Source organism: Haloechinothrix aidingensis (assembly GCF_013450155.1).
Classification (GTDB): Bacteria; Actinomycetota; Actinomycetes; order Mycobacteriales; family Pseudonocardiaceae; genus Haloechinothrix; species Haloechinothrix aidingensis.
On the sequence record NZ_JACCKD010000004.1, the window covers coordinates 283,495 to 341,165 of the forward strand.

50 protein-coding genes and 1 tRNA gene (2 of these 51 only partly in view) are annotated in these 57,671 nt (G+C 67.7%); 20 read left to right on the top strand and 31 right to left on the bottom strand.

Annotated features, from left to right (window positions below; translation table 11 throughout):
- From H0B56_RS12795 to H0B56_RS12825, 7 genes are all read right to left on the bottom strand, one after another.
- Positions 1-4,899 carry the 5' portion of an NAD-glutamate dehydrogenase gene (locus H0B56_RS12795; RefSeq protein WP_180893247.1) on the bottom strand. Its footprint begins 66 nt before the window's first position, so only the first 4,899 of its 4,965 coding nucleotides appear in the window; its start codon is at positions 4,897-4,899; its stop codon lies beyond the left edge, outside the window.
- 188 nt (positions 4,900-5,087) lie between these two features.
- On the bottom strand, positions 5,088-7,421 hold the full coding sequence (locus tag H0B56_RS12800; protein WP_180893248.1) for a tetratricopeptide repeat protein: 2,334 nt from the start codon (positions 7,419-7,421) through the stop codon (positions 5,088-5,090).
- A gap of 27 nt (positions 7,422-7,448) precedes the next feature.
- Positions 7,449-9,125 carry an energy-dependent translational throttle protein EttA gene (gene ettA / locus H0B56_RS12805; RefSeq protein ID WP_180893249.1) on the bottom strand — a complete coding sequence of 559 codons (1,677 nt, stop codon included), beginning with the start codon at positions 9,123-9,125 and terminating at the stop codon, positions 7,449-7,451.
- A 114-nt stretch (positions 9,126-9,239) separates the two neighbouring features.
- Positions 9,240-9,644: a single-stranded DNA-binding protein gene (locus tag H0B56_RS12810; RefSeq protein WP_180893250.1), complete on the bottom strand. Its 405-nt coding sequence runs from the start codon at positions 9,642-9,644 to the stop codon at positions 9,240-9,242.
- Between the two features lie 147 nt (positions 9,645-9,791).
- Entirely contained in the window at positions 9,792-11,843 is a 2,052-nt protein-coding gene (locus tag H0B56_RS12815; protein ID WP_180893251.1) for a cytochrome c oxidase assembly protein, read from the bottom strand.
- Positions 11,844-11,924: 81 nt separating this feature from the next.
- Positions 11,925-13,454 carry an AMP-binding protein gene (locus tag H0B56_RS12820; protein WP_180893252.1) on the bottom strand — a complete coding sequence of 510 codons (1,530 nt, stop codon included), beginning with the start codon at positions 13,452-13,454 and terminating at the stop codon, positions 11,925-11,927.
- Positions 13,455-13,568: 114 nt separating this feature from the next.
- Entirely contained in the window at positions 13,569-14,180 is a 612-nt protein-coding gene (locus H0B56_RS12825; protein ID WP_180893253.1) for a class I SAM-dependent methyltransferase, read from the bottom strand.
- Between the two features lie 163 nt (positions 14,181-14,343).
- On the opposite strand from H0B56_RS12825, the gene H0B56_RS12830 reads away from it, so the two are divergent.
- From H0B56_RS12830 to H0B56_RS12870, 9 genes are all read left to right on the top strand, one after another.
- Positions 14,344-14,417 (top strand) — tRNA-Arg (locus H0B56_RS12830).
- A 98-nt stretch (positions 14,418-14,515) separates the two neighbouring features.
- Positions 14,516-15,445 carry a tyrosine-type recombinase/integrase gene (locus H0B56_RS12835; protein ID WP_219632697.1) on the top strand — a complete coding sequence of 310 codons (930 nt, stop codon included), beginning with the start codon at positions 14,516-14,518 and terminating at the stop codon, positions 15,443-15,445.
- Positions 15,446-15,853: 408 nt separating this feature from the next.
- Positions 15,854-16,135, top strand: a complete 282-nt coding sequence (locus H0B56_RS12840; RefSeq protein ID WP_180893254.1) for a hypothetical protein — start codon at positions 15,854-15,856, stop codon at positions 16,133-16,135.
- A gap of 140 nt (positions 16,136-16,275) precedes the next feature.
- Complete coding sequence (locus tag H0B56_RS12845; protein WP_180893255.1) at positions 16,276-16,437, top strand: hypothetical protein; 162 nt, start codon at positions 16,276-16,278, stop codon at positions 16,435-16,437.
- A gap of 339 nt (positions 16,438-16,776) precedes the next feature.
- A complete protein-coding gene (locus tag H0B56_RS12850; protein WP_180893256.1) occupies positions 16,777-17,982 on the top strand; it encodes a hypothetical protein in 1,206 nt (401 codons plus the stop codon).
- Positions 17,983-18,557: 575 nt separating this feature from the next.
- Complete coding sequence (locus tag H0B56_RS23635) at positions 18,558-18,713, top strand: helix-turn-helix domain-containing protein (RefSeq protein WP_180893257.1); 156 nt, start codon at positions 18,558-18,560, stop codon at positions 18,711-18,713.
- Positions 18,703-19,272 (top strand): HK97 family phage prohead protease, encoded by a 570-nt coding sequence (locus H0B56_RS12860; RefSeq protein WP_180893258.1) that lies wholly within the window; start codon positions 18,703-18,705, stop codon positions 19,270-19,272. The genes H0B56_RS23635 and H0B56_RS12860 overlap by 11 nt, the downstream gene beginning before the upstream one ends.
- Positions 19,269-19,970 carry a hypothetical protein gene (locus H0B56_RS12865; RefSeq protein WP_180893259.1) on the top strand — a complete coding sequence of 234 codons (702 nt, stop codon included), beginning with the start codon at positions 19,269-19,271 and terminating at the stop codon, positions 19,968-19,970. Before H0B56_RS12860 ends, H0B56_RS12865 begins: the two co-directional genes overlap by 4 nt.
- A gap of 1 nt (position 19,971) precedes the next feature.
- A complete protein-coding gene (locus H0B56_RS12870) occupies positions 19,972-20,163 on the top strand; it encodes a hypothetical protein (protein WP_180893260.1) in 192 nt (63 codons plus the stop codon).
- Positions 20,164-20,851: 688 nt separating this feature from the next.
- Here the strand turns inward: H0B56_RS12870 and H0B56_RS12875 are convergent.
- On the bottom strand, positions 20,852-23,416 hold the full coding sequence (locus H0B56_RS12875; RefSeq protein ID WP_180893261.1) for a phage tail tape measure protein: 2,565 nt from the start codon (positions 23,414-23,416) through the stop codon (positions 20,852-20,854).
- Between the two features lie 87 nt (positions 23,417-23,503).
- On the opposite strand from H0B56_RS12875, the gene H0B56_RS12880 reads away from it, so the two are divergent.
- Positions 23,504-23,698, top strand: coding sequence for a hypothetical protein (locus H0B56_RS12880; protein ID WP_180893262.1), 195 nt, complete (start codon positions 23,504-23,506; stop codon positions 23,696-23,698).
- Between the two features lie 216 nt (positions 23,699-23,914).
- On the opposite strand, the gene H0B56_RS12885 is transcribed toward H0B56_RS12880, so the two are convergent.
- Positions 23,915-24,112 carry a hypothetical protein gene (locus tag H0B56_RS12885; RefSeq protein ID WP_180893263.1) on the bottom strand — a complete coding sequence of 66 codons (198 nt, stop codon included), beginning with the start codon at positions 24,110-24,112 and terminating at the stop codon, positions 23,915-23,917.
- Between the two features lie 476 nt (positions 24,113-24,588).
- Here H0B56_RS12885 and H0B56_RS12890 point away from each other — a divergent pair, with 476 nt between their 5' ends.
- Positions 24,589-24,768, top strand: coding sequence for a hypothetical protein (locus H0B56_RS12890; protein ID WP_180893264.1), 180 nt, complete (start codon positions 24,589-24,591; stop codon positions 24,766-24,768).
- Positions 24,769-24,846: 78 nt separating this feature from the next.
- On the top strand, positions 24,847-25,722 hold the full coding sequence (locus H0B56_RS12895; protein ID WP_180893265.1) for an alpha/beta fold hydrolase: 876 nt from the start codon (positions 24,847-24,849) through the stop codon (positions 25,720-25,722).
- Positions 25,723-25,804: 82 nt separating this feature from the next.
- On the opposite strand, the gene H0B56_RS12900 is transcribed toward H0B56_RS12895, so the two are convergent.
- Entirely contained in the window at positions 25,805-26,479 is a 675-nt protein-coding gene (locus H0B56_RS12900; protein ID WP_180893266.1) for a haloacid dehalogenase type II, read from the bottom strand.
- 71 nt (positions 26,480-26,550) lie between these two features.
- Between H0B56_RS12900 and H0B56_RS12905 the strand changes: the two genes are divergently transcribed.
- Entirely contained in the window at positions 26,551-27,159 is a 609-nt protein-coding gene (locus H0B56_RS12905; protein ID WP_219632699.1) for a TetR/AcrR family transcriptional regulator, read from the top strand.
- 143 nt (positions 27,160-27,302) lie between these two features.
- Here the strand turns inward: H0B56_RS12905 and H0B56_RS12910 are convergent, their stop codons facing one another.
- Complete coding sequence (locus tag H0B56_RS12910) at positions 27,303-27,443, bottom strand: cupredoxin domain-containing protein (protein ID WP_180893267.1); 141 nt, start codon at positions 27,441-27,443, stop codon at positions 27,303-27,305.
- 555 nt (positions 27,444-27,998) lie between these two features.
- On the opposite strand from H0B56_RS12910, the gene H0B56_RS12915 reads away from it, so the two are divergent.
- A complete protein-coding gene (locus H0B56_RS12915) occupies positions 27,999-30,761 on the top strand; it encodes a helix-turn-helix transcriptional regulator (protein ID WP_180893268.1) in 2,763 nt (920 codons plus the stop codon).
- Between the two features lie 192 nt (positions 30,762-30,953).
- On the top strand, positions 30,954-31,829 hold the full coding sequence (locus tag H0B56_RS12920) for an alpha/beta hydrolase family protein (RefSeq protein ID WP_180893269.1): 876 nt from the start codon (positions 30,954-30,956) through the stop codon (positions 31,827-31,829).
- Between the two features lie 93 nt (positions 31,830-31,922).
- Here H0B56_RS12920 and H0B56_RS12925 read toward each other — a convergent pair whose 3' ends face one another.
- The 9 genes from H0B56_RS12925 to H0B56_RS12965 all read right to left on the bottom strand — a co-directional run bounded on the left by H0B56_RS12925 (position 31,923) and on the right by H0B56_RS12965 (position 43,175).
- A complete protein-coding gene (locus H0B56_RS12925; protein ID WP_343063876.1) occupies positions 31,923-34,022 on the bottom strand; it encodes a heavy metal translocating P-type ATPase in 2,100 nt (699 codons plus the stop codon).
- Between the two features lie 223 nt (positions 34,023-34,245).
- Entirely contained in the window at positions 34,246-35,598 is a 1,353-nt protein-coding gene (locus H0B56_RS12930) for a 3-hydroxybutyrate oligomer hydrolase family protein (RefSeq protein WP_425484532.1), read from the bottom strand.
- Positions 35,599-35,753: 155 nt separating this feature from the next.
- Complete coding sequence (locus H0B56_RS12935) at positions 35,754-37,670, bottom strand: helix-turn-helix domain-containing protein (RefSeq protein WP_219632700.1); 1,917 nt, start codon at positions 37,668-37,670, stop codon at positions 35,754-35,756.
- A 30-nt stretch (positions 37,671-37,700) separates the two neighbouring features.
- Positions 37,701-38,483, bottom strand: coding sequence for a 3-hydroxybutyrate dehydrogenase (locus tag H0B56_RS12940; protein ID WP_180893271.1), 783 nt, complete (start codon positions 38,481-38,483; stop codon positions 37,701-37,703).
- Positions 38,480-39,556 carry a branched-chain amino acid ABC transporter permease gene (locus H0B56_RS12945; protein ID WP_180893272.1) on the bottom strand — a complete coding sequence of 359 codons (1,077 nt, stop codon included), beginning with the start codon at positions 39,554-39,556 and terminating at the stop codon, positions 38,480-38,482. Before H0B56_RS12945 ends, H0B56_RS12940 begins: the two co-directional genes overlap by 4 nt.
- Entirely contained in the window at positions 39,553-40,425 is an 873-nt protein-coding gene (locus H0B56_RS12950; RefSeq protein WP_180893273.1) for a branched-chain amino acid ABC transporter permease, read from the bottom strand. Before H0B56_RS12950 ends, H0B56_RS12945 begins: the two co-directional genes overlap by 4 nt.
- A gap of 9 nt (positions 40,426-40,434) precedes the next feature.
- Entirely contained in the window at positions 40,435-41,685 is a 1,251-nt protein-coding gene (locus H0B56_RS12955) for an ABC transporter substrate-binding protein (RefSeq protein ID WP_180893274.1), read from the bottom strand.
- Between the two features lie 43 nt (positions 41,686-41,728).
- On the bottom strand, positions 41,729-42,421 hold the full coding sequence (locus tag H0B56_RS12960; protein ID WP_180893275.1) for an ABC transporter ATP-binding protein: 693 nt from the start codon (positions 42,419-42,421) through the stop codon (positions 41,729-41,731).
- A complete protein-coding gene (locus tag H0B56_RS12965) occupies positions 42,408-43,175 on the bottom strand; it encodes an ABC transporter ATP-binding protein (RefSeq protein ID WP_180893276.1) in 768 nt (255 codons plus the stop codon). The genes H0B56_RS12960 and H0B56_RS12965 overlap by 14 nt, the downstream gene beginning before the upstream one ends.
- A gap of 411 nt (positions 43,176-43,586) precedes the next feature.
- Between H0B56_RS12965 and H0B56_RS12970 the strand changes: the two genes are divergently transcribed.
- Positions 43,587-43,964 carry a hypothetical protein gene (locus H0B56_RS12970; protein ID WP_180893277.1) on the top strand — a complete coding sequence of 126 codons (378 nt, stop codon included), beginning with the start codon at positions 43,587-43,589 and terminating at the stop codon, positions 43,962-43,964.
- 588 nt (positions 43,965-44,552) lie between these two features.
- Here the strand turns inward: H0B56_RS12970 and H0B56_RS12975 are convergent.
- The 3 genes from H0B56_RS12975 to H0B56_RS23640 form a co-directional block, all read right to left on the bottom strand.
- The gene (locus H0B56_RS12975) at positions 44,553-44,813 is read right to left on the bottom strand and encodes a hypothetical protein (protein WP_180893278.1); all 261 of its coding nucleotides are present in this window, start codon (positions 44,811-44,813) and stop codon (positions 44,553-44,555) included.
- Between the two features lie 1,447 nt (positions 44,814-46,260).
- The gene (locus H0B56_RS12980; RefSeq protein WP_180893279.1) at positions 46,261-46,842 is read right to left on the bottom strand and encodes a hypothetical protein; all 582 of its coding nucleotides are present in this window, start codon (positions 46,840-46,842) and stop codon (positions 46,261-46,263) included.
- A gap of 1 nt (position 46,843) precedes the next feature.
- Entirely contained in the window at positions 46,844-47,380 is a 537-nt protein-coding gene (locus tag H0B56_RS23640; protein ID WP_180893280.1) for a MauE/DoxX family redox-associated membrane protein, read from the bottom strand.
- Positions 47,381-48,015: 635 nt separating this feature from the next.
- Here H0B56_RS23640 and H0B56_RS12990 point away from each other — a divergent pair.
- Positions 48,016-48,177 carry a hypothetical protein gene (locus H0B56_RS12990; RefSeq protein ID WP_180893281.1) on the top strand — a complete coding sequence of 54 codons (162 nt, stop codon included), beginning with the start codon at positions 48,016-48,018 and terminating at the stop codon, positions 48,175-48,177.
- Here H0B56_RS12990 and H0B56_RS12995 read toward each other — a convergent pair.
- The 5 genes from H0B56_RS12995 to H0B56_RS13015 form a co-directional block, all read right to left on the bottom strand.
- On the bottom strand, positions 48,168-50,435 hold the full coding sequence (locus H0B56_RS12995; RefSeq protein WP_180893282.1) for an MMPL family transporter: 2,268 nt from the start codon (positions 50,433-50,435) through the stop codon (positions 48,168-48,170). The genes H0B56_RS12990 and H0B56_RS12995 overlap by 10 nt on opposite strands.
- 86 nt (positions 50,436-50,521) lie before the next feature.
- On the bottom strand, positions 50,522-51,166 hold the full coding sequence (locus tag H0B56_RS13000) for an acyl-CoA-like ligand-binding transcription factor (protein ID WP_180893283.1): 645 nt from the start codon (positions 51,164-51,166) through the stop codon (positions 50,522-50,524).
- A gap of 71 nt (positions 51,167-51,237) precedes the next feature.
- A complete protein-coding gene (ectA, locus tag H0B56_RS13005; RefSeq protein WP_180893284.1) occupies positions 51,238-51,738 on the bottom strand; it encodes a diaminobutyrate acetyltransferase in 501 nt (166 codons plus the stop codon).
- Between the two features lie 245 nt (positions 51,739-51,983).
- The gene (locus H0B56_RS13010) at positions 51,984-52,166 is read right to left on the bottom strand and encodes a DUF397 domain-containing protein (RefSeq protein ID WP_180893285.1); all 183 of its coding nucleotides are present in this window, start codon (positions 52,164-52,166) and stop codon (positions 51,984-51,986) included.
- On the bottom strand, positions 52,163-52,957 hold the full coding sequence (locus H0B56_RS13015) for a helix-turn-helix domain-containing protein (protein WP_281373656.1): 795 nt from the start codon (positions 52,955-52,957) through the stop codon (positions 52,163-52,165). Before H0B56_RS13015 ends, H0B56_RS13010 begins: the two co-directional genes overlap by 4 nt.
- Positions 52,958-53,147: 190 nt before the next feature.
- On the opposite strand from H0B56_RS13015, the gene H0B56_RS13020 reads away from it, so the two are divergent.
- The 3 genes from H0B56_RS13020 (at position 53,148) to H0B56_RS13030 (ending at position 53,968) form a co-directional block, all read left to right on the top strand.
- Positions 53,148-53,321 (top strand): hypothetical protein, encoded by a 174-nt coding sequence (locus tag H0B56_RS13020; protein ID WP_180893287.1) that lies wholly within the window; start codon positions 53,148-53,150, stop codon positions 53,319-53,321.
- Entirely contained in the window at positions 53,318-53,485 is a 168-nt protein-coding gene (locus H0B56_RS13025; protein ID WP_180893288.1) for a hypothetical protein, read from the top strand. The genes H0B56_RS13020 and H0B56_RS13025 overlap by 4 nt, the downstream gene beginning before the upstream one ends.
- 228 nt (positions 53,486-53,713) lie before the next feature.
- Positions 53,714-53,968 (top strand): hypothetical protein, encoded by a 255-nt coding sequence (locus H0B56_RS13030; protein ID WP_343063877.1) that lies wholly within the window; start codon positions 53,714-53,716, stop codon positions 53,966-53,968.
- 390 nt (positions 53,969-54,358) lie between these two features.
- On the opposite strand, the gene H0B56_RS13035 is transcribed toward H0B56_RS13030, so the two are convergent.
- The 3 genes from H0B56_RS13035 to H0B56_RS13045 all read right to left on the bottom strand — a co-directional run.
- Positions 54,359-54,892, bottom strand: a complete 534-nt coding sequence (locus H0B56_RS13035) for a hypothetical protein (protein ID WP_180893289.1) — start codon at positions 54,890-54,892, stop codon at positions 54,359-54,361.
- Positions 54,893-55,043: 151 nt separating this feature from the next.
- Positions 55,044-56,024 carry an aldo/keto reductase gene (locus tag H0B56_RS13040; protein ID WP_180893290.1) on the bottom strand — a complete coding sequence of 327 codons (981 nt, stop codon included), beginning with the start codon at positions 56,022-56,024 and terminating at the stop codon, positions 55,044-55,046.
- Between the two features lie 87 nt (positions 56,025-56,111).
- On the bottom strand, positions 56,112-57,671 hold the 3' portion of the coding sequence (locus H0B56_RS13045) for an adenylate/guanylate cyclase domain-containing protein (protein WP_180893291.1). It continues 42 nt past the right edge of the window; 1,560 of the gene's 1,602 nt are visible here — the last part of the coding sequence; its start codon lies off the right edge, out of view; it ends in the stop codon at positions 56,112-56,114.

Genomic DNA, 57,671 nt, shown 5'->3' on the forward strand with positions numbered 1-57,671 from the left:
GCGGTTGATCTCGTCGAGCGCCACACGTGCCCGGGACAGCCGGGACGCGTTCACCGTCTCCCACTGCTCGATCTTGTCGTCCACAGGGTCGCCCGGGTTGCTGCTGCGCAGCGCGTCCAGGGTGATGGCCCGCAGCGAGAAGTAGATGTCGTCACGCAGCGCCAACCGGGCGAGCGCATGCCACCGGTTGCCCCGCTCCAGCTGGCTCACCGAGGTCAGCAGCGAGTCGACGTTGAGATGGTGGGACAGCGCGTAGTAGAGCTCGGCGGTCTCCTCCGGACCCTGTCCCCCGCTGATGTCGATGTCCTGCTCGGCGAGCTCGGCCACCTCGGTGATGTCGAGCAGGCCGTAGGCATGCAGCAGCAGCGACACCCGGTCGGCGACGTCGCCGGGGACACCCCACTCGTCCAGCTGCTCGCGCTCGGTCCGCAACGACTCCGCATGACTACCCCGCAGGAAGCCGGGCACCTTGGGGGCCAGCCGCGCGACCGTTCCGGCGAAACGGTTGATCTCGGAACCGACCGCGAGCGGTTGCGGGCGGTTGGTCAACCACCATCTGGAGGCTCGATCGAGCAGCCGTCGAGTCTCCAGCACGAGCCTGTCCGTCACGTCACAGGCCACCACGTTGTTCAGCTCGTCGATCCGCTGCCACAGCTGCGGCAGCTCGTACACGGCGGTCACCACGGCGAAGGTACGTACGGCATCGGTCGCGCTCGCGTGTGTCTCCTCGTTCAACCGGAACGCGTAGCTCAACCCCGCGCCGTCGACGACCTCGTTGACGATCAGGGTGGTCACGATGTCCCTGTCGAGCGGGTGCGTGTAGATCGCGTCGCCGAAGCGGGCGCGGAGCTCCTCCGGGAAGTAGCCGGGCAGCCTGCGCGCGAACACCTCCTGGTCCGGAAGCTCACTGGCCAGCAGCTCGTCTTCGAGGTTGAGCTTGACGTGCGCGAGCAGGCTCGCCAGCTCCGGCGAGGTCAGTCCCCACCCGGCCTTGTCCAGCTCCTTGAACTCCTCGTTGCTCGGCAGGGCCTCGAGTTCCCTGTCCAGCCCCGCGTGTGACTCGAGGTAGCTGACCTGCCGCTGGTGCACCGAGACCATGGGCGCGGCGTGCTGCCTGCTGATCCCCAGCACCTTGTTCTGCCGGTAGTTGTTGGCCAGCACCAGGTCCGTGACATCGTCGGTCATCGACTCCAGCAACGCGTCACGGTCCGCGCGCGCCAGCTGCCCCGATTCCATGAGCCGTTCCAGCAGGATCTTGAAGTTGACCTCGTGGTCGGAGCAGTCCACGCCGCCCGAGTTGTCCACCGCATCGGTATTGATCTTGCCGCCGGCCCGGGCGAACTCGATCCGGCCACGCTGGGTCAACCCGAGGTTGCCGCCCTCGCCGACCACCCGCACGCGCAGCTCGCCGCCGTCCACGCGCACGGCGTCGTTGGTCTTGTCATCGGCATCCGCGTGGGACTCGTGGGAGGACTTCACGTAGGTGCCGATGCCGCCGTTCCACAGCAGGTCGACAGGGGCGAGCAGGACGGCCCTGATCAGCTCGGTCGGCGCCAGCCGCCGCACGTCGTCGTCGAGGCCGAGTGCCGCGCGCATCTGCGGGGTGACCTCGATCGACTTCGCGCTACGGCTGAACACCCCACCCCCCTCGCTGATCAACGAGCGGTCGTAGTCGTCCCAGGTGGAACGTGGCGTGTCGAACAACCGCCTGCGCTCGGCGAACGAGGTCGCCGGGTCCGGGTCGGGGTCGACGAAGACGTGCATGTGGTTGAACGCGGCCACCAGCCGGATGTGTTCGGACAGCAACATGCCGTTGCCGAAGACGTCACCTCCCATGTCGCCGATCCCGACGACGGTGAAGTCGTCCGACTGGGTGTTCACGCCGAGCTCGCGGAAGTGCCGTTTCACCGACTCCCACGCCCCCTTGGCGGTGATTCCCATGGCCTTGTGGTCGTAACCGGCCGAGCCGCCCGACGCGAAGGCATCACCCAGCCAGAAGCCGTACTCGGCGGAGACCTCGTTGGCGATGTCGGAGAAGGTCGCCGTGCCCTTGTCGGCGGCGACCACGAGGTAGTTGTCGTCGCCGTCGTAGCGCACGACTCCCGAGGGCGGGACGGTCCGTCCCTCCTCGAGGTTGTCGGTAAGGTCCAACAGGCCGGAGATGAACATGCGGTAGCACGCCACCCCTTCGGCCTGGTACGCCTCGCGGTCGCTCGCCCGGTCCCCGCTCGAGGCGGGAGGGCGCTTGACGATGAAGCCGCCCTTGGCGCCGACCGGCACGATCACGGCGTTCTTGACCGCCTGGGCCTTGGCGAGTCCCAGGACCTCGGTGCGGAAGTCCTCCCTGCGGTCCGACCAGCGCAACCCGCCGCGCGCGACCGGCCCGAACCTCAGATGCACACCTTCCACCCGGGGTGAGTACACGTAGATCTCGAACCGCGGCCGCGGCTCCGGCAGGTCGGGAATCGTCTGGGGATCGAGCTTGAACGACACGTACGACCGGGGTGAGCCGTCGGTCTCCGTAACGAAGTAGTTCGTGCGCAACGTCGCGGTGATCACCGTGAGGAGACGGCGCAGGATGCGGTCCTCGTCCAGGCTGGACACGGCATCGATGCGGCCGGCGATCTCGGCACGACGGGCCTCGACGGTCACGGTACGCCGTTCGTCGTCGACGCCGAGGGCGAACTTGGCCTCGAACAGGTTCACCAGCTCCGTGGCGATCGCGCTGTTGGCCAGCAACGCGTCCTCGATGTAGGCCTGCGAGTAGGGCGTACCAGCCTGCCGCAGGTACCGCGAGTAGGCACGCAGCACGGCAACCTGCCGCCAGGTCAACCCGGACCGCAGGACCAGCCCGTTGAACCCGTCCACCTCGGACCGCCCGTGCCACATGGCGGCGAAGGCGTCCTGGAACCGCTCCCGCAGACCGCCCAGCCCGGGCTCGGCCAGTACCGCGTCGAACACGTCCCGATCGATCCGCAGACCGAAGTCGTAGATCCAGAACCGGCTCCCCTCGTCGCCGTGGATCTCGTAGGGCCGCTGGTCGACGACCTCCACGCCCATCCGCTGCAACATCGGGAGCAGGCTGGACAGCGTCACGCCTTCATCCAGCAGGTAGATCTTGAACCGGCTCTCCCCGCGGGCGGCTCCGTGCGGAACGTAGAAGCACATCGTGACGTCGTGCTCGGCGGACAGGCTCTCCAGCGTACGGAGGTCGGCCAGGCCGTCGGCCGCGTCGAAGTCCTCCTTGTACGCTTCGGGGAACCGGGCGGCGAAACGCTGCCCGAGCTCGCTGGCCGTCTCCTCGCCGTGTGGCTGGCCGTGGTAACCCTGATCACGCCGCTCCTGCAGGATCGCCTCGACCAGCCGGTCCTCCCAGCTGCGTACCGCCTCGTTGAGCTGTTCCTGGATCCGCACGGAGTCCGGCTCGACATCTCCCGCGCTGTCGGTGTAGACGGTGAAGTGCACCTGCGCGAGCATCGCCTCGCCGAGCCGGGTGGCGAACTCCACCTTGGTGCCGCCCAGCTCCCGCCGCAACACGTCCTGCATGGCCTGGCGCGACCGCGTCGAGTAACGGTCCCGCGGCACGAACACCAGGCAGGAGTAGAAGCGGCCGTAGGGGTCCTTACGCAGGAACAGGCGCAGCCTGCGGCGATCCGCAAGCGTGATCGCGCCGGTGGCCATCGTGTACAGCGAGTCGATGTCGGTGGAGAACAGCTCGGCACGCGGCCATTCCTGCAGCACCTCGAGCATGCGCTGGCCCGAGTGCGACTCCAGCGGGAACCCGGCCCTGTGGATGACCTCCCGCACCATGCGCGCGATGACGGGGATATCCAGCACGTCGGCGTGCAGCGCGGAGGTGGTGAACATGCCGAGGAAGCGGTGTTCCCCGTTTACATTGCCATCGGAGTCGAAGGTCTTGACACCGATGTAGTACGGGTGCACAGGCCGGTGCACAGTGGACGGAGCACTTGCCGAGGTCAGCACGAGCAACGTGGGCGCGAGCGCGGTCTCGGCCATGTCCGGTCCCGCCGTGAGGCTGCGCGCGGCGATGCTGTCCTGGCGCAGGACGCCGAGTCCGCTGGCGAGCACGGCGCGCAACGCGGGCTCGCCCCGCGTCGAGCCGGGGTCCGCGACGACCTCGTACCGGCGGTACCCGAGGAAGGTGAAGTGGCCGTCGACCAGCCACCGGAGCAACTCCGAGCCGTCGGAGACCTCGGCCTCGGGCAGCGGCGGGGGGCTCGTCTCCAGCTCCTGGGCGAGGCCGTGAGCGGTCTCGGCCATGCGCTCGGTGTCCTCGACGACCTCGCGCACGTCGTTGATCACCGAGTCCAGGCGGCCTTCGAGTTCGCTCGCTCGCGATACGTCGCCGATACGGTCGAGCTCGATGCACATCCACGACTCGGCCTGGGTGCCCTCGGGCGGTGCGTCCGCGTCCGCGCGGGGCAGAACCTCGGTGAGCGTGCCGGTGACGTCGCGGGACACGACGACGATGGGGTGAACGATCCGTTGCACCTCCACCCCGGTGCGGGCGAGCTCGGCGGCGACCGAGTCGACCAGGTAGGGCATGTCGTCCGTGACGATCTGTACCACGGTGGCCTCGCTGGACCAGTCGCTCTCGTCCGGGTCCGGGTTGAGGATCTGGATCACCGGACGCCCCTGCACCCGCTGGTCGGCCAGCCGCAGGTGCGCGCGCACCGCCCCCACCAGATCAGCCGGTTCGTCCCCGCCGATGTCCTCGGCGGGGACGTGCCGGTAGTACAGCCGGAGGAGATCGGCGATGTCCGGTGCCAGCCCCGCTGCCGCTTCGATCAGGTCGTCGCGTTGCCGCTCCGGGTTGACCTCTCGCGTGGCGCCGTCGCCGGTCGACCGCGACCGGTCCGAAACTCCCGCCGTGCTCATACCAGGCAACTCCCCGCTTCCCTCGACACGGACGCGATGTGCGTCACATCCATGGTCACCTTAGCTGCCGGCGGGCACCACCGGGCATGCCGGTAACCGTGCCCCGGCACGCAGACTCCGCCTCGTGCGGCGTGTGACCAGGCGTCCGGACGAGCCACGTCGAGGGCAACACGGACGCCCGCGGGCGCTCACGCGTCGCCGCGGTGACGTCCCCCTGTCGATCTCGGTCCGAACGACCGACCGTTCGTCCCCCGCGTACGCTCGGAACCCTGCTCGGCGGCCCCGCGGAACGGCACCGCACGACCTTCCCGGCCGCCGTGCCCGTAGCCGGGCCCTTCGCTGCCAGCACCCCCTGAGCCGGCTCGCCAGCTGCTGAAGACCTCCAGCAAGCTGTCCATCCCGTCGAAGTTCTGCTGATCCTGCTCGGCAGGGTCGTCGGCCGCCGCGCCGCCTGCGGCGGTGTGCCGCGGGGCCGGGTCCGAGCCGAATGACGCGAGACCGGCATCGCCTACCTGGTCGTACGGGGTTGCCGTGTCGCCGTGCCTGCTTGTCCCGTCGATCGGCTCCTGTTGCTTACCAGGGGGCTCCAGACCTTCCGGCACGCGCAATCTCGGGAACGCGAAGGGAGACTCGCCCGAACCCGTGGAACCGTCCGCCGTACCGCCCTGACCGGGCGGTCCAGCGGTCGCGTACCCGGGGCCGCGATCACGCGGGGACCCCGACTCACCTTCGGTGTCGGCTGCCCGGTCGTCGGCCCTGCGCCTTCCGCCGCTTCCCCCGCTGCCCACGTGCACGCCGAGCCGCGCCAGTACGTCCCGTGCCGTCGCGGAACTGTCGCTGTGCTGGCGTTCCTGATCGCCGGAGCCCACCGACGCCGCGGGAACATCCGTCTCGGGCGCACCACCAGGGGGTGCCGCGTGGGTCGGCTGCGCGGGGCCCTGCGGCTCACGCCCCTGCCTGTACGGCGGTACAGGGTGCTGGCCGCCCGTTTGTTGAGACCCCGCGTGCTGGCCCCCCGCGTGCTGCCCCCCAGCGTGCTGGGGCCCAGCTTGTCGGGCTGCCGCGTGTTGGGCTGCCGCGTCCTGCCATCGCGGACCGTGAGTACCGCCCGGCTGCGTGTACGCCGCTGCCTGCCCGCCTTGCCCGGCCTGGGCGGCCGGCGTTGCCTGCCCGGGTTGCTGCCGGTCCTGCCCGGGCTGAGCGGCGCGGGCAGCGGCGAAACCGGCGGCGCTGCGCGTCTGGGCCGGGAACGGGGTGGCCTGCGCCTGCTGCGCCTGCTGCGCCTGCTGCGCCTGCTGCGCCTGCTGCGCCTGCTGCGCCTGCCGGTCCGGCTGGGCCTGCTGGGTGGCCGCCCTGCGTCCCGGGGTGAGATGTTGGGGATGTGCCGAGCTCAGCAGGCTCTCGATATCCACCGTCGTATGCTCGCCCCTGCCGAACTCCCCGGTCAGCAACGCGGAAGCCTGCTTGCGCGCGCGGATGTAGGAGTGCTCGGCGATGCGGGCCTCCTGCAGGCAGTGCACCGCCTCGCTCGGCCGGTCGAGTTGCTGCTCGATATGGGCAAGTTCGTGCAACAACCGGGCGACGACGGCGTGCAGATCGTGCCGCCTCGCGTAGTACAACGCCTCCCGAACCAACGCGGCCGCGGCTTCGGCGGAACCGGACGGCAGGTGGATGCGGGTCGCCACGGCCAGCCGCAGCCACGCCATCGGCGAGATGGCCGCTGCCCGTGGCGGCTCACGCAGCACGGGCTCGGCCAGAGCCGCCGCGTCGTCACGTGCGCCGGAGTCCAGCAACGCGCAGGTCAGTTCCAGGGTCAGCCGCACACCGAGCTGCCCCCCGTCGGCGGAGGAGTCGCTGAGCCCGTCGATGGTGTCGAGTCCGCGGCGCGCGAAGTCCACCGACGCCGAGATGTCGCCGTGGCGGCGCAGGTGCGCCGCGGTCCGCCCACAGATCGCCGCGTGCAGGGTCAGCCGACCGTCCTCGTCGAGGGAGGCGTCGTTGTCGACCAGCTCCCCGGCCTCGTTGAGCGCGCGATCCAGCGCACCACGGCGCCCCAACGCGCTGAGGCAGCCCACGAGCTGTATCAGCGCGACAGCCCTGTCCGCCGGTGCCGTATCCCGCGTGGTGAGCACGGGCCGCAACGCGGCGAAACCGGTCAGCGGCACGCCGATGCTGCGCGAGCACAGCGCGAGGTCGGTACGCAGCAGCGCGATCAGGTCACGGTGCCCGCCTGCCTCGGCTGCGCGTAGCGCAGCCATCGCACGGTCGACGACGCTGGCGCGGTGACCGAGACGGACGCGCGCGAAGACAGCAAGCGCCTCGGCGTGTATCCACAGGCGCTCCATGTCGGCCGACTCGGCCAGGGATGCGGCCCGCTCGCCGCACACCATCGCGAGCTCGGGTGCGCGCAGGCGAAGCCGCGTTCCCTGGTCGAGGAGCGCCTCGACGGGACCGGCTTCCGGATCCGATTGCGAGGTCGGGTCGGCAGGTCGACTGCCGGCCCTGTGCTTGCTGGCTGCCACGCGCCCTCCGCTCGGTCGTTGCCCGCGTCAATCCCTGGTCAATTTCCGATGCGTCACCCGGTGCGGCCGGGCGGCGTCGACCCCGAGCCGTTCGACCTTGTTCTTCTCGTATCCCTCGAAGTTGCCTTCGAACCAGAACCACTTGCCCGGGTTCTCCTCGGTGCCTTCCCACGCAAGGATGTGGGTCGCCACCCTGTCAAGGAACCACCTGTCGTGCGAGATGACCACAGCACAGCCGGGGAACTGTTCCAGCGCGTTCTCCAGCGAGCCAAGGGTCTCCACATCGAGATCGTTGGTCGGCTCGTCGAGCAAGATCAGGTTACCGCCCTGCTTCAACGTCATCGCAAGGTTGAGCCGGTTACGCTCACCGCCGGAGAGCACCCCGGCCGGTTTCTGCTGGTCGGGACCCTTGAAACCGAACGCGCTCACGTAAGCCCTCGAGGGCATCTCCACCTGGCCGACGTGAATGTAGTCGAGCCTGTCGGAGACGACCTCCCACACGGTCTTGTCCGGATCGATCCCGGCGCGAGCCTGGTCAACATAGGACAGTTTGACGGTGTCGCCGACGTTGACGGAACCCGAGTCCGGCTCTTCCAGGCCGACGATGGTCTTGAACAGGGTCGTCTTACCGACACCGTTCGGGCCGATCACGCCGACGATGCCGTTGCGGGGCAGTTTGAACGACAGGCCGTCGATCAGCGTGGTGTCGCCGAATCCCTTCTTGAGGTCGTCCACGTCGACGACCACGTTGCCCAGGCGCGGCCCCGGCGGGATCTGGATCTCCTCGAAGTCGAGCTTGCGCGTCTTCTCGTACTCGGCGGCCATCTCCTCGTAGCGCTCCAGCCGCGCGCGGGACTTGCTCTGCCGCGCCTTGGCGTTGGACTGCACCCACTCGAGCTCGTTCTTCAGCCGCCTCGCGAGCTTCGCGTCCTTCTTGCCCTGGACGTCCAGACGCTCCCGCTTCTTCTCCAGGTAGGTGGAGTAGTTTCCCTCGTAGCCGATCACGTTGCCGCGGTCGAGCTCCATGATCCAGCCCGCGACGTTGTCCAGGAAGTACCTGTCGTGGGTGACCGCGAGTACCGCTCCCGGGTAGTTCGCCAGGAACTGCTCGAGCCACAGCACGCTCTCCGCGTCGAGATGGTTGGTCGGCTCGTCGAGCAGCAGCAGATCGGGCCTGGACAGCAGCAACTTGCACAGTGCGACCCGGCGACGCTCCCCACCGGAGAGGTGGTTGACGGGCTCCTCGCCCGGAGGGCAGCGCAGGGCGTCCATCGCCTGCTCCAGCTGGGAGTCCAGCTCCCAGGCGTCGGCGTGGTCCAGCTCCTCCTGGAGCTTGCCCATCTCGGTCATGAGCTCGTCGGTGTAGTCGGTCGCCAGCTGTTCGGCGATCTCGTTGAACCGGTCGAGCTTGACCTTGATCTCGCCGAGGCCTTCCTCGACGTTCTCGCGCACGGTCTTGGCCTCGTTCAGCGGTGGCTCCTGCTGCAGGATCCCGACCGACGCCCCCGGCTGGATGAACGCTTCCCCGTTGCTGGGCTTGTCGAGCCCTGCCATGATCTTGAGAACGGTGGACTTGCCTGCTCCGTTCGGCCCGACGACGCCGATCTTGGCGCCCGGGTAGAACGCGGTGCTGACGTCGTCGAGGATGACCTTGTCCCCGACGGTCTTACGCACCTTTTTCATGGTGTAGATGAACTCGGCCATGCCCGCGATCGTAGAGCCGTCGCCTCAGCGACCTGACGGCGGTGTGCCCGCTTGCGCCAACGAAGCCTCCGGTTAACCCTGTGTAGTCACGTTCCCGGCGGCCATACCGGCCCCTCACGCCGCGGCAGGCAGCTGTGCGCGGCCCGGACCGGAGTCCCGGCGGCGCCGGAGCTGCGCCGTTGCCCTTGCGAGATTCGGCCCCACCGCAAAGGCATCCAGCTCGGCAGTCTGCTGCAGGACATCGCCCGCGTCCTGCTCACGGGTGTAGAGCCTGCCGGTGACCAGGACCGCGTCGCCCTTGCACAGGGAGGCACAGACGTTGGCTGCCAACCTGCGCCAGCAGGTCACCCAGATCACACAGCGCCTGCCGTCGACCCACTCGCCACGTTCCTTGTCGAACCGCCGTTCGGTGCTGACCAGGCGGAAACCGACCGACTCGGTACCGTCCTCGGCCACGCGCCTGTGCAGCTCGGATCCGATCGTGCCGTTGAGACCGAGGATCGTCTCGCCCACCGCCATGTCACTCACCTCTCGCTTCGCTCTCCGCGGATGTGACGTCACTTCCAGCGTGTAACCGGAAAGCCGGCGACGGGTGGCACGGCGCGGATCAGTGGATGGCACCGGCCGGTGTGGACAGCTCGGGTCAGTGGGACCGCGCGAGCCGGGTCACGCGTTCCGGTCACCGCCGTGACGCTGCCTGCCATCCTGCGCGGCGAGCTGTCGCAGCATCGCGTTGTAGGCGGCCAGGTCCTCGTCGTCGGTGGCATCGGCACGCCGGTCGATGCGCCTGGCCTCCCTCGCGTCGGCACGCGCCCACTGCACCATCAGCGCCGTGAAGACCAGCAGTACCGGTATCTCGCCGAGCGCCCACGCCATCCCGCCGCCGAGCTGCTGGTCGGTGAGCAGGTCGGTGACCCACGGCAGCCCGAGGTTGTTGTAGAACTCGCGCCCGACGACGGTGGTCGCGTTCATCAGGATCACGCCGAAGAAGGCGTGGAACGGCACGGACACGAACATCACACCCAACCGGCCGAGCGCGGGGAGCCGCCTGGGCGCCGGGTCGATACCGATCAGCGGCCAGAAGAACGCGTAGCCGACAAGCAGGAAGTGCGCGTTCATCGCGACGTGGGCCGAGTGGTAATTCAGCGCGAAGTCGAACAGGCCGGAGAAGTACAGCAGGTAGAACGACCCGACGAACAGCACCAGCGCCACCACGGGCCGCGTCAGCACCCTGGCCAGGCGCGACTCGACGAGGGTGAGCAGCCACTCCCGCGGCCCGGGCGGGTTGTCCTTGCCAGCCGGCCGCCATGCCCGCAGCGCGAGCGTGACCGCGCCACCGAGTGCGAGCAGGATGGGGGCGACCATGGACATGATCATGTGCAGGCCCATGTGGACGCTGAACATCGCGGGGGCGTAGCGGCCGATCCCCGAGGAGGTCGCGATCAGGATGGACGCGCAGCCGCTGAGCCATGCCACGGTGCGGCCCACCGGCCAGGGGTCCCCGCGCCTGCGCAACCTGCGCACGCCCGCGAGGTAGAGCACGGCCAGCGCGATCGCGAGCGTGCCGTAGATCAGGTCCGGGCGCCAGTCGAACAGCAGGCGGGACAGCGTGGGTGGCCCGTTCAGCTCGTAACCGATCAGTACCTCGGCTGTGCCCGGTTCCTCCGTGCCCTCCGCCGGGTAGGGAGTGCGCGACAGCGCAGCCGACAGGCCAAGGGTGGCGAACATGATCAGCACTTCGACCCCGCCCAGCTGCAGGAGCTGACGCCGGTCGCCACGCTCGACCACGGCACGCACGGCCCGGCTGCGCTGCTGGTGACCGAACACGCCCAACATGGCGAGGGCGGTCACCTTGCCGATGAGCAGCAACCCGTACTGGGTCTCGAGGATGCTGGCCGGTGAGACCCGCACGAGCGCGTTGACCAGCCCGGACAGCGCCATGGCGATCCAGCAGGCGAGCGCGACGGAGGAGAAGCGGCGGGCGGCCAATCCGATGTGCGGGCTGCGGCGCCAGCCGAGAGCCACCACCGCGATGAGCCCTCCCACCCACAGCGCTGCAGCCACCAGGTGGAACACCAGGCTGTCCGTTGCGAGGTCGTGCGCCCCGCCGCTGGCGGAGTGCCCGGTGAACGCCACGGGGAGCAGGCCGGTGATGGAGAACAGGAACAGCAACGCCGTCCACTGCCAGCTCAGCGCCAGGCGGCAGCCGAACGCGACCACCAGCGCGATCGACGCGGTGATCAGCCACGCCTTCGGCTGCTCGACCGCGGAGACGAGCCCGACGAGCACCGTCGCGTCGAACATCTCGTGGGCACCACGCCCGCCTGCGTCGGCCGCCGAGTACAGGACGGCTGCCAGGGCCGCGATGAACCACGCCCACGCCGCGACCCCCGCCGTGCGCAGCGCCGCGTAACCGTCGGCGCCGACGACCCCGGTCCGCTGCGGCGGGACGAGGAACGTCGCCAGCAGCAGCGAACCGATACACACCACGGCCGCGATGTCCGCGAGGAGCCGGGTGACGACCGTGCCGTAGCCGGTGAGCACCTCCGGGCCCTCGATACCGAGGACCGAGTAGTCGGCGACCCCGGTCAGCGCGACGAGGCCGATCGCCACGAACGTGGCGAGCACCACACCGGCCGCGAGCAACGGCAGGGCGCTGGACGGGCGCCGTGCCGGCGCGGGCGCTTCCTCCGCGGATCGCGGCTGCTCAAGGGGCACATTCAGCAGCGTAGAACCGAGACAACCACCCGCGTACGGCGGGTTGGCCCGACTTTGGCCCCGCTCACCTCACCCCGGTGCTCAGGAACGGGACCGACCCTGCCAGTACGGCTCGCGCAGCTTGAACTTCTGCAGCTTGCCGGTGGCGGTGCGGGCCAGTTCCGAGCGCACCTCTACCGAGGTCGGCGCCTTGTACCCGGCGATGCGCTGCTTGCAGTGCCGGATGAGCTCGTCCTCGGTGACCTGCGCGCCCGGTTCCAGGACGACGAGTGCCTTGATCGTCTCGCCCCACTTGTCGTCGGGCACACCGATCACGGCGACCTCGGCCACCGCGGGGTGGCTGAACAGCGTGTCCTCGACCTCGATCGACGAGACGTTCTCGCCGCCGGTGATGATCACGTCCTTCTTGCGGTCGCTGATCGTGAGGTAGCCGTCCTCATCGAGCACACCGCCGTCCCCGGTGTGGAACCAGCCGTCGCCGAGTACCTTCTCGGTTTCCTCCGGCTGCCGCCAGTACCCCTCGAGCACCACGTTCGACCGGGCCAGCACCTCGCCGGACTGCGACGTCCGCAGCGTGACACCCAGTGCCGGGGCGCCCGCGCGGACGAGCTTGGCCGCGCGCTGGTCGGTGGGCAACCCGTCCCACTCCGCGGGCGCGCGGTTGATCGTCAGCAGCGGTGACGTCTCGGTGAGCCCGTAGATCTGGATGAACTCCCAGCCGAGCTCGGACTCCACCCGCTCGATCGTCGTGGTGGGTGGCGGGGCGCCCGCGACGATCACCCGCACCCGGTCGCGTCCGGGGATCTCGCCGTCCCAGTTCTTGGCGGCATCCAGCACGGCGTTGACCACGGCGGGGGCGGCGCACAGCACGGTGACCCCGTAGCGGTCGATCCTGCGCAGGATCTCCGCACCGTCGATCTTGCGCAGCACGATCTGGGGAACGCCCATACCTGCCATCGCGAAGGGCATGCCCCAGCCGTTGCAGTGGAACATCGGCAGGGTGTGCAGGTAGACGTCCCGGTCGGTCACCCCGGCATGCAGCGCGAACGTCGTGGCGTTGACCCAGATGCTGCGGTGGGTGAGCTCGACGCCTTTGGGGCGGGCCGTGGTCCCGCTGGTGTAGTTGATGGTCGCCACCGCGTGCTCGTCGTGCTGCCAGGGCTCCGGCTCGGTTCCGAAGCGGTACAGTTCGGCGTCGCTGTCGCTGCCCAGGATGAAGCGGTGCGGTACGTCGATACCGGCCACCGAGTCGGCCAGCTCGGGGTCGACCAGCAGCGCGCTCGCCTGGCAGTGCTCCACGATGTAGCTGATCTCCTCGGGGGAGAGCCGGAAGTTGATCGGCACGAGGACCCTGCCGTACCCGGTCACGCCGAAGAACGAGGTGAGCAGCCGCGCGCTGTTGTGCGAGACGACCGCGACCCGTTCACCGAACCCGATACCCAGCGCGTCCAGCCCGGCGGCCTGGGCTCGCGCGTACTCCCCGAGGCGGGCATAGGTCAGCTCACCGAGCGGCTCGGCAGGTTGGTCGGGTTCGTCGACGACTCCGGTTCGCTCACCGTAGACGGTGACGGCACGGTCGAGGAAGTCGCGAGCGCTGAACGGTACGAACATATTGGCCTCCTGCGGTGTCCGGTCGTCGGCAGGGCGACTGGTTCGGCGCCGTACCAGCCGACGCTATTGGCCATCCGCGCACCCGCGCTACCACCGGGATAGGGGGACTTCGACCTACCCGGACAGGTGGACGCTGACCGCGTACCCGCCCCCGTCGTACGGGTCACCGTCCCAGGTGGCGTACCGGTCCCGCAGCTCGAGACCGGCGTCGCGGCACCAGGTGTCGTAATCGGCCAGCGTCACCGTGGGCTCGGCGAGCGGCAGGTGCGCGGCGTCGAGACCGAACCCGGCGACGAGTAGCCCGCCGGAGCGCAGGTGCCCGGCCAGCCTGCGCACCACCACGTGCTCGCTGCCCTGCGCGACGAGCGGGATCACGTTCCCCGCGGCCACCACCAGATCGAAGCCTGCCTCGATTCCGTGTTCGGCGAGGTCGAGGGTCGCCAGGTCACCGCGCACCCACGGCACTGTTGGCGTGCTGCGCTCGGCCTCGGCCAGCATCGAGGCATCCAGGTCCACGCCCACGCAGTCGTAGCCGTGCTCAGCGAGCCACGCCGCCACCCGGCCGGTGCCGCATCCCGCGTCGAGCACCCGCGACCCCTCCGGCACCAGCGACGCGCAGAACCGGGCCTCGCCGTGCACATCAACCCCGGACTCGGCGAGGTCGGCGAACCGGGACGCATACCGGGCACCGTGCCCCTCCCCCACCTGATCGGCCCAACGACTCATCTCATGGCTCCCTTCGTGGCGCTCCCACTCCAGCACAGCGTTCCCGGCAGCGACACACCCGCCGATGACCACCAGCGGTTAACGCAACGCCCTAGCTGTGACGATCACACACAGGCCGGACGTTAAAATGCTGTTGGTTGCGGCGCGGATGCCGCACCGTCATGCCCTCGTAGCTCAGCTGGATAGAGCAAGAGCCTTCTAATCTCTAGGTCGCAGGTTCGAGTCCTGCCGGGGGCACTTACCGGTCATGACCAGCGAAAATGCTGGCAGTAGCTCAACAATAGCACTAGCATGTCGGGTGTACAACTAGAAACTTTACGGCTAGCATCCTGGTCATGGATCCGTCATCGCTCGACGATCTGCGCGAGCTGCTCGGCGACTTCGAGGCCGAGATGCGCCACAAGAACCGCTCGGACGGCACGATCAAGCTGTACCGGCGGCACGTGCTTATGCTCGTCGAGTACCTCGAAGCCAATGAGCTACCGACGACGGCGCCGGAGATCACCCGCGAGCACCTTCGCGACTACCTCACGAACCTGCTAGAGCGGCCCAACCGGCGCACGGGCAAGGCACTCTCCCCCCAGTACGCGCACGGGGTATACCGATCGCTGCAACAGCTGTGGAAGTACCTGTACGCCGAAGAGATCATCGACAGCAACCCGTTCGACCGGATCGAGCCACCGAGCGTGCCGGAGAAGCCGACACCAGTACCGGCCACTGATGATTTGCGCGCGCTGCTGAAGGCCTGCGAAGGCACCGGCCACGCCGAGCGCCGTGACGCCGCAGTTATCCGGCTGCTCGTCGACACTGGCATGCGGGTGGGCGAACTCATTGGGCTGGAAGTCGAGTCGCTGGACTTCGCCGAGAACACCGCGCTCATTGTCGGCAAGGGTGAGCGGCCCCGCGTGGTGCCGTTCGGAGACCGCACCCGAACCGCGCTGCGACGCTACCTTCGAGTGCGCTCGCAGCACCACGCCGCCCATATCTCGGCGCTGTGGCTGGGGCGTCGTGGCCGCATGACCGGTGACGGCGTGCGCCAGATGCTGAAGTCGCGCTGCAAGCAAGCCAAGATCGACCACATTCACCCGCACCAGCTGCGTCACTTTTTCGCGCACAACTGGCTCGCCGCGGGTGGACAGGAACAGGACCTGATGATGCTCGCCGGATGGCGGTCTCGTCAGATGCTCGCGCGTTACGGCGCTTCGGTCGCGAGCGAACGCGCACGGGAGGCGCACCGCCGAGCGAGGCCGGGTGATCAACTGTGAGCAGACGTCGAAAGAACAGCTATGACCAGCTTTTCACCAAGGTGCGCCTCAGGTGCTCAGATGATCACGTGGTTGGGTTCGTAATCCGGCAACGGGGAAGCACGTACTTCGTGGAACCGGACGGAACGACAGCGCGCTATATCGACCCGTCTCAAAAGCTATCCATACCGTGTCGCGAGTGCCGCAAGAACAGCAAGCGCACCGATCTGCAACTATCAGCGACGACGTTGAACGAGCTTCTCACCACGCCGGGAACGGCCGATCATCGTATCGACGGATGATACTGCTAGCATGACGTATCAGTAGCCCGGAACGTTGGGCCGGTGAGCCGGTGAGCCGTTCATTCACCCGGAGTTAGGCCGCTCTCAGCGGAGTGGCGTGGTAACGCTATTCCGCTGGAGACGCCTTATGGCTGCGGCCAATTCTCTAACCCCAGAACAACGAACTCTCCGCGCGCGCCAAGCTGCGTACACCCGCTGGTCACGCGACAGTGACCGTCAGACGAACGCCGAGCGAGCGCAGGCCGGCCTGCTGGGAAAGTTCAAAGAGCAGATTCTCGCCGAAGATCCGGGAGTCACCGAGCCTGAACTCACCCGTCGCGCCGTAGCGCTTCGCAAGGCACACATGGCGCGTCTCGCGTACGTATCGAGCAAGGCCCGCACCGCCCGTAAGGGTGGTGATGAGACGTGACATCACACAGAGAAAGCCCCGGCCGCAGGGCAAACGACCGGGGCGGAACGGTCAGCGGGGACACGAAGACCAACCTTGAGTGTACTACAGGGTCTGACATTCCCGCGCGTCTCCGTGCCCGGCGCGCCGCGTCTTACCGCATGGCGCCGCTCGCCGACGGTCGCCGCGACCCCCTCGACCGACTCACATCTGAGTCACCCGCCGACGTCAGCGCGGCCCGCCGCGCGTGGCACCACCTGCGGGCTCACGGCCTGCTGTCCGAGCACGTCGAGGCCGTTCTCGCCGAGGGGGTGGTGACGTGAGCAGGGGACCGGGACGCATGATGCGCGCCGCACTGGCCGAGCTGGACGAGCACGGCAGTGTGGAAGTGTTCAGCGTGGCCCAACGCGCCGAGCACGACAAGCGATGCGGCTGTGAAGACGTGCCTAGCGAGTGTCTGCGACTCGGCTGGCGGCCGTCGCGGTCCGAGCAGGTGAGCGCGCGACGTGCTCTGCGGACTCTGGCTTCACGCGGAGTCGTGGAGTTGACGTACAAGCGGCATCACTTGCAGGAGGGTCCACCGATTCTCAAGGCCGTAAGCGTTGCCAACGGCGACAGTTTGCCGCGAAGGAAACACTTACCACCGCAGGCGGTGGCCGCTGATGCTTGACGACAGTTTCACTCTCGGCTCCGCCGAACCGGACACTCCGGACCCGGACGGCGAGGTTCGGGAAATCCCGAACGAACAGCAGCTCGACCAGCAGGAAAGTCCCGAAGGTTCGGGAAATCCCGAACCGCCGCACCGGGCCGAGCCGCCACCCGACGAGCAGAATGCGACACACGTGTCGCATTCGTCGTGGCAACCGGTGGACCTCGGGCCATACCTGCGCGGCGAAGTGCAGCGCCCGACACCATCAGTCGGGCTCCACCGCGCCGACGGGCTCCAGCTCATCTACCCCGGCCGAGAACACAGCGTCATCGGCGAGATGGAATCCGGCAAGTCGTGGTTCTGCCTCGCCAGCGTCGCCGCCGAACTACAAGCCGGCAACCGGGTGGTGTATATCCACTTCGAAGAATCCGACCCCACCGACACCATCGAACGGTTGCAGACACTCGGCGTCGACGACGACGTGATCGCCGAGAAGCTCCGATTCGTCGGACCCAACGAGCCCGTCACAAGCGCCGCCATGGTCGTCCTGCTCGAGCCCGCGCCATCGCTGGTGGTGCTGGATGGGGTTAACGAAGGCATGTCGCTGCACAACCACGAGATCAGAGACGAGACCGGGGCGGCCATGTTCCGGCGCCGGTTGGTCAAACCCGCCACCACAGTCGGGGCCGCCGTAGTCGGTGCCGACCACGTCACCAAGGACCGGGAGAACCGCGGTCGATACGCCCTCGGCAGCGTACACAAAGGAAACGCCATCACGGGATCGTTGATCCTGCTGGACAACGCCGAACCGTTCGGGCGGGGTCAACGCGGATGCAGCCACGTGTTCGTCAACAAAGACCGTCCCGGCCATCTGCGTAGGAACGGGCAAGCCACCCGAACCCCGAGCAAGACCTACATGGGGTCACTCATCGTCGACGATGACCGGTCGTGGAAGCACCACCTGGAGCTGGCGTTCACCGAACCGGCCGAGAAGTCACCCGAGACCGAACGCGACCCGCACGCCGAGACCGACGAGCACGTGTTCGGAGTGGTTCAGGCGCTGATTGACGAAGGCGACAACGCGACCGGCCGCAAGATACGTGCCCGGTCGCGGTACGGCACCGACCCCACATTGAACGCGCTCGAACGGCTCGTGATGGATCGCCGACTAGTCAAAGGGAGTGGTCCTGGTGGGTCGAACCGGTACACGGTCCCGTAGTGGTCCCGGTGGGTGGTCCTGTGGTCCGGTCCTAAAGGACCGGGGACCACAGGACCACTCTCACACCACCGGTCCTGGGTGGTCCCAGGACCAGACAGGACCACTCAGGACCACCGAGAGATAGGAGACCGAGTATGACTGCATCACTACTCATCGCTTCTCTGTTGTTGCTCACGGTCGCCGTCACTATCCGCGCGGTGGTGTGGCGGGAGTCCCGAAGGGAGCGTCGACATGACTAGCGTCCGCCGAGTTCATCCCCGCTGCCTGATATGTTCTGATGTTCTGCCGCCGGGGCACCGCGACCCCCGCTGCGTCGACTGCGAGAAGAAGCGTATTTCGAGGACTGAGTGGCGCTGTGAGCGTCGCAGGCGCCGAAACGAACCGTGGGGGGCATCATGACCGCCCCCCTTGTCTCACACCTTCTCAAGGCTCTTTGCGATCACCGGAAGTGGTGCCGGCGGTCGGGGGTGCCGTTCCCTGGTGCGCTGGCGGAGTTGACTGACGCTCTTGCGGCCTGCGACGGCCTGTCGCGGCCAAAACTCGACGAGCCGGGGCCGCGGCCGCAACCTGTAGTTATGACGTACGCCGAGGCCGCCGAGTTGCTGCGGGTGTCACCGAGGACCGTCCGCCGCATGGTCACCCAAAACCGGCTGCGGACCGTCGACGTAGGCGGGTGTAAGCGAATCCCCAGGTCCGAAGTAGAACGTGCAGGAGGCGACAGTGCCGCATAAAGCAATGCTCGGGGGCTTCGAGGTCAAAAACGCCGCTCAAGGCGAGGCTGTCGCCGTGATCGCGACGTTCAATACGATAGACAAGGATGGTGACGTGACCGTGCCGGGAGCTATCGCACCCGGCTCGGAGGTGGTCATCTCCCCGTGGAATCATTCGTCGGTCACGCACGGGGCACTGCCTGTCGGTAAGGGTGTCGTGAGAACCACCAGCAAAGAAGCCCGCGTTGACGCGCAATTTTTCTTGGATGTCGCCCACGGGCGGGAAGCGTTCGAGGTCGTCAAGTCGCTCGGGCCGCTGGCCGGTTGGTCGTACGGGTTTCGGGTGCTGGACGCCAAAGCGGGTGAGTTTCAGGGCAAGCGGGTCAACTTCCTCAAGAAGCTCGACGTGTACGAGGCCTCTCCGGTGGCGTTGGCTGCCGGTGTCGGCACCCGGACGGTCACCGCTAAAGACAACGACGAGGTGTTCGCCACGGCCGCGCGTCACGCTGCCGAGCACGAACGGATCGAGCAGCTGCGGCGCGCCGAACTCGCCGCGATAAGGGCAGGTGCATTCACATGACCGAGGACGAGGAGGAGTTGGTGTTCTTGAGGCATCAGCTCGACGAGAGCGTCGAAGCCCTGAACCGCCTGGCAAGCGAAGTCGATAGCGAACTGTACGGAGAGACCACCATGCGCAACGACGCACAGAACAAAGCAATGACGGGGCGCACCAAGGACCTGTGCCCCCACTGCGGCGGCGGGAGCGTCATCTGCAAACCCCGCCCCGACAAAGGTCCCGAAGCGTACTACTGCAACGCCAAGGGCCTCGTTCGGGAGCAGCTTGTGTACCCCACGAAGAATCCGGCGGACCAGGCTGTCGAGGAGGACGAGGATTTTCTCGCGGCGCAGCAGGCCACCGCCGACGCGACCGAGGCACTCAAGGCGATCGAGCAAGCCCTCAACGATGCGCGTAGTGAGGTGCACGGCCTGCGTCTCAAGACCCAGCGTCACACGGGGGATGGATACATCGACGGGACCGTGCGCGCCAACCGCGAGACGAAGAAGGCTACCAAAGAGCTGCACGAGGCTGAGGAACGGTTGGAGCAACTCATGATCCAGCGGGACCGGGCGCAGGAAGCCAAGGTCCGCGCCAACACCGCCGAGAAGGTCGCCATGAATCAGGCCCGCATGAAGAACGGGCTGAGCGTTAGACCGGGCGACCCCCTCACCACAAACGCCCGCCGCACATACGTGCCACACATCCTATACGGAGGCTGACATGACCTTGTATTTCAAGACCGACGACGAGCGGCGGCAGTTGCTCGCCGACACGTTCGAGCTCGACACCGCAGACCTGCACCCAAACACCCGCGAGTTCTACACCAAGTACCTGGCTCAGTTCGATTCCGAGCGCATGAGCTACTTGATCGAGCTTGTCGAGCACGCCAAGCATGCGGCGCGGCGCAGCTGACCCGTGGGCGCACATTGTGGACCCAGGCGTCGCTGAGACACGGGCACCCGCGAACACACAGGGGCACCCACAATCCGGGCACCCTTCCTGCCGAGGCCGGCAATAAGGGGTTTACCCCGACGCCGGGGAAAAGGGGGCAACGTTCCACCGGCGCAGGTGCGGGGCCAACTCCCCGGTGGGTGCCGTACTCCGCGACCCCCACCGGCACCTCGGGATGGGGTCAGGACTACAGGGGCACCCCACCCCTGCACACCCCACCCCCTCGGTGCCAGGTGTCCCAGATGGACCACGTGCCGACCACGGTCACGCACCGGACCCCCCACCCACCCGTGCACCGGACCGCCAGGACACACCGAGCAGCAGCAGACGATCAAGCACAAACAACGCTCAGTCACACACAGCAACGAAACAAGCAACAGTCACACCGTCAACGACAGAGCACAAACCCCCTGGTCAGGGGTGGGGGGCACCCCCGTAACGCTCTGACCTGCGACGACGGTGGACCCCGCCCAGTGAACTCTTTTCCCCCCACGAGTTTGGGATCCGTAGAATGCCGAGACGTCCGGACACGCCGTGTAGTCGCTGTGGCGAGTTGATGTGTACGTCTCGCCGGTCGCTGCCGGCGGGTGAGCTGACGTGCCGAGACTGCCGTCGGGAGCAGCCGCGCCCGTATGGGCCGCGCCGGTGACTACCGCTGCCCGAGGACTCGTTGCACGTCGCCGCCGTTGACGCGGATTTCCTTCCTCAGCGTGTGCATCAGGTCGTCGGCGTTTCCGACGAAGTTCGGGAAGTGGAAGTGAACATCTGGTGCGGGTTTGGGGGCTGCGGGGTTGGGTTGGGCTGCTCCGCCGCGGCCTTCCATCATCCGCTTGGTTTCGTCGTGCGGGATAACCTCGCCGTTGCCCCGGAACTTGACGAGTTCGGGGCCTTCCTCGCCGACGAGGGAGGTTTGCCCGTCGCTGAACGGGCCACCACTAGCCAACCCGGTGATGCGGGAGCCGGTGACCTGGGCGCGGATCACCGCTTGTGCGGTGCGGCCGTCGACGCTGTTGAGCTGGTTCTTGATCGACTGGATAGCGCTCCACGCCTGGCTGTTGTTAACCGTGACGTCCGCGGTGTAGTGGCCGGGGATCAGGCCGAGGTCGTTGGCGAGCTTCTCCGCCTGCGTTTCGCTGGCGCCCATCTGCCCCGCGGTGCGGATGAACTCGGCGCGGGCGTTTTCCATGTTGCCCTGAACCTGGGGCATCACGTCGCGGAGGTTGCCGTTCTCCTTCGCGTCCCGAACGGTGGCGTCGGCATGCTGCAGAGCCGCAGTAGCCATGTTCTGCAGCTCGGCGCGGTTGTCTTTGCCTGCTGCGGTGGATTTGTCGAGGGTTTCGCCGTTCATGACGGCGGCGAGGGTGGCGTCAGCGACGGCTGACTCGTACTGGCGCTGCGCGTCGGCGGCGGACAGGTTCGCGTTGGCGTTGTCGCCCAGGGCTTCGGTGGTGGCTTCGAGGACCTTCTGCCCGATCTCGTACTCTTCGCGGGCGGTGGACATCTCGCCCCTGTATTTGCGGGTGTCGTCGGCGACGCGTTTCGAGGTGCCGATCAGTTCCTTGAGTTCTTCGACGCGGGCGGCTTCGGACTCGGTGAGTAGCTCGTTCTTGCTCGTGAGTTCGATGAGTTCGTCGCTGAGGTCGCGCTGGTGCTCCTTGATGGACTGCATCGCCTCATCGCTGCCGGCGATGGCGTCGGCGACGGTGCCGAACTCGAGCCCCGCCTTCTGCACGTTCTCGGCGAGGTCGCTGGTGGCGATCTCGTTGGCTATGGCGGCTTGGGAGTTCTCCCGCAGCGCGCCGGAGTCGGCTTCGATGGCTTCGCGGAACTTCTCGACGCGGGCTTTCGCGTCCGCCTTGGCGGTGGCGAAGATGCCGAGGACGGTGGTGGCGGCGGTCAGTGCGAGACCGATCCCGCCGAGCGAGAGGGTTGCGCCTTTGGCTACGGTTCCCATGCTCGCGTACGCCGCTGATATGCCCCTGAGCGTGCCTTTGATCTTGGATGCTGCCCCGGCCACCACCGGGACCGCAACCGACAGTCCAGCCACGGCCTGGATGCCGGTCCGCACCGATTCGGGGAGTTGGCCGAAGATGCGGGCCATCTCCTGGATGGTTTCGCCAGCCTCGAATGCGCCTTCGACCAGGGACTTACCCAGCGCCAAGCCGGCATCGGCGGCTCTAGACTTGAGCACGTCGAGTTTCGCCGAGAAGCTCTCCATCTGGTTGTCCGCCACGGACTGGGCAGTGCCCCCAGCGTTCTCCAGTTCGCCCTCATACTCGCGGAGGGCGTCCGAGTTGCCCATCAACGCCTGGATGCCGTTCAACGCTTGCCGGTTGAAGCCGAGTTGCTCCAGGGCGGCCTTGCGCTGCTCGGTCGACATGCCACCCAAAGCGGATTCGAGGTCTTCGACGATGCCGGCCATGTTGCGCATGTTCCCGTCGGCATCGAATATCTCGACGTTGAGTTCCTCGAACTCCTCCTTGTTGTTGATCGCCTGCCGCTGCATCTGCTCCAGCACAGCCGTCAACGCGGTGCCGGCGCGTTCGCCCTTGATGCCCTGATCAGCGAACACCCCGAGAACGGCGACACCTTCCTCGATGTCCTTGTTCACATTCCGCAGTGCCGCACCGGCTTTCTGCGTCAACGACTGGCTGAACTGCTCCACCGAAGCGTTCGCCAGCGTGTTGGCCTTCACCAACACATCGGTGACCCGGGTGAGGTTGGAGATGTTCTCCTGCGCATCATCGCTGGCCATCCCCAGGGCGGACTGGGCGTCCGTCGCCAGATCCGTGGCAGTCGCCATGTCGAACATGCCGGCCTGAGCGAACGAAGCCACCTGCGGCATCGCCCCGATGGACTGCTCCGCATCCAACCCAGCACTGGCGAGGAAGAAATACGACTCGGCGGCTTCGCTGGCGGACATGCGGGTCGTCTTGCCCACCTCACGCGCGGCGGACTCCATCTTCCGCCGCATCGGCCCCGACACCTCACCCATAATCGCCAGGGACCGGTTCATGGCGTCATCGAACTGCAAGAAACCCTGCACACCCTTAACGCCGAACGCGGTAGCAGCGACACCCCCCGCCAAAGCGGCGCGTTTCCCGAACTCCTTCAACTTCGACGTGACCGCGCCAGCTTCCTTACCGAGCTTCCCGAACGTACCCTTCGTCCGGTCACGAGCGAAAATGTCGAACGTGAGGTTCGTCTGAGCCATGGGGTCCCCTGCCGATGCCGAATAGGCTTACTACCAGTAGGTTACCATCGGTAGAGACCCACGATCCTCAACAAACAGGGGGTGGGAATGACGGTCCCCGACCACGTGCCCGGCGAAATGCTGATCGGCACCGCCGTGCGCGGGTTCCGCGACCAGATGCAGGACGCGCTGGCCCAGCCCGAGCCCGAACTGCGCGAACAGATCCGCCAAATGGTCACATACTTGGACGAGCTCGCCGACGCCGTCGACCGCACCCCCATCAGGTTCGAGCACCAGACCTGACCAGCCACGATACGGGATCCCGTAATTCGGCGATCACCGGAAAAGCCTCGGAGAATTCCGAGGAGGCGCTGTGGCCTCTCGCGCCCGCGCACGCGCGGGGCGCACTGGACTGCGGAATACTGGCAAAGTTGCCAAAATTCCGCACCCTTGTCGACCTGCGCACGACGTGGCCCCCGCCCGGTAGGTCCGGGCGGGGGCCGTTCGTTCGTCTGCGGGCTACTCAGACGCCCGTGAGAGCGCCTCAGACACGTCGACCGCCTGCGTCAGGGTCAACACCGCCGCGGCCTCCCACAGTCCGTACAGCAGCAGCTCGACCCGCTGGCCGACGCGGCGCACCACGATCGAGCAGTTGCCGCCACCCACCTCGGCAGGGCGACGGGCGGTGAACGTGTACCGGCGGGACTCATCATTCATGACTGCTCCTCCGCCTCGATCTGTTCGACGAGCTCGCGCAGCCGTTGCAGCTCGGTTTGGAGCTGTTCGAGGCGTTGCCGGATGGCGTCGGGGTCAGGATTAGGCTGTGACATGGGTCGGAACCTTCCTTCCGGCTCAGGCCCGGCCGATGCTGTAGTCACCGTGTCGGGCCGTCTATTCGGGACGGTCCCGGTATTTGCTCCCTCACCTAGAAATTCTCGGGTTACGCTGATTGGGGCATGCCGCGCCACCTGGTATAACACTGAGCTAGCATGTCGGTTACACAGAGTAATCTTCTAATCTCTAGGTCGCAGGTTCGAGTCCTGCCGGGGGCACCGGCTTGACCAGCGGAAACGCGGGGAATCGCCTTGACCAGGGGAGGTGCCGACTCCTCGCATCGAGAAGACGCTCGGTCGCTACGTCGGTCGAAATCGTCCTCCGTGCGGCTGGATTGCTCGGTCAGGTCACGTGGCGGCGTGCAGGTGACCAAGTTCCTCGCTCTCGGTGTGCACGTGGGCTTTGCTCGAGACGCGCTGCCCGGCGATGAGTTCGACGCGCTCGTGGACGGCGACTTCGCACCGCTCGACACCCGCGCCCGCTGCGGCGGTCCTCGCCAGGACACGATCGAGATCCGTGACCAGTATACCGACCGGTAGGTTGACATGCTTCCCGGCGCGTGCTGTGCTTTACATGGGAGCTAAACCGACCGGTATACCACCAGGTTTGGAGAACTCATGCTGGACCGACATGTGATCGTCGACGGTGTACGACTCGCCTGCCGCTACACCCCGGGTGATTCCGGCGAGACGCTGGTGTTCCTGCACGGCACCCCGTCACATTCGTTCATCTGGCGCCACGTGATCCCGCCCTTGGAAGATCGCGGGCACACCGTCGTCGCCTATGACCTGTTGGGATACGGAGCCTCGGAGCACCCTCGTGGCCGGGACACCTCCGTGACGGCCCAAGCGGAGCTGCTCGGCGCGCTTCTCGCAGAGCTGGACATTCACCGGTGCACGCTCATCGGCCACGACATCGGGGGCGCGATCGCGCAGCTGTTCGCCGCAGACAACGCGTCTCGCGTGGACCGGCTGATGCTCATCGACAGCGTCAGCTACGACTCGTGGCCGTCGCACACCTGGCAGGAGATCATCCGCCATCACCTCGACGACTACGCGGCAATGCCGCAGCAGGACTTCGAAGACATGCTGGCCCGCCAACTACGCATGACCGTCGCCGAACCCGAGCACATGTCCGGCGCGGTGCTCGACGCCTACCTCGCGCCCCATCGCACACCGCTCGGGCGCATGTCGTTCTTCGAACACCAGGTTCGCCACTACGACTCCACGCCGACTCGACAGATCGCGCCCCGGCTCAAGACACTCTCGATGCCGACACGCATCCTCTGGGGTGAGCTCGACCAGTGGCAGCCGCTGACCTACGGCCGGCGACTCGCCGAGGACATCCCGCATGCAGAACTCGTCGCCATCGCCGGAGCCGGGCACTTCCTCATGGAAGACGCCGCTGACCGGGTCGCCAGCGAGATCCGGCGCTTACTGACGACGGCCAGTAGTGCCTCGGCCGACCACGCAGTGGATCGCTCGGCCGGATAAACCCCTGCCGCCGCCTGGGTAAGGGCAGCTGCCCGTCGGGGTTCCCATCCCGGGCGTGGGACGGGAACTGTTCGCGGGAACCTCAGCTGGACGGGAGTCGCAACAGGCGTTCGGCGACCTCGACGAGATCGGGGCCGCTCACGTCGGGGGCGGTGAAAACGTCACCGTAGCGGCCTTCCAGTCGCTGACACCATCCCGCGAGACAGCCCGCGCGTTTGGCTCCGTGGCAGTCCCAGGCGTGCACCGCGACCAGCGCCATGTGCTCCGGTGATGTTCCGAGTTCGTGGGCTGCAACGCGGTAGATGGATGGGGCGGGTTTCCAGATACCGGCCTGCTCCGCGGTGATGACGTGATCCACGTGGCGCGCCAGTCCTGCTTGTTCCAGGAACCGTGCCGTGTTCTGCGCGCTGCCGACGGTCAGGCAGCCGACCCGCAACCCGGCTTCGGACAGTCTGCGCAGCGCGGGCCCGGCATCGGGGTGTGCGGGTAGCCGGCCGAATCCCTCCAGCACGTGGTCGATGTCTTCCTCGGTGGCGGTGTGCTCCGTCTCGGTGCGCAACGCCTGCCGTGCCACCGACTCGAACGTCCCGAAATCCCCGCTGAGGGTCAGCGCCATGGAGTCACGCTGGAAGCGCATGAACCACGGCAGCAGCGACTGCGCAGGTTGGCCGACCTTCTCCAGCCGTTCGCGGAGCGGATCCAGATCCAGCAGGGTCTCGAGTACATCGAAAGCGACGGCGTGCGGACGAGCCGGCACGGGACCTCCCTCGGTTGGCGATTCAGCTTCCTGAAAGGTACTGTACATACCGGTTTGTATAGTCCCAATCGATGGTGAGAGACGTCGCGGTGACAGAAGCACGACGAAGGACCGAGAACGCCCCCTCGGCGGCGGACCGCATCCTGGCCACCGCTTCACAGCTGTTCTACGAACACGGCATCCGAGCGACGGGCGTCAACAAGATCGCCGAGCGAGCCGCAGTCACCAAGGTCACCCTCTACGCCCACTTCGGATCCAAGGACGGGCTCGTGGCAGCGCACCTGCGCGCCCGAGACCGACGGTGGTGGGCCGAGTTCGACACGTACCTCGCCGAGTCGATGACCGCGGAGGAACGCCTGAAGGCGATGTTCGACGCCTACCGGACCTGGGCGCTGGCGGGTGAGTTCCGCGGATGCGGGTTCGTCAACGCCGCCACCGAACTCACCGCCCCCGACCATCCCGGCCGCGCCATCATCCACGACCACAAGGAAGGCATCCGGCGTTACCTCGAAGCCTTCGCCACCGAAGCCGGATGCCTCCATCCAGCGGATGTCGCCGAGGAATGGTTCCTCCTGCTCGAAGGAGCCACCGTCGCCGCATCGCTACGGCACGGCACCGAACCGCTCCACCGCGCTCGCCAAGCCGCCCTCCGACTGCTGCCGTCAGCGCGCGCCGAATAGCCGTGGCGTGGTGTCATGTACCGGCGGGTCATCCGGAGCCGGCGTGTCCATCATCCAGCCAAGTCGGCCGCCGGCGACAGCCCGATCCCGTCGATGCCCGATCGCCGACGTCGCCGCTTGCGCACGATCCGGGCGCAGCCTGCTCAGGAGACCGTGATCGTGGTTCTCATGCCACGGTGCTCGTGGTCACCGACGGGACAGTAGATCTCGTACTCGCCCACTTCCAGCGTGACCGTGAACTTCTCGGACTCCCCCGGCTCCAGATCCGCGGTCTCCTCCTCCATGCCCTAGCCCTCGACCTCGAGGGCGTGGGTTACCTGCCCCTCGTTCTCCGCGACGAACGTGTAGGTACCCGGCGAGAACGACGTCTCGGACGGCTCGATCCCGACCAAGCGCGGGAAAGCGCATCGCGCCCATGAAGCCACACTCCGTGGCGATCTGCTGGCCGCACCGGCCACGGACAGCCCCGCCGGTCGGGTTCGCGTCCCGCCCACAGTTCCCCTACCTGCGGGAACAGGGTGTTTTTGCCTACCGATGGGAGTAACTTGGAGGTGAGGGCCCGCCCGGAACTCGCTCGGGTTGATGGCAAAGTCGGGGCCACCTCAACACCATTTCGGGCGGGCTCTCGCCGAACAACCGGCGCCCTCGTGAGCGCAGGGGTTCGCCGAAGGCAATCGTAGTACGTGGCACAACATCCCTGCCGCGGTGGGACGGGGACCGGGCCGGGTTGACGCTTTCCGATGAGGGGCGGGCCCGGGTTCGTCACCAGCAGCACTTGATCAGTCGCATGCGGTTTCCGAGACCTTTTCACGACATGATCGAGTCGTGATACTGGCCTCATGGTCGAAGCGTCGGACGGCACGCCCGCACGCTCGCTGCCCGTGCGCGGGCGTGAACACCAGCTCGCCGCGGTGGACGCGTTGCTCGACAGGGCCGCTGGGGGTCAGGGCGGGGCGCTGGCCGTGCTCGGCGGCCCCGGGCTCGGGAAGACGACCCTGCTCGACGCGGCAGCACGATCGGCGGACGGCTTCCGCGTGCTGCGCGCGAGCGGGAGCGAGGCCGAGTCGGAGCTCACCTACGCCGGTCTGCACCAGCTGCTCGGCGGGCTCACCGAGAGGGCCGAGTACCTGGCCGATGGGCACCGGCAGGCGCTGCGTGCCGCACTCGCGCCCGGCACGGCAGGTGCCGGGCCGGTGCCGTCGTTCGCGCTGCACGCGGCCGTGCATGCGCTGCTGACCGCGGCCTCCACCGAACAGCCCACGCTGTGCTACGTGGACGCGGTGCACGACCTCGACGAGGAGTCCCTTGCCACGCTCGTGTTCGCCGCGCGGCGGGCCTGCTCCGTTCCACTCGCCTTCGCGTTCGCCGCCGATGCGGGCACCAGCGGCGCCGACCGGTTGTCCGAACTGCCGCACCTGCGAGCCGACCCGCTGGACGACGCCACCGCCGAGCAGGTCCTGCAAGACCACCTCGGTCCGGGAATACCCCGCGATGTGCTCGACAGCATTGTCGAGCTGGCAGGCGGGAACCCCCTCGCGCTCACCGAGCTCGCCGCGTCCGTCACGGCCGAGCAGCACAGCGGACCTGCCGCGCCGCCTTCGGCCCTGCCGCCGGACAGCCGCCTGTGCCGCACGGTCCGGCGCAGGCTCGCACGCCTCCGTCCGGATGTCCGGCTGCTGGTGCTGCTGGCAGCGCTGGACGGCAGGCTGGACCGGAGCACCATAAGCAGGCTCCGCGGCGCGGCGCGGGGGCTCGATGACGCGGTGGACTCCGGACTGTTGTCCGTGCACGGTGACACCGTGCGGCTGTCGGGCGACCTGCTACCGGGAGCCGTGGTGGGGAGCATGGGAACCGGCGAGCGGAAGCGGGCACACCGGATGCTGGCACGCGCGACCGACCCGGCCCGGGATCGTTACCGGTGGACGTGGCACCGTGCGGCCACCGTGAGCACCCCGGCCCCCGCTCTGGCGCACGAGCTCGAGTCGGTTGCCGAGTCGCTCCGGCGGTCGCGCAGGTACCGGGACGCCGCGGTGGCGGGCGAGCGGGCCGCCGCGCTCACCGCCGAAGGCGAGGACAGGCAGCGGCGCCTGGTCTCGGCCGCGTCCGACCACTGGGCGAACGGGCGCCCGCGACGCGCCCGCACGGTGCTGCGGTCGACCGGCCCATTCGTCCACGATGGACTCGCTTGTAGCGCGGCTACTCTTGCCGGGGAGATCGAGCTGCGTCGCGGCGACCCGTCGGTGGCTGCGGCCGATCTGCTCAGTACGGCCCGCCGGTTCGCGAGCACCGACAGCACGCTGGCAGCCAGAACGCTCCTGCTCGCAGGGGAGGCGAGCTGCGTTGCAGGCGACAACGCACGCTACTGCGCCACCGCGCTGGACGCCGCGCACCTGCGTGAGGCCGAGGAAGGCCCAGCGGTCCGGCTGGTGCTGGAACACTTCACCGCGATGTCGGCGACCTTCAGCGGGCGCCACACTGCTGCCGCGGGTCCGCTGCGCAACGTCGTCCTGCTCGGCGAGGCGGTGGTCGACCCGACAGCGAAGACGCTGGCGAGCCAGGCGGCGTTCACCCTCGGGGACGCACCTGTTGCCCGGGACATGGCCCTGCAGGCGGTGGCGGGCGCCAAGGCCACCGGAAACCTCGCCCGCGCACCCTGGGCACTGGTGTACGCGTCGATGTCGGCACTGCTTTCCGGTCAGCACGCGCAGGCGGTCAGCAGCTCGATGGAAGGGCTGCACCTCGCCGAGTCGCTCGGCCAGTCGAACTGCGCCATCGACCACCTGACGATCCTGGCGATGCTGGCAGCGCTGCAGGGCGACCGGGAAACCACAGAGCTGCGCCTCGACAACGCTGCCTCGGCAGTCCTCGAGCGGGGCCTCGGAAGGCCCGGCGCATTGGCGAGCTGGGCCGCCGCGTGCGCCGACCTCGCCGATGACCGTCCAGCCGACGCGCTGGAGCATTTCCGCCGCATGACGGCGGGCCGGCTGTGGCACTACACCCCCATCCGCGTCATGGCCATACCGCACTTCGTCGAAGCGGCCGTACGCTGCGGCCATCGGGACAGCGCATCCCGCGCGCTGGAACATTTCGAACCGTGGGCAAGCACGACAGGCGGACTCGCTCGCCTCGCCCTGGCCCACCGCTGCCGCGCGCTGCTCGCCGAGGACGAAGGCGCGGCCACCGAACACTTCGCCGAGGCGATCGAGCTGCACCGCCGCGCGGGCGCGTCCTACGACCTGGCGAACACCGAGCTCCTGTTCGCTTACCGGCTGCGCCGACACCGCAGGCCGGGACAGGCCCGCGAGCTGCTCGGCGAGGCTGTGCGGATCTTCGACGATCTGGACGCGCACCGCCTGCGGGACCGGGCCCGGCGCGAGCTGCGCGCCTGCGGACACCCTGTGGAGCAGCCTTCCGGTCACTCCCCGGGCGAGCTGACCCCGCAGCAGGCGCATATCGCCGAGCTCGTCGCCGAAGGCGCCACCAACCGCGAGATCGCGACGCGGCTGTTCATCAGCCACCGCACGGTCGACCACCACCTGCGCAACATCTTCGCCAGGCTGGGTATCCGCTCACGTGTCGAGCTCGCGACGCTCTACCGGTAGAACCGGGCCGCCGGGCAGGACATCGATGCGAATCGGCGGTACTGGCGATTTCACCGATACCGGGGGCGCTGCCGGACCGCGAGAATCGGCAACCGCTCGTCATCAGGCGAGCACACCCGGCCACACCGCCGGGTGTTTCTCCCGACGAGAGGAATCGACACCGTGCGTTCCCGACTCATCTACTCAGTCAGCATGACCCGAACGCGGTTCAGACGAGCTGTCGCCACCACGCTCGCCACCCTGGTGATCGTCGGTGGCGCGGCAGGCACGGGTGTGGCCAGTGCCCAGGAGAACCCGTACGAGCGTGGCCCCGACCCGACCGAGGAGAGCATCGAGGCCACCACGGGGCCGTTCGACGTCGACACCACGTCGGTGTCCAGCTGGGTCTCCGGCTTCGGTGGGGGCACCATCTACTACCCCACCGACACCAGCGAGGGCACGTTCGGCGCGGTCGCCATCGCGCCCGGCTACACCGCGAGCGAGTCCAGCATGAGCTGGTACGGCCCGCGGCTCGCCTCGCAAGGCTTCGTCGTGTTCACCATCGACACCAACAGCCGCTACGACTACCCGGGAAGCCGGGGCAGGCAGCTGCTCGCCGCGCTCGACTACCTGACCGAGCGCAGCTCGGTGCGGTACCGCGTCGACGCCGAGCGGCTCGCCGTCATGGGGCACTCGATGGGTGGCGGCGGCGCGCTCGAAGCCGCCGAGGACGACTCGTCGCTCGAGGCGGCGATCCCGCTGGCGCCGTGGAACACCCAGAAGAACTGGTCCGGCGTGCGGGTGCCGACCTTCATCATCGGCGCCGAGAACGACAGCATCGCCTCGGTGCGCTCGCACTCCGAGCCGTTCTACGAGAGCCTGTCGCGCAGGCTGGACAAGGCGTACATGGAGCTGGACGGCGCGAGCCACTTCGCACCGAACTACTCCAACACCACGATCGCGAAGTACAGCATCTCGTGGCTCAAGCGGTTCGTCGACAACGACACCCGCTACGAGCAGTTCCTCTGCCCCGCCCCGCGCTCGCGCAACATCGAGGAGTACCGGGAAACCTGCTCGTACTCGGGCTAGTACCGGGTCACGAGGCACCGGACGGGCGACTCCGCAGCGCGACCGTGCTGCCGGGCCCCATCGAGCCGTACTCGCTCGATGGGGCCCGCACCCCTACCCCACCGCCTGCGAGCGGAGGTCGACGCGGCGCAGCAGCTGGGCGTTGAGGGCCACGACGATCGTGGACAGGCTCATCAGCAGCGCACCGACGGCCATGGGCATCACGATGCCCGCCCACGCCAGCACGCCTGCGGCGAGCGGGATCGCCACCACGTTGTACCCGGCTGCCCACCACAGGTTCTGCACCATCTTGCGGTAGCTGGCCGCAGACAACCGCCGGACGGCCACCACGGCACGCGGGTCGTCGGAGGCGAGCACGATCCCGGCGGACTCGATGGCCACGTCGGTACCGGCACCGATCGCGATTCCCACATCGGCGCGAGCCAGCGCGGGCGCGTCATTGATCCCGTCGCCGACCATCGCCACCGTATGACCGCGCCGTTGCAGGTCGGCCACGGCGCGGTCCTTGTCCTCCGGAAGTACCTCGGCGAAGACCTCGTCGATGCCGAGCTCGGCCGCGACGGCCTCGGCGACCTGGCGGGAGTCTCCGGTGATCATGCCGACCGTGACGCCCATCCGGTGCAGGGTATCGACGGCCGCGCGCGACTCGGCCCGGATCTGGTCCTCGAGCGCGAGCGAACCCGCGATCCGGCCGTCCCGCACGACATGCAGCACCGCGGCACCACGCTGCTGCCACTGCCCGACCTCTTCCAGCAACTCGCCGGGAATCTCCAGGTCGCGTTCGCGCAGCAGGGCCGGCCCGCCGACGGCGACGCTGTGACCGTCCACCGTGGCCTCCACGCCGCGCCCGGCCATGGCACGCGGGTCGGTCGCGGGCCGCGGGTCCATCCCCCGCTCCCGCACCTCGGCGATGATGGCGCGGGCAAGCGGGTGCTCGCTCTCGGCCTCCACCCCGCCCGCGAGCGCCAGCAGGCCGTCAGTGTCGCCGTCGACGGCAGCGACGCCGGTGACGGCGTGTTCGCCCTTGGTCAGCGTTCCGGTCTTGTCGAACAGCACGGCGTCGACGTCGCGCATCCGTTCCAGCGCGAGCCGGTCGGTGACGAGGATGCCGCTGCGGGCCGACTTCGACGTCGAGATCGAGGTAACCAGCGGGATCGCCAAGCCCATCGCGTGCGGACACGCGATGATCAGTACCGTCACCGACCGCACGACGGCCGCGTCGGCGTCCCCGAGCAGCGCCCACGTCGCCACGGTGAGCACGGCCACCGCGACGGCGATGTAGAACAGCAGGGCGGCAGCCCGGTCGGCCAGCACCTGGGTGTGCGAGCGTGACTCCTGAGCCTCGGCCACCAGCCGCTGGATGCCCGCGAGCGCGGTGTCGGCGCCCACCGCGTCGATCCGCACGCGGATCGAGCTGTCCGTGGACACGCTGGCCGCGATGACCCGATCGTTCTCGGTCCGGGTCACCGGGTTCGACTCACCGGTGATCATGGACTCGTCCAGGTCGGCCTGCCCCCGCACGATCGTGCCGTCGGCGGGTACCCGCCCGCCCGGGCGGACGAGGACGACGTCACCCACCCCGAGCTCGCTGATCCGGACGGTCTCGAGGTGCCCCGCGCCCGTCTCCCGCTCGGCCTCGTCCGGCAACAGCTCGGCAAGGGCGGCCAGTGCTCCCCTGGCCTGCCCGATGGCGCGCATCTCCATCCAGTGCCCGAGCAGCATGATCACGATCAGCAGGGACAGCTCCCACCACACCTCGACCGCGAACACACCCACGTCGGCTGCCATGCTTGCGGCGAACGCGACCGTGATCGCCATGCCGATCAGCAGCATCATGCCGGGTCGGCGCCCCCGGACCTCGGCGGCCGCGCCGGCAAGGAACGGCCAGCCACCGTAGAGGAAGATGACCGTGCCCAGCACGGGCGCGACGAGACCCGCACCGGGGAACTCCGGCGCGGTATAGCCGAACCATTCCTGGACCGTCCCCGCGTAGACGACGACCGGCACGGCAAGTACCAGCGAGAGCCAGAAACGGTCCCGGAACATCGCAGGCGAGTGCGCCGCATGCTGGTCGTGGCCGTGCCCGTCGCCGTGTCCGGCGTGCTCCGCGCCGTCTCCGGTGTGGCCGGCGTGGCCGGTGCCGTCCCGGCCACCGTGCTGCTCGGCCGTGCCCACCTGGTCATGCTGATCCACGCTGTACCTCCTCGATCCGATGCGCAGGCACCATGCGCACAGGCTGCGACACTAGTCTGCCGATGCGCTCGGTGCCGGGGTGAGGTCCGCGCAGGAGCACGCGGGATAGGCTCGACGGCGAATCCTCTGGGAACGTTCGCGCGTCAAAGGCACCTGGATGGGGCGGTGACGCTGGTACGGTAACCGACGAGCGACGGCGGCAGGTGCGGACTGCCGGGGACGGCTAACCCGCGAGGTCGCAGGTGTTGACCTCGTCCCCGGATTCCGGCTCGGGAACCGTCGCGCTGTCCGGCGGGTTCCGCCGGTCGGTGACCCACCCTTCCAACGCCTCGAAGGCACTGCGGAAGCAAGGCAGCATCGGGCGGAGCCGCTCGGGGTAGGCAGCGTGCAGCCCGTCCACGTGGTTGCCACCCTCGATCCGGTAGTAACGGAACCTCTTGGCACGGTGCGCCTCGCGCACCATCTCGGCGTACACATCGGAGTCGGTACGGATCGGAAGCAGCGCGTCCAGGGTGCCGTGCAGGGTGATCATGGGGCGCTGGATTCGCCCGGTCAACGACACCTTCTCCACGGCGTCGTGCACGCTCTCCGGGCGGTGGTGATAGTCGTAGTCGGCATCGCACTGAGGTGTGCCCGGACGGCAGAACGGCGTGCCCGCCTCGGTGTCGCCATCGTAGCCGGGATCGAACTCCTCCCGGTAGATCCGCTGGGTCAGATCCCAGTAGACGCCGTAGTGGTACTCCCAGAGGAACTCCGAGCCGGGGGCGAACCCCGCATCGATCATGGCGTCGTGCGCCTCCTCGTCGCCGGTCAGGGCGTAGTCCGGGTACTCGCGCAGCGCGGTGGGCAGGTAGGTGAACAGGTTGGGGCCGTCCGGGCGCCACAACGTGCCTTCCCAGTCGACTCCCCCGTCGTAGAGGTGGTGGCGGTTCTCCAGCTGCCAGCGTGCCAGGTACCCGCCGTTGGAGATGCCCGCGACATACGTGCGGCGCGGCATGTGCCCGTAGAGCTGCCGCGCCACGGCCTTCGTCGCCCGCGTCAGCTCGGTGACCCGCTCGTTCCACTCGGCGACGGCGTCCCCCGGACGGTCGCCATCCCGGTAGAACTCGGTACCGACGTTGCCCTTGTCCGTCGACGCGAAGGCGTAGCCACGGTCGAGCACCCGGTCGCCGATGATGAAGTCGTTCGCGTACTGCTCGCGCACCCCCGGTGCCCCGGTCACCACCACGCCACCGTTCCACTGGTCCGGCAGGCGGATCACGAACTGGGAGTCGTGGTCCCAGCCGTGCGTGCCGTTGAACGAGGAGTCGTCCGGGAAGTAGCCGTCGACCTGGATGCCCGGCACACCGCTGGGGTTGCGCGTGCCAGGCGCATGCAGGCCCGCCCAGTCCTCCGGGTCGGTGTGCCCGGAGGCGGTGGTTCCCGCCGTGGTCACGTCGTCGAGACAGGCCACGATCTGATGTTCCGCCCCGGGTACCCGGAGCCGGTCGGCACGCTCGCAACGCTCGCCCGCCCGCACCGCTCCGTCCGGGGGCAGCACGAGGGCAGCTGCGGTCACCGCTGCGGTGAGCACGATGGTGATCGCGGCCGGGACCGCGGCACGGACGTACGACACGCCGGCTCATCTCCCTCCACTGCGGGGAATACGCGTCAGTGTCGTGACCGGTGCACGGCGGGACAAGGTAGCCGGGACACAACGCGCCACAGGGACACCTGGCGCCCGGGCACACATCACACGCGGCTGCCGAGCCTGCGCAGGTGCAGTGCCAGCTGGAGCTCGAGGGAGCGCTCCGGCCGCATCCAGTCCTCGCCGAGGAGCTGGCCGATCCGTTCCAGGCGCTGGTTGACCGTGTTGACGTGCACGTGCACGTGCTCTGCAGCCTTCGTCGGGCTCCCTGCGCACCGGAAGTAGGCGTCCAGCGTGCGCAGCAGGGCGGTGTTGCGGCGGGAGTCGTAGTCGATGAGGGGGCCGAGCGTGCGCTGCACGAACTGGTTCACGTCCCGCTCGGAGCTGAGCAGCAGGCCCACGAAGCCGAGGTCCTCGACACCGGCACCGTCACCGACGCGGTCCAGGGCCAGCAGCGCGGAGGCGCACCGGCTCGCCTCCCGGTAGGTCTCGGCGAGACTCTCCGGACCCGACGCAGGCCCTCCGGCTCCGATGGTGACCGGCTCGCCGAGTGCCGCCCCGAAGTCCCTGGCCAGTTCGCGGGCGAGCGCGCCCGCCTCCTCGCCGGGAAGGAGCAGGACGCACGCTCCGTCCCGCTGCGCGGCCAGGCCCCCGCGGGTGGAGGCCTGGCTCGCGGCGTGGAACGCCAACCGCTGGCGCAGCTGATCCTGGCAACGGGCAACCAGGATCACGTGCTGCCGGTCGAGGTCCATATCGAGCCTGCGGGCACGTTCCCGCACCGTCTCGGGCTCCTCGGCAGCCTTGCTCACCAGGTCCTCGAGCAGCTCGCCGCGTACCCGGATCTCCGCCTCCATGACGCTGCGCCGGAACAGCAACAGCAGCGCGGTGACCACCGCGGCACGCTCCAGGATCCGCTGGTCGGTCTCGGAGAGCTCGTGGTCGGCACGCAGCAGCAGCCCACACAGGTGCTCGGATCCCGCGCCGACGGCGGTGACCCACAGGTCGCCCCGCCGGACCGTGCGGCCGAGGCTGCGGGCCGAGGCCATGGCCGCGGAGAGCTGCTCCGCGTCGACCTGCTCGATGGTGCCGACCGCAGCGAGCCTGCGCCCGTCGGAGTCCAACACCATCAGCTCACCACCGACGATGCCCGCGACCGACTCGGCGAGGTCGGTCACGTCGCCGCCGCGCAGCACCAGCTCGGCCATCCGGTCGTGCGCCTCGGCCGCACGCTCGACCGAGGTGCTGTGCTCCCGGATGACAGCGTTCGCGGCGCTGAGCTCCTCGAGCGCGGAACGGGTCTCGGCGAGCAACCGGGCATTGTCGATGGCCACCGCAGCGTGCGCCGCGAGGGAGCCGAGCAACGCGACCTCCTCGCGCTCGAAGGGCCGCGCGCTGCGGTTGGCCGCGAACAGCACGCCGAGCACGCGCGGACCCAGTCGCAACGGCACGCCGAGGATGGCGACGATGCCTTCCTCGGCGACCGCGTCATCGATCTCGCCCTCGTGCCGGAACCTGTCGTCGGCCATGTAGTTCGCCGTGGCGTACGGGATCGCCGTCTGCGCGACGAGCCCACCGAGCCCGGCACCCATGTCCAGCCGCAGCTGCTGGAAACGCGCGGAGACCGAACCATCGGTGACCCGCATGTAGGTGTCGGCGCGCTCCTCGTCGTTGAGCGTCATGTAGGTGACGTCGGTGTCGAGCAGCTTGCGCGCGCGCCGCACGATCGCTTCCAGCACGGCGTCGAGATCGCGCAGGGTGGCGAGGTCGGCTACGGTGTCGAACAGCGCGGACAGCTCGGCCTCGCTGCGCCGCCGCCGCTCCAGCAGCCCCCGTACCTGGAGCGCGAGGTCCTTCGCGCGTTCGAGCTCGTCGAGGACCTCCTCGGAGGCACCCTGCAGGCGCGCGTCCAGCACGGGCCGCTCGAACTCCACCGCCTGCGCCTCCCTGGCCAGCAAACGCAGGAAGGCACCCACGCCGGCAGCCTCGCCCGGCGGGTTCGGGGCTTCGCCTCCGTGTGCCACGGCTCTCCTCGTCGTCGGCGCCAGCGGGTCCTAGTGTGCCGTCCAACCACCGTCGATGAGAATCGACGAGCCGGTGATGAACGAGGCCTGGTCCGAGCAGAGGTAGGCGACGAGCTCGGCGACCTCGCCGGGCTCGACGAGCCGCTTGATCGCCGAGGGCGCCAGCATGACCTGCTCGACCACCTCGTCCTCGCCGATACCGTGCGCATCGGCCTGCGCCGTGATCTGCTCCTCCACGAGCGGGGTACGGACGTAGGCCGGGTTCACGCAGTTGCTTGTCACCCCGTGGCCCGCCCCTTCGAGCGCGATGACCTTCGACAGCCCTTCCAGGCCGTGCTTCGCCGTCACGTACGCCGACTTGTACGGCGAGGCGCGCAACCCGTGCACCGAGGAGATGTTGATGACCCTGCCCCAGCCGCCCGCGTACATGTGCGGGAGGCACCGATGGGCCAGCCGGAACGGCGCCTCCAGCATGACCCGCAGGATGCGCCCGAAACTGTCCGGAGGGAACTCTTCCAGCGGTGCCACGTGCTGCATTCCCGCGTTGTTGACCAGCACGTCCGGGGCGGCGGTGAGGCCGTCTACCGCGTCCGGATCGGACAGGTCCAGCACGCACGCCTGCCCGCCGACCTCGTCGGCAACCGCCCGCGCCGACGGTTCGTCCCGATCCAGCACGGTGACGGCGGCACCCGCGCCCGCGAGTCGGGCGGCGCACGCCCGCCCGATCCCGCTGCCCGCGCCGGTGACCAGTGCCGTACGCCCGGTGAGGTCGACATCGGCCAGCGGTGGTGTACTCACGAGTGATGCGCTCACGGTGCGCTGCCCTCCTGTTCTGCGTCGTCCCTGCCGGGCCGCGAACGCCGCTCGGCAGGCACGCGGGACCGCTGGACGCGCTCGCGCAGCAGGTGCTGGGCGCTACCCCAGATCCCCCTGCGGAACAGCAGCACAACGACCACGAAGATGCTGCCGGTGACGAGGCCGATCTCGCCGAACCCGGCACCGGAGAGGAAGTACTCCAGCTGCACCACCAGGTACGAGCCGACCACGCTGCCCCAGAGCGTGCCCATACCGCCGAGAACGACGATCATGACTGCCTTGCCCGAGGTGGTCCAGTACACCTCCTGGAGCGACGCGAAACCGTGGCTGATCGCGAACAGGCCGCCCGCCAGCCCCGCCAGGGTCGCCGAGATGACGAAGACCCCGAGCTTGTACCGGTGCACCGGATACCCGAGGGCCTGCACGCGGGACGGGTTGTCCCGGATGGCCACCATCACCCTGCCGAACGGCGAGTGCACCACCCGCCAGGCGAGGGCGATCCCGGCCAGGATGAACGGCAGCCCGGCGTAGTAGAACAGGAACGGGTCGGACAGGTCGATGCCGAACAGCTCGGGGGGCGGGCCGACGAGCCCGTTCTCCCCGCCGGTTACCGTCCGCCACTGGTTGGCGACGAAAAAGATCATCTGGGCGAAGGCCAGCGTGACCATCGCGAAGTAGATGCCGGTGCACTTCACCGCGAGATAGCCGACCGGTACGGCGAGCAGTGCCGCGGCGAGCACGGCCGCCAGCACCGCGAGCGGTAACGGCGCGCCGAACCGCTCCCCCATCACCGTGGCCGTGTACGCGGCGGTACCCCAGAAGGCCGCGTGGCCGAAGGAGAGCAGCCCGGTGTAGCCGAGCAGCAGGTCCACCGCGATGGCCAGCAAGGCGAAGCAGGCGATGTCGAAGGCGATCGGGGGGTACATCAGCCACGGCAGTGCGACGGCGAAGAGCAGCCCGCCAGCCAGCAGCACCCACCGGACCCCCGGGCGCGCCCGCATCGCCCGTTCGGTCACACCCGCACCGTCCATTCGCTCCCGGAGGGCAGTACTCGCCGCGCGCACGCTCATGTCAGCACCCCCTCGCGGCCGAACAGCCCCGTCGGCCGCCACAGCAGCACGACGGCCATCAGGATGAACACCAGCGTCTGGGACAGCGCCGGGACGTAGAGGTTGCCGACGGCCTGGGCCATACCGATCCCGAAACCGGCTACCACCGAGCCGAAGATGGAGCCGAGGCCGCCGATGACCACCACGGCGAACACCGTGATGATCAGGTCCGAGCCCATCATCGGGTGCACCGCGCGCATCGGTGCGGCGAGCACCCCGGCCAGCGCTGCCAGCCCGATCCCGAAGCCGAACACCGGCGTGACCCACCGGCCGACGTCGACCCCGAGGCTGCGGGTCAGCTCCGGGCGCTCCGTGGCGGCACGGACGATCATTCCCACCCGGGTCCGGGTCAGCAACAACCACACCAGCAGGCAGAGCACGATCGCGAACCCGAGCACGAACACCTGGTAGCTCGGGTACTGGAAGAGCCCGAGGTTCACCGACCCGTCGAGCAGGGCGGGCCGGGAGTACGGCTGGGACTGGTTACCGTACCTGACCTTGATCAGGTCCTGCAGGATCAGCGTGATCCCGAAGGTGAGCAGGAAATTGTACAGCGGGTCGAGCTGGGTCAACCGGTGCACGAAGGCGCGCTCCAGCGCCATACCCACCACGGCCAGCGCGGCTGGCACGACAAGCAAGGCCAGCCAGAAGTTGACGCCGGCCTCGGTGAGCAGCAGGTACGCACCGAACGCGCCGAGCATGTAGAAGGCGCCGTGGGCGAAGTTGACCACCCGCAGCATTCCGAAGATCACGGCGAGGCCGAGGGCGAGCAGCGCGAGGAACCCGCCCCCGACCAGGCCGTTGAACAGCTGCTGTATGACGTTGACCATCGCCGCGGATCAGCCCATCTCGCACTCGGTGTCCTCGACCGGTGCGAACGCCTCGTCGGCCGGGATGGTCGAGACGATCTCCTCGTAGTCCCACTCCTCGGAGACCTCATCGGGTTCCTTGACCCTGGCCAGGTAGGCGTCGTGGACCACCCGGTGGTCCTCGGCACGGATCTTGCCGTTGCGCGCGAAGACGTCGTCGAACTCGTAACCCTCGAGCTCGGCGACGACCGCGTCGGAGTCGTCGGTACCCGCCCGCTCGACGGCTTCCAGGTACTGCAGCGCCGCCGAGTAGTTGCCCGCGTGCGCGAAGGACGGCCGGGTGCCGGTCCGCTCCTGGAACTCGTCGGCCCACCGGCGGTTGGTCTCGTCGTAGTCCCAGTACCACGCGTCGGTGAAGGTGACCCCGGAGAAGGCCTCGACGCCCAGCGAGTGGATGTCGGTGATGAACATCAGCCCGACGGCGAGGTCGACTCCCTTGTCCGCGAGGTTGAACTCGTTGTACTGCTTGACCAGGTTCACCAGGTCGCCGCCTGCCTGCATGGTCCCGATCACGTCCGGGGCCGGGTCCAGGTCGGGCGCCTTGACCAGGAAGGTCGAGAAGTTGTCGTTGGGGAAGGGCGTCGGGTCACTCTCGACCACCTGACCGCCCGCTTCCTCGATCGCCGTGCTGAAGCTGCTCTCCATGTCCTGGCCGAAGGCGTAGTCGGGGTAGACGATGTACCAGTTCTCCGCCCCCTTCTCGGTGACCGTCGTGCCGGTGCCGTGCGCCAGCATGTAGGTGTCGTAGGCGTAGTCGAACGTGTACTTGTTGCACGACTCCCCGGTCAGCTCCGTGGTCGCGGCCGTGACGTTCATGTGGATCTTCTGCTTCTGGTTGGCCACGTTGGCCACGGCCAGCGCTGCCGAGGAGGTCGGGACGTCGAGGATCACATCGGCCTGCCGCTGGTCGTAGAGCTCGGCAGCCTTCGAGTTGGCGACATCCGGCTTGTTCTGGTGGTCGGCGTCGACCACCTCGATCTCGCCGATCGCCGAGTCGGGGTTGTCCTCCTGGAAGTCCTCGACCGCCATCCGGACGGCCTCCACGGAGTTCTCGCCGGAGAGCTCGGCGTACACATCGGACTGGTCGTTGATCAGGCCGAGCACCACCTTCCCGTTCGAGATCTCACCACCGTCATCGCTGGGGCCACCCTGGCCGCACGCGGAGAGCAGCAGGGTTCCCGTGGCGAGCACCGCCGCGGATCGTCTCGTGACTTCTCGCATGGATTCCTCCTCACCCCGCGTGCGCGCGGGTGAATCGTCGTCGTCAGATTCCGAGGTAGGCGAGCAGTTCCGACTCGCGCCTACGCACCTCGGTGTTGTCCAGCTCCTCGGCGATCCCCCCTTCGGCGAGCAGGTAGTGCCGGTCGGCGACCGAGGCGGCGAAGTGCACGTTCTGCTCCACGAGCAGGACGGTGTGACCGTGTGCCTTGACGTCCCGGATGATGTCGCCGATCCGCTGCACGAGCAGGGGCGCCAGCCCCTCGGTCGGTTCGTCGCAGACCAGCATCCGGGCACCCATCCGCAACACCCGTGCCATGGCCAGCATCTGCTGCTCGCCCCCGGACAGCCGCGTGCCCGGGAACCTCCTGCGCTCGTGCAGCACGGGGAAGGTGTCGTAGATCCGGCTCAACGGCCACGGGTCCGGTCCGGTCGGGCGGGCGAGGGTGAGGTGCTCGGTCACCGACAGCGTCGCGTAGATGCCGCGGTCGTCCGGCACCCAGCCCAACCCCGACCGCGCCCTGTGATGGGTCGGGATCCGGCCCAGATCCCTGCCGAGGAACTCGATGCGCCCCGTCTGCTGCCGGTGCAGCCCCATCAGGCAGCGCAGCAGCGTGGTCTTTCCCGCGCCGTTGCGCCCCACGAGGGTCACCACCTCGCCCTCTGTGACGTTCAGCGACACCTCGCGCAGCACCTGCGCCTCGCCGTATCCCGCCGAGAGGGACTCAATGGTCAGCATGCGACTCTCCCAGGTAGGCGGCGACCACTCGCGGGTCGTCGCGGACCGTTGCGTAGCTGCCCTCCACGAGCACCTGCCCTTGCTGCAGCACGGTGACCCGGTCGGCCAGCCTGGCCACGACGTTCATGTTGTGCTCCACGAGCACCACCGTCCGTCCGGCACGTACTCGGCCGATCAGGTCGACGGTGCGGTCGACGTCCTCGGCCCCCATGCCCGCCGTCGGCTCGTCGAGCAGCAGCACCGTCGGTTCCAGCGCGAGCGCGAGCGCCAGCTCGAGGGCCCGCTTCTGCCCGTAGGCCAGGGTGTCGGCGGGGTCGGCCGCGGAGCCCTCCAGGCCCACAGCGGCAAGCAGCTCGGCTGTGCGCTCGGCGTGCCGGGCCAGCAGTCTGTCCGAGCGCCAGAAGATGCTGCCCTGGCCGGCATGGCCGGCGAGAGCGAGCTCGACGTGCTCGCGTGCGGTCAGCATCGGGAACAGGTTGGTGATCTGGAACGAGCGGGCCACACCCAGCCGCGCGATCCGCTCCGGCGGAAGCCGGGTAATGTCTCTTTCGGACAGCAGGATGCAACCGGCCGACGGCGGCACGAACCCGCTGAGCAGGTTGAACAACGTGGTCTTTCCCGCCCCGTTCGGTCCGACCAGCGCGTGCACGGTGCCCTCGGCGACGTCGAGGTCGACCCTGTCGACGGCCCGGAACCCGTGGAAGTCCTTGACCAACCCGCGGGCGCGGATGACCGTCGTATCGCCCGTTTCCATCGCGGTGCTCCTCACCCATGGCCCGTACCCGTCCGCCTTGCCCGGCCGCCGTCGGCGGCTGTCGGGAAGCGCTAGGCACGCACAGTAGGGCGCGGGTGTGAGCCACACCATGTCAGGCGAACATGAAACTCCACGGTCGAGACTGTGCCGTGGACACATACCGGCAGACGCGCGGCTCGTGCCCAGCGGTCCGATCCGCGCTGCGCGGCGCCGTGCCGGCGAAGCTGTGTTCGCTCCGGCCACGACGCCCCGCCGTGACGAGGGTCCGGTAACCAGCTGTGTGCGGCGGGCATGGGCGAGGCGGTGTGCCGGTAGTGGCGACCGCCGTTCGTGTTGCGCGGGGCCGCACGGCCGGAGCGTCGATCGGCAGGCGGGTGCAACGCAGTGGTACCGCACGCGCGTCCTACCGGTATGCGCACGGTCCTCATCCTGCTCGCGGCCCTGACAACACTCACAGCCTGCGACGCGACCGAACAGCGGTGGCACAACCGTGACCCGCTGCCTGCCTGCGGCGACATCGAGCTCGGCCACGGCGAGCGTCTCCGCGACGCTCCCGGCCCGGAAGTGGCCTGCCTGGAGCGCTCCCTCACCGACGGGACCGGTGCGGAGCTGACCGTCAGCCGCCCGACCGTAGAGGGCGCCCTCATCCGGTTCCACTACCGCGCCACCGGTGACGGCACACTCGAGGTCTACCGGGACAGCACGGCGGACACGTTCGGCGACCGCGGCTGGAGCCTCGAACGGTGCCGGAGCGTCACAGCGGTTCCCGAACCGGGGCGGTGCCGGTAGAGGGAGACTGCGCCGTCTCGGCTACCCGGTTGAGTTCACGAGCGGGACGTTCACCGGCTTTCACGGTTCCACCACGAGTCCGATGGAGCCAGTGACATCCCCTCGTCTGGCGACGATCTCCCAGCAACCGGGCTGGTCGAGCCGGAAGAATGTCCCCCACTCGTCGCCAGGGCGTTCCCAGCTACTGCCGGTGTGACGAGTCGGACCGTCGACGGGGTCGCGTCGTGAACCATCCGGGCCATGCGCGACGACAGTAAGGTCTCCCGATCCGGTGACTCTCCACGCCAGCTTGAACCGCTTCCCCGACTCGGGCGGGAAGCCGCCAAGCGGCAAAGCCCATACCTCGCCGTGACTCGTCTCGCCCCGCAGCGCGCCGTCCGGGTCGACACGTTCCGACTCGTCGCAGCCATCAGGTGTAGCCGATGACTCAGGACCCGATTCTCCACCCGATTGCGGGTCCGAGCCTTCCTCACTGCAGCTACTCACAACCAGCAACGCCACGACTACCGCACCGACAACGACACCGAGCTTCCCAGCGGTGCGCTGGAGCGTCTCAATACACACCCCGCCACCTCCCTCAGCAGCAGACTACGCCTGCCCGTTCCGGATATCCGCTATATAGAGTTTGCCGTCATCTTCCGCGACGAACACCTCAAGCGGCTCGACCGAGTACCGGCAGTTCTGCGCTCGCACGAGTCCTGCCTGCGCCTCCACCTCGATCTCGGGAACGCCGGTGTGAATCGCGAACGCGTTCGGCCTGCAATCGCCGTTAGCCGGTAATCCGGATACCTGAACCGTATATCCTTCCGCAAGCTCCGTTACTGTGACGTAACCCCGATCGGTCGGCATTTTCTTCCTCCTTTTACCTATTCGTGGAGCATCTTAGAAAGGGATGTCCTCACGGACCTCCTTCGTACTTAACAGCGTAATCTTGTATCGTAGCTCAGATTGAATGTCTTCCCAACGGCGACGGAGTACTCCATGTGCCACCGAACAGGACACTTCTCCAGTCTCCCGAATAAGTGAAGACACCGCACGACGTCTCTATTCCTAGCTGCGCGGGGACGCGAGCAGCGGCGACGTGAGCGCGAACGTCACCCATACCATACACCGATTGCAGGTCGGCCCACAGCGATACGCTGGTTACAGTCCTCTTGTGCCAGTTGAAGAAGAGCTTGACATCCACAAACCCATCCACGTTCCCTCGCACCTCGCGCTTCATCGGCCGATGCATACGGGCAACAGTAAGCATCTTTATTACAGAGCCACAACGGAACATGGTTATTACCACAACACCATTGGACTCTGTATAACAATACTCGCTGAGATCCCTAACAGAATTACGGCTGCTGACGCTCGAGCTATTCTTATCCATTGTCTGTCACTTCGACCCCAGAATTGGTGATTCGTGAGAACGCGCTGATCTAGAGCACTGAGTACCGCGATGGTTAGTGAGTAAGTTCCCGCTGCAGTAAGTAGAGTTGCGAGAAGGATACTCGGCGAGCCAAGTAACAAACTGCCTGGGATGGCTACCCAGAGCAGCGACGTCGTCTTCTGTGTCGTGACGAGCAATCCAAGGTCGATTCCGTAAACCAGACCAAGCCGGCCCGGCTGGTGCCCACCCCGGAGGGAAAAACGCTGCGGAACCTGGCGCGACGGACTAGGCGTCCTATTAAGCACGTCGAGGACTCCGAACGCAGCAGCCAACACGCCAACGGATACCGCTCTAACATCATACTCGATCATCTCGGACAATCGAGAAACAGGAACCAGCGCGAGTGCCAGAAAGAGTGCTGCGATGACGTTTCCCGAAGAAATTCCTGCGTGGAACTTAACGGAGCCTGGAGCACGCGGTAGCGGGCTGGACACGCCAACCATGGAACGGCCTCAAGGGCTTAGGACTTGCAGGATAGCACCGACACCGGCTAGGGCGACCCAGATAACCATGGGAGCAACCAACGTCAGGTGTGCGAACAGCTATAAGCGGAGTGACCATGGAAGTGTGGCCTTAGACCACCATGCTCACAGCATGAGCATCCGATCTGCCTAGTGTACTTGCAGTACCAGGTATAGTTGCTTCCGGACCGACAATGGCTCATGGAAACATTGGGGCACCTGTAGAGGTGGCAGCAGCCTCGTCGACACTCAGCCTCTGCTGTCGCAGGGTTGCCGAATACCAGAGCCGCCGTGGCTAACCCTCCGGCACCCACCCGGGAAAAAAGACGCCGGCGGGTCGACTCGGTTGGCATATCCCGTAACGGATAACGCTGGTCCTGTTTGCGCAATCTTGCGATCATTATGCTGTCTCCCTATCGGTTGCGAGATGTTGGTCAACTACTGCCGCAAGCTGATTGGGCGACGACATCGTGAACGCCGCCGCCGGCCGTCCGGCCTGTAGGACGACGGCCGAGGGGCTGACGTCCAAACCGAGTTGGTCGCGCGTCCACTCGCCCATAGCGTCGATATACACCGAGGATCGCGAGGCCAGTGTGGGATAGTTGCGGACAAATTTCTGTCCACGTTCCACCGTCGGACAAGAGATGATGAATCCTAAATGACAGGGCAGACCATCAAGTTCGCTGAAATTCTGTTCGGCGAAACGAGAACACGACTGGCACGATGTACTGAGGATAACCAATAATGCACACGGGGAATCTTCGACGGAAATCAACTCTCCCGGGTACCACTCTGGATTGTTCCCGGGAACGAAGTCCTCCAGTGGATCGGCCCAATCGTGGACCGCACCACCTGAAGGAGAGTCATCCTGGTGTGCCGTCAAACTGTCTACTCGAGAAGCAAGTTCACCGACCATGGCGAATAGACCGATCGTGGCTGCGGTTAATAATATTATCGCGATGGCGGTAATGGTAGCGAACACCTTATACTCCTCGGAGGTTGAAGTTTTGCCATGGCCGAGAGATTAGATCCGCATGCCTCGCCATCGTGCCAACCAGGGCCGCAGTCGCCATAACTACGAGTCGCGCTAGCTCGTCCCCCGTGCCACTAGAGGACCACCCCCAGCCATGACCGAAGAGCAAGAATAGTGATGCGAATACGATTCCAAGCCCGAAGAAGAGATTTTTCCAACCAAGGGGCTTGCTCTGGCGAGAACCAAAACAACCGCAAGATATGTTCCGTCGGGTAACGATGACCCACGTGGACACGACTACTATCCCAGTGGCCAACAATAGAGTTGCAATGTAACCAAGTGCCGGGACCAGTGGACTTGCAATGAGCACTGCGGCCGCAACTTCAAAGGTTGCGAGGCTGTATGTCGCCAACCGAGTACCCTTGCGGACGAATGGTACCTCGTCCATCGCCCTTCTTGCTGCTCCAGGACTGCCAAGCTTGGCAGACCCTGACCAGAAGAAAGAGACCGCTAGAGCAACACGTAAAACTTCGACGTACAACTCCATCGGCCGTCCCCCAGTTCGAGATGAGGATCCCGGTGGTCAAGTGATGCTGTGACTACAAGCCGTCGCTACACTTGCAACGGATCCCTGTCCGTTTCCGTATGTCTAACCTTCGGATTGATACGGACTGTTGCTGTATGCATAATACGCCGAGCCGAATCGGCCCGACTGGCTCGAGCCACGACGGAGCTGTCGTGATCACCAGACCCACGTGGCTTCATAAGCATCGTTGCAACTACACCGAACGCCTACACAGGTTGGGCATAAATCATCCCCAGTCAGTCTTGATCAACCTCGGCCCAGAACACCTGATGTGATCGATAGTAGCGTAAAGGATTGGCGGGTTGGAGTCAATCGCTTCACATCGCTCACGCAAGTCTCAGTCCAGTAGCCCAATTGGGCACTTCGAACGATCACCGTCTGCGTTCGCAACTACTCTGTTGAGCTGTGCTCCGTATCGGAGGATCCGATCCAGACGAATGCTCGTTAACCAAGTGCAGGGGAAGTAGCGTAGTTTTAGGTGATCCGACTTCCGTAGTCGGACGCCTGCGGGCCGCTGCTCCCCATCCAGGGCTTATACCGCGGAGTTCGCCGCCGTCGTGGCCATGTTCGGCTTTTTCAACCGGTGCAATGCCACCATGACCACCGACCTGGAGGAGGTCCCGCGCATCGTGGCGAGCTACTACCTGTCCGGCACCGACCGGAATCCCGGAAGGTACGGCGGCAGATCGACGTCCGATCCGATCCCGGCGCCACGCCGTAGCCACCGGTGCCGCCACGGACCCCGTGCCTACCGGTAGGGAACCGGTGCGGCGTCCTCCCGCGCACCCGCCGGGGTGCCGGACGGGGCGGGTTCGGGCTCGTTCCGGGTCAACCGCTCCCCTTCGATGTCCGCGTCCGGAAGCACGCGCGCGAGCGGGCGAGGCATCCACCAACTCGCGCGGCCGAACACGCTCATCAGGGCCGGGATGACGGTCATGCGCACCACGAACGCGTCGATGAGCACACCGAAGGCCAGCGCGAAACCCATCGACTTGATCATGTCCTCGTCGGAGAAGATGAACCCGGCGAAGACACTGACCATGATGATCGCGGCCGCGGTGACCACACGCGCACCCAGCCGGAACCCGCCGACCACCGCCGCGATCGACTCGGCGCCGTGTACGTACTCCTCGCGCATCCGCGTGCCCAGGAACAGTTGGTAGTCCATCGCCAGCCCGAACAGCACGCCGACCAGGAAGATCGGCATCATGCTGATGATCGGGCCGGTCTCGTCGACGGCCAACAGCCAGTCCAGCCAGCCCCACTGGAACACCGCGACCACGGCCCCGAACGTGGCGCCGACCGTGAACAGGAACCCTGCCGCGGCCGTGACCGGGATGAGCAGCGAGCGGAACACCACGCTGAGAAGCACCAGCGCCAGGCCGACCACGATCAGCAGATACGGGACCATCGCGTCACCGAGCTGGCCGGAGATGTCGATGTTCATGGCGGTCTGGCCCGTCACCAACAACGCCGTACCGCCGCTCTCCGCGTAGGTATCGCCGAGCGCGCGGATGGCACTCACCAGGTCCTCGGTCTCCACGCTGCTCGGGCCGTGCACGGGAATCACCGTGAGCAGCGCGGTGTCACCCTCCTGATCGAGCACGGGAGGCTCCACTGCCGCGACGCCCGGCAACCCGGAGATCTCCCCGGAAAGCTCCTCGACAGTCCGTTGTGGATTATCAGTGCCCGCGACGTCCGCTGCGACCAGCAGGGGGCCGTTCACTCCCGGTCCGAAGCCCTCCGCGACCAGCTCGTAGGCCTGCCGCTGGGTCGACTCCGGGGCTGCCATGCTGTCGTCCGGCATCCCCAGGCGCAGGTCGTTGGCCGGCCATGCCAGCGCGCCGAGGACCGGGATCGCCACCAGCAGCACCACCACGCGCCTGCCCGTCACGAAACGCCCCCAGCGCTCCCCCAGCCCGGCACCGGTCGCACGCCCCTCGGGAGCGTGCTGCCCGTCCGCACCGCCCGCGCGGCGGGCCGCTGCGCCTACGGTGCCGCGCGAGCCTGCAGGCGAGATGCGGTTGCGGGCGAAGCCCACGAGCGCGGGCAGCAGCGTGATCGCGATCAGCACCGCGACCGCCACCGTCGCGGCAGCGGACACCGCCATCGCGGTCAGGAACGGGATACCAACCACGGACAGGGCCACCAGGGTGATGCACACGATCGCCCCGGCGAAGACCACCGCGTTGCCCGCCGTACCCACCGCGCGCGCTATGGCGTGTTCCGGTTCGTAACCCGTGGATCGCTCGTGCCGGAAGCGGGTGATGATGAACAGCGCGTAGTCGATCGTCACGGCAAGACCGAGCATCAGCGCCAGCATGTAGGTCTCCGAGGCGAGGTCGAACCACGCGGTCGCGGCCGTGACCCCTGCCACCCCGATACCGACTCCGATCAGCCCGGTAACCAGCGGGAGGCCCGCCGCAACCAGCGAGCCGAGCGCCAGCGTCAGCACCACGGCCGCGACGGCGAGACCGACGATCTCGTTCTTCGGCGGCTCGGGTGCCGGCTGCATCGCCGAGCCGCCGACCTCCACCCGCACCCCGCTGTCATCCGTCGTACCGCCGAGGTCGTCGAGCAGCTCACGGGTGTCCTCGGACAGGTCGAAGGGCTGCACAGTGTACTGGACCTGCGCGTAGGCGATGTTGCCGTCCTCGGAGACCGTTCCCGCCTCGAACGGCGGCTGCAACGCCGCCACATCGGGATCGTCCGCCACGGCGGCCAGCGTGTCGTCGATCGCGGCCCGGTTCTCGGGCGTATCCATACCTTCACCGTCCGGGGCGGCGAACACGATGTTCGCCTTCGCCCCGTCGGCGTTCATCTCCGGGAACCGCTCTTCGAGCAGGTCGAACCCTTGCTGGGCCTCGGTCCCCGGCAGTGCGAACTCGTCCGACGTCGGCTCCGAGAGGGTGGCGGCCCCCACACCGAACACACCCAGCAACACCAGCCACAACGCGAGCACGATCCCGCGCCTGCGGTACGAGCCCCTGCCGAGCCGATACAGCAACGTCGCCACGCACTACCCCCGTTCCGCATCGCCGGCACGGACCATCCCTCCGAGCCGGACTGTCGTACCTGTCCGGAAGACGCGCGCACGCACGCCTACTTCGCGGGAACGAACCCCCGTTCCAGCACGTCGAACGCTTCCTCGACGAACGTGACCGGCTGGGCAGCCGAGTCCGAGGCCATCCACCGGACCATCGCGCTACGTGCCGCAGCGGTCGACGCAGCGACGACCACCGAGGGGTAGGCGTCACCGATGGGGTCCAGCCCGGTGCGCTCGGCCAGGACGGAGGTCAGCTGCCGTTCTCGTTCGACGACCCGGTCCATAAGCCGCATGCCCAGCCTCGGGTGTGTCCTGACCAGATCGCAACGCAGGCGGGAAAGCTCCTTGTCGGCCGTGAGCTCGCCGACGAACGCCGTCACAGCCACCCGCAACGCGCGCAGCGGCGGCGCCTCGGGCGGCTGTTCGCGCACCAGCTCCACGACACGCTCCGGCTCCTCCGCACCGGAGTCCGTCTTGGCGTGACCGAAGGCCGCGTCCTCCTTGGACGCGAAGTAGTTGAAGAAGGTTCGCGTGGACACCTCGGCTGCCTCGGCGATTCCCTCGGCCGTGACGTGGTCGAACCCGTGCTCGACGGCCAGCCGTAACGTCACCCGCTCGAGCAGCTCTCGCGTCGCCCGCTTCTTGCGCGCACGCAATCCCTCCACGGGAGGGTCGGGCGCGGGAGACGTCCTGTCGTTCACTCCCCCAGTATGCATGAAATTGCGTACCGCGCAAACTTGCGCGGTACGCAACGTTTATCGGCCCGGCTGGTTCAGCCTGCCGGTGGCCGACCGAGCGGACCGATCCGGTAAAGATCCTCCGGCTCGTGCTCGGCAGGGAAGTCCGTCGCCGCGAACAGCTGCTCGCCGGTCATCTCCGCGCCCCAGCGGGTCGCGAACGAGCGGAACAGCGCGATCGACGCCTCGTTGTCCGGCGTCACCGTCGTGGCCAGGTACCGGACCCCGTCCGCGACCAGCCCGGTGTACATGACGTCGAGCATGCGCCCGGCCAGCCCCTCGCCGCGCTGGCTGGCGTCCACGGCTACCTGCCAGACCATCGCCGCGCTCGGATCCCTCGGCCTGCGGTAGCCGATCACGAAACCGACGACGTCATCGCCGTCCCGAGCCACGACCGAGGTATCCGCGAAGTCCTGGCACCACAGCAAGTACGTGTACGGGGAATTGAGATCGAGCTTGCCGGAGTCCCGCGCGACACGCCACAAGGCGGCGCCGTCGGCCTTGGTCGGTCTCTCGATCGTCACGCTGCCGGACATCTCACCTCGCCTAATAACCGGACACTTGACCCTAAACGTAACAGGGAGTGGGCGCCGCATCCCGTTACCCGCACCGGGACCCCAGCACGGGAACGGTCGCGAACCCCGCTCGGTGCCCCGATACGGTTCGATCATCACTGGTGAAGCCCCTGCACCGGCCGGTGTGCCCGACTGACGTGTGGCGATCCTCATACGTCGGCGCCCCCGGATCCTCCCAGGACCCCGGGGGCGCCGACGGGGACTATCTACTGCTCGCGCAGGTGGCTCGTGAACGCCTGCCACGCGGCGAACGGAACCCGCAGGGTCCCGCCATCGCGGTCCTTTGTGTCACGCACACGGGCCTGGGCAGGCTCCAGGGCTAGCTCAACGCACGCCGACTGCGTACCGCTGTAGCTCGACTTCCGCCAGGTGCTCTCCAGTGCTGTCATCCGGTGCTCTCCTGTTCAGTGATGCAGTCTCGGATGAGTCCCGCCGACTCTGCGGGGCTCAAGGCGTCCCGGCGAAGGATATCCGTCAGAGACCGGTACGCCTCCACGTCCTCTCGATCATCCAGGAACGCGCCAGCCCGGTACTGCTCCAGGTGCACGATCGGCGATTCGGCAGCGAACTCCATCAGCACGTACGACCCATCGACACCCGGGTGCGCACCCAGGCTCTGCGGCAGCACCTGCACCGTGATGTTGTCCCTCTCACCCATCTTGAGCAGGTGCCGAAGCTGATCAGCGACGGCCGCACTACCACCCACCGGTCGACGAAGCGCCGCCTCGTCGATTACCGCATTGAACTCCACAGGGGTGGTGTCTGTGAGGATCCGCTGCCGCCCGAGTCGCGTGGAAACGCGCGTGTCGATCTCGTTGCGCGGAACCCCCGCGGACAGGTAGATCGCCCGGCAGTACTCGCGTGTCTGTAGTAACCCTGGGACTACAACCAATCCTACTTCGGTGATTGCCGTCGCGGTGGATTCGTAGTCCACCAGCGTGGTCAGCTGTTCAGGTAGCCCTGTCCCGCCGGTGGCTAACCAGTTGGGCTCGTGCGCCTCGGCCGCGAGCTTTCGCAGCGCCTCCCGCGCGGAGCCAACGACCCCGAGCGCGCCGAGAATGAGATGTAGCTCCGCATCGGTGGGAACACGCTCGCCCTGTTCGATCCGGGAGACCGTGCTCTTGGACAGTCCGATCTGCTTTCCCAGCTCCACAATGCCCAGGCCGGTGGGCTTTCGCAGTTCTCACAGGTCAGCGCCGAGTCTGCGCGCTTTGGAGCGACTGAACATGGGAACAGCCTAGCTACAGACTTCGACCGGGTCGACACACGATCGAAGCATTGCTCGCGTTCCCTGGGAATGCCATACTTCCCTGGGAACGCCCGAGAATGCTCAACCTCCCTGGGAACCATCGACCTACCGGAGTGTCCTCATGTTCTGGCTCTGGCTATTGCTGATCTTTGCTCTGCCGTTTCTCACGCTCGTGCCCTGGGACAGGGCGCGCGGCTGGCTGCTGTCGCGCCGGTGGCAACACGACCCGCACGACACGCGCCCGCGCATGGTCGCCACCCGCGACGGGTACGAGCTGGATCGGGGCGGGCTATGAGCGCCGAGCCGACCAAGCAGGCCGAATCCACCCCGAAACGGGGTTACGTACCGCGCGCGACCGTGCTGGTCGACTGCCTCGGGCGCGAGGAGATCCGCGAGGAGGACGGCACGATCATCGCCACGGAGCCGGACGGCACCTCGCAGATTGTCCGGCGTCCTTGATCTCCCGGGCGGTGCATGCAGCCCCCGACCATGCACCGCCCGGGTTCCCACTCACATAGGAAGGTGCGACGATGCGCATAGAGATGGAGACGTGCCCCAAGTGCCTGGGCTCGGGGCTCGACCGCGGCAAGGATCCCACCGGGAAGACTGCGTGTAGCAACTGTGGCGGACTTGGCGACGTACCGAAGCGACGGTGAGCCGTGCGACCTGTGCGGAGACACGGGCACAATGTCATGGCAACAGCCCTACCCCGATGGGGTGCTGCGGACCATCGAATGGCCGTGTCCTCGCGGGTGCGGCGGCCACTGGACGCACCCGGCCGCTGAGCAGGACCGGGTCATCGAGCAGCCCGACGAGTTGCCCGACCGCCGTCACGAGGGCAACGTCGCCGAGGCCAACCGCATAGGCGGTGATTTCATCGTCGCTGCCCTCGAACGGTGGGGAATCGATCACCCGGCGTTGCGCGACGACCGCGACGACTAGCCACCTCGGTAGCATCACGCGACGTGACAGGAGACGCCGTGACCACGACCTACCCCACGTGCTCGACTCCGGGATGTGACCAGGAGATCTATCTGCGCCCGGGGGAGCGGACCGTGTGCGCCGGATGCCACTACAGGGGCGGCCCTCCACCGCAGCAGCCCGAGCCGGAACCCGAGGCTCAGGAAGTCGTGGTCGACTGGGGACCCGTCCCCTCGTGTCACTGTGGCCGCCCGGTCAGCCGACCCGACGTATCCGGCGACCGGTGCATGCGCTGCTGGCGCGAGGACCGCTAACTACACCAAGCCAACCGGCACCCGAGCCAACGGGCACCACCGACACCGGCCCAAGCTCCGTCGGGTCCCGGCATACATCATCGGCGACCGGTCCCCGTCACCCCGCTTCTGGCTCGGCAACCCGGTCGGCACCACTCGTATCACCGGACGAGTCGGCGCGCCCACGCTGGACCGGAACGGCGCCCCGGTCCAGCACCGGTAGATGGTGGGTGCGCGGTTCGTCCGTCAGGTCCGATGCCTGGTTCCAGGTCACGGTGAGCGCGGCCGTGACAGTGCCCAGCGGGCGGAACAGCTGGTAGCGCTCCACGTGGCCAGGCGGGAACTCCATGATATGCACCGGCCCGCGACACGCCATGTCGCCGACATCGATCCGTACGTCGTAGGCCGGGTCGCTGCCCTCGTTGCGCAACAGGTAGGTGTCCTCCCCCACCGGTTCGAGGTCCCAGAGGACGTAGGCGGCCTCGGCCGCGCGGGCCGTGCGGCGTTCGATCTCGTGTTGCAGCTCCACCGCCGCGCGCGCCGCACGGGCTGTCAGCTGCGTGGCACGGACCTGGTCCCGGACATACCAGACGGCCGTCGCGGACAGCGTGACCGCGATACCGGACAGGATCAGCGCGAACCACTCCATCACGGTGCCTCGATTCCGCCATCTCGAATGCCTTCCCCGAGCGGGGTCCGCTTCCCCGGCGACCGCGCCCACGAGCGGTTACCCCGCACCGCGACGGACGAAACGCACCAGGCACCGATGGTGGAGCACGTCCCACCGATCGTGTGGTCGCGTCCTAGTGGCCGAGCACCTCGCGCGGCCGGTACGCCTGCTCGAGCTCGGTCACCTCCTGCCCGGTCAGCGTGAGGTCGAGCGCGGCGACCGCGTCGTCGACGTAGGACGCCTTCGTCGCCCCGATGATCGGCGCGGTCACCCCGGGCTTGCCGAGCAGCCAGGCGAGCGCCACATGGGCCGGCGGGACGCCACGCTCACCGGCCACCCGCCGGACGGCCTCGACGATCGCCAGGTCGGCCTCGCCGTAGAGGCGCCGCGCGAAGTCGTCCGAGCCCGCCCGCGTGGTGGGGCGATCCGCCCCGTCGTCGCCCCGGCTGCCGCTCAACCAGCCGCGCGCCAGGGGGCTCCACGGGATGACGCCCACCCCCTGGTCACGGCACAGCGGGATCATCTCCCGCTCTTCCTCCCTGTACAGCAGGTTGTAGTGGTCCTGCATGGACACGAACGCCGGCCAGCCGTGCAGTCGCGCGGTGAACTGCGCCTTCGCGAACTGCCACGCGTACATGCTGCTCGCTCCGATGTAGCGGGCCTTGCCGGAACGCACGACGTCGGCGAGCGCCTCCAGCGTCTCCTCGATCGGCGTCTCGGGGTCCCAGCGGTGTATCTGGTACAGGTCGACGTGGTCGGTACCGAGCCGTCGCAGGGAGGCGTCGATCCCGTCCATGATGTGCTTGCGGGACAGGCCCCTGTCGTTGGCGCCCTCGCCCACCGGGAAGTAGACCTTCGTGGCCAGCACGTAGTCGCTGCGGTGCGGGAAGAACTTGCGCAGCAGACGCCCGGTGATCTCCTCGCTGACCCCCTGGGAATACATATCGGCGGTGTCGAAGAACGTGATGCCCTGTTCGACGGCACGGCGCACCACGGGTTCCGCCTCGGTCTCGTCGAGCATCCAGTCCCGCCACTCGCGGCTGCCGTAGCTCATCATTCCCAGGCAGATACGCGAGACCCGCATTCCGGACGATCCGAGACGTACGTACTCCACGTGTTCCCCATCCCTTCCTGTGACGACGCGTGACACCCTCCGTCGGCCGCGTTGCCGCCACCCTATTCCGTTCCTACCGTGCGCGCGTCACGGCGATGCGGGACCCTCGTCCGGCACGGCGAGCTGGGTGGGTTCGGACCGGCCGCGCAACGTCACCTCTCCGTGCCGTCGCCACCGGCCCGCCTCCGCGGGGTCGGCGGCCTCCACCGCCCGCCCGGATGCCACCAGCCCGCCCTCGATGTCCTTGGCGATGTCGGTCAGCCGCGCGGCCTCGTTCACGGGGTCGCCGATGACGGTGTACTCGTACCGGCTCTGCGCGCCGACGTTGCCCGCGACGACCGGTCCGGCCGCGACCCCGATCCCGGCCTCGCAGTCGCCGACCTCGCGCCGCAGGCGCACCGCCATCGCGCGGGCGGCGGCAAGGGCCTGCCCAGCCGCGTCGGGAAGGTCGTGCGGCGCGCCGAACACCGCGAGCGCGGCGTCGCCCTCGAACTTGTTCACCAGACCGTGGTGGGTCTCGATCTCGGAGACCACCACCGCGAAGAAGCGGTTCAGCAACTCGACCACCTGCGTGGGCGGCCGGGTCGCCGCGAGCGCCGTCGACGCCATGACGTCCACGAACAGCACAGCGGCCTCGCGGACCTCGCCACCCAGCTCGAAGTCGGTGCTCACCGCCAGCTGAGCCACCTCGCGGCCGACATGCCTGCCGAAGATGTCCCGGATGCGTTCCCGTTCCCGCAAGCCCGCGGCCATGCCGTTGAACCGGCTCTGCAGCACGCCGAGCTCGGTGGCATCGAAGACGGACACGTGCGCGCTCAGGTCACCGGCCTCCACCGCCTCCATGGCCGCGCTGACCGTGCGGATCGGGGCCACCGTCGCCCTGGTCATCAGCAGTATCAGCAGGAACCCGAAGACCACCGTCACCGCGCCCATCGCCAGGATCGTGACGGACAGCTGGGTCGCCGTGACGTTGTGCCGGACCAGCGTGAACGCGGCCACCAGCATCAGCCCGGCGACCGGGATCACGGTACCCAGCCCCCACGCCCACAGCGTCCTGGTGATCACTCCGGCGCGCAGCGGCCGCTGCGGCGGCGCGTCGGCCAGCGCCCGGGCAGCGACCGGCCGCAGCGCGAACTCGCTGAGCAGGTAGGAGTTGGCACAGACGACGACACCACCGAGACCGATGGTGGCAGCCACCTTGACCATCGCGACCGCATCGACGGCGCTGTTCGCCGCCGTCAGCAGCACCGTGGCCACCAGCCACAGCAGCGCCTGCATGCCCGTCAGACGCCAGGGAACGCCGAGCGTGGCATGCCGTTCCAGTTCGGTGGCCCGCCGCCCTTCGAGGGCCCAGCGCACCGACCGGAACGTCATCTTCGTACCCCAGACCAGACCGATCACGACGGCCAGCAGGACGTAGCCTGCCACGGCCAGCCAGCCGGCCATACCCAGGTACGCGGTGATCGGTTCCGGGCCGGGAATCACGAGCGTGACCAGTGCCGCCACCACGGCGATGCCGATCAGGTTGGACAGCAGGATCGAACCCGTCAACAGGGTCTGCACCCGCACCCGTAGCCGATCGTCCCGCTCGTCCTCGTGACCGAGCAGGCGCGATCCAAGGGGACCGCCGGGAGACGGCACCGCCGG

Bases quoted from the DNA above. Each gene is read 5' to 3' on its own strand.
- H0B56_RS12965 (WP_180893276.1), bottom strand. From the start codon at position 43,175: ATGGAAACGGGCGATACGACGGTCATCCGCGCCCGCGGGTTGGTCAAG.
- H0B56_RS12920 (WP_180893269.1), top strand. From the start codon at position 30,954: ATGACCCGAACGCGGTTCAGACGAGCTGTCGCCACCACGCTCGCCACC.
- ectA (WP_180893284.1), bottom strand. From the start codon at position 51,738: ATGTCCGGCAGCGTGACGATCGAGAGACCGACCAAGGCCGACGGCGCC.
- H0B56_RS13030 (WP_343063877.1), top strand. From the start codon at position 53,714: ATGTCATGGCAACAGCCCTACCCCGATGGGGTGCTGCGGACCATCGAA.
- H0B56_RS12820 (WP_180893252.1), bottom strand. From the start codon at position 13,454: ATGTTCGTACCGTTCAGCGCTCGCGACTTCCTCGACCGTGCCGTCACC.
- H0B56_RS13020 (WP_180893287.1), top strand. From the start codon at position 53,148: ATGTTCTGGCTCTGGCTATTGCTGATCTTTGCTCTGCCGTTTCTCACG.
- H0B56_RS12865 (WP_180893259.1), top strand. From the start codon at position 19,269: ATGACCGAGGACGAGGAGGAGTTGGTGTTCTTGAGGCATCAGCTCGAC.
- H0B56_RS12840 (WP_180893254.1), top strand. From the start codon at position 15,854: ATGGCTGCGGCCAATTCTCTAACCCCAGAACAACGAACTCTCCGCGCG.
- H0B56_RS12905 (WP_219632699.1), top strand. From the start codon at position 26,551: ATGGTGAGAGACGTCGCGGTGACAGAAGCACGACGAAGGACCGAGAAC.
- H0B56_RS12970 (WP_180893277.1), top strand. From the start codon at position 43,587: ATGCGCACGGTCCTCATCCTGCTCGCGGCCCTGACAACACTCACAGCC.
- ettA (WP_180893249.1), bottom strand. From the start codon at position 9,125: ATGGCCGAGTTCATCTACACCATGAAAAAGGTGCGTAAGACCGTCGGG.
- H0B56_RS12810 (WP_180893250.1), bottom strand. From the start codon at position 9,644: ATGGCGGTGGGCGAGACGATCCTCGGTCTCAACGGCACGATCGGATCC.
- H0B56_RS12875 (WP_180893261.1), bottom strand. From the start codon at position 23,416: ATGGCTCAGACGAACCTCACGTTCGACATTTTCGCTCGTGACCGGACG.
- H0B56_RS12845 (WP_180893255.1), top strand. From the start codon at position 16,276: ATGGCGCCGCTCGCCGACGGTCGCCGCGACCCCCTCGACCGACTCACA.
- H0B56_RS12835 (WP_219632697.1), top strand. From the start codon at position 14,516: ATGGATCCGTCATCGCTCGACGATCTGCGCGAGCTGCTCGGCGACTTC.
- H0B56_RS12955 (WP_180893274.1), bottom strand. From the start codon at position 41,685: ATGCGAGAAGTCACGAGACGATCCGCGGCGGTGCTCGCCACGGGAACC.
- H0B56_RS12960 (WP_180893275.1), bottom strand. From the start codon at position 42,421: ATGCTGACCATTGAGTCCCTCTCGGCGGGATACGGCGAGGCGCAGGTG.
- H0B56_RS12950 (WP_180893273.1), bottom strand. From the start codon at position 40,425: ATGGTCAACGTCATACAGCAGCTGTTCAACGGCCTGGTCGGGGGCGGG.
- H0B56_RS12825 (WP_180893253.1), bottom strand. From the start codon at position 14,180: ATGAGTCGTTGGGCCGATCAGGTGGGGGAGGGGCACGGTGCCCGGTAT.
- H0B56_RS12895 (WP_180893265.1), top strand. From the start codon at position 24,847: ATGCTGGACCGACATGTGATCGTCGACGGTGTACGACTCGCCTGCCGC.
- H0B56_RS12910 (WP_180893267.1), bottom strand. From the start codon at position 27,443: ATGGAGGAGGAGACCGCGGATCTGGAGCCGGGGGAGTCCGAGAAGTTC.
- H0B56_RS13025 (WP_180893288.1), top strand. From the start codon at position 53,318: ATGAGCGCCGAGCCGACCAAGCAGGCCGAATCCACCCCGAAACGGGGT.
- H0B56_RS12975 (WP_180893278.1), bottom strand. From the start codon at position 44,813: ATGCCGACCGATCGGGGTTACGTCACAGTAACGGAGCTTGCGGAAGGA.
- H0B56_RS13010 (WP_180893285.1), bottom strand. From the start codon at position 52,166: ATGACAGCACTGGAGAGCACCTGGCGGAAGTCGAGCTACAGCGGTACG.
- H0B56_RS12885 (WP_180893263.1), bottom strand. From the start codon at position 24,112: ATGAATGATGAGTCCCGCCGGTACACGTTCACCGCCCGTCGCCCTGCC.
- H0B56_RS12850 (WP_180893256.1), top strand. From the start codon at position 16,777: ATGCTTGACGACAGTTTCACTCTCGGCTCCGCCGAACCGGACACTCCG.
- H0B56_RS12880 (WP_180893262.1), top strand. From the start codon at position 23,504: ATGACGGTCCCCGACCACGTGCCCGGCGAAATGCTGATCGGCACCGCC.
- H0B56_RS12990 (WP_180893281.1), top strand. From the start codon at position 48,016: ATGACCACCGACCTGGAGGAGGTCCCGCGCATCGTGGCGAGCTACTAC.
- H0B56_RS12870 (WP_180893260.1), top strand. From the start codon at position 19,972: ATGACCTTGTATTTCAAGACCGACGACGAGCGGCGGCAGTTGCTCGCC.
- H0B56_RS12915 (WP_180893268.1), top strand. From the start codon at position 27,999: ATGGTCGAAGCGTCGGACGGCACGCCCGCACGCTCGCTGCCCGTGCGC.
- H0B56_RS23640 (WP_180893280.1), bottom strand. From the start codon at position 47,380: ATGGAGTTGTACGTCGAAGTTTTACGTGTTGCTCTAGCGGTCTCTTTC.
- H0B56_RS12945 (WP_180893272.1), bottom strand. From the start codon at position 39,556: ATGAGCGTGCGCGCGGCGAGTACTGCCCTCCGGGAGCGAATGGACGGT.
- H0B56_RS23635 (WP_180893257.1), top strand. From the start codon at position 18,558: ATGACGTACGCCGAGGCCGCCGAGTTGCTGCGGGTGTCACCGAGGACC.